This window comes from Actinomadura sp. DC4 (genome assembly GCF_030406325.1).
Lineage (GTDB): Bacteria > Actinomycetota > Actinomycetes > Streptosporangiales > Streptosporangiaceae > Actinoallomurus.
In genome coordinates this window covers 110,575-167,136 of sequence record NZ_JAUEQY010000005.1, presented here as the reverse complement: position 1 = coordinate 167,136, position 56,562 = coordinate 110,575, and the positions used below count along the sequence as shown (strand labels likewise).

Below are 56,562 nucleotides of genomic sequence, written 5' to 3'. Positions count from 1 at the left end.
CGTCGCCGACGATCGCGCCGAACACCACCACGAGCCAGGCGAGGTGGTGGATCCAGGAGACCGGTGAGACGAGCACCGCGATCAATCCGGTGATCGCGATGCCGCGGATCTCGTCGCCGTCCTGCCAGGCGCGGCGCGCCGCGCGGAAGCCGAAGTAGGCGACGATCGCCGCGCAGACGAGCCAGAGGAGCGATGTGACGGCGTCCGGCCAGTAGAGGCGGAGCAGCATCCCGCGGATCGACTGGTTGGTCGTGGCGGTGTTGGAGCCGAGCCGGTCACTGTCGAACAGCGCGCGGAACCAGTAGTCGGCCGAGTCGGCGGGCAGGATCAGGAAGGTCACGAGCGTGGCCGCCGCCCCGGCGATCGCGGCGGTGACCGCCTCCCGGCGCCGCCCGGTGACCCAGAAGTAGACGATGAAGACGCCGGGCACCAGCTTGATCGCGGTGGCCAGGCCGACCAGGAGGCCCCGGGGCCAGCGCGTACGGGCGGGCGCGACGTCGGCCACGCACAGGGCGACGAGCATGAGGTCGACCTGGCCGAACCGGATCTGGTCCCGCAACGGCATGGCGTACACGCACATCGCGACCAGCACACCGACGGCGATCGGCGCCCACGGCCGGATCCGGCCGAGCAGCCGGGCGAAGGAGTGGCGCACCACTAGGGTCAGGGCCACGAAGATCAACGCGGTCCAGAGCCACTGGGCGGCGGCCCACGGGACCAGCGCGAGGGGTACGGCCAGCACCACCGCGAAGGTCGGGTACGTGAACGGCAGCAACTGGGGCGGCTGGGTCAGGAAGTCATAGACCGGCGCACCGCGCAGCACCGCCTGACCGCTCGAGCGGTACACATCGAGGTCGACCAGGCGCTGATCGGGCTGGTTGGTCAGCCAGTGCAGGACGAGAGGCGCGACCGCGACGGCGGCGATGACGACCGCCGCGACGACGATCACGGCCTCGCGTATCGTCCTTCGACCACCCATGTGTCCATCCTGTCCCACGTCCGCGGCTAGCCTGGGGACGTCCCAGACATGGAGGTGATCGTGGCACAGCCGCGCGATGCGGGACGTAGCCACACAAAAGGTGCAGCGACCGTGTTGCTCCTTTTTGCGGCCGTGGCGCTGGCTCTGCTGCCCACCGCGGCATCGGCGAGTGCCCCGACCAGGGGTCATGTCGTGCTGATAGGCGTACCCGGCCTGCAATGGGGCGACATTCACGATACCGCCACGCCCAACCTCGCCCGCCTGGCCGGACAGGGGTCCTCCGCGGCCCTGTCGGTGAAGACGGTCGGTCCCCACACCTGCCCGATCGACGGCTGGCTGACCATCTCGGCCGGGCAGAGATCACAGCTACGGAACGGAAGCTGTGGCCTGCCTCCGGCGCCGGAGGGCAACGCCGTCCCCGGTTTCGCCGCGATGCGCGACGACAACGCGCACAACAAGTACAAGTCACAGGTCGGGCTGCTCGGCGACGCGGTGCACACCGGCGGCGGCTGCACGATGGCGATCGGCCCCGGCGCCGTCCTCGGCGCGGCCGACAGCGCCGGCCGAGTGGACGGCTACGTCCCCTCGACCGAGCAGATCCCCGCCGACGGCCTCACGCGGTGCGCGCTCACGGTGGTCGACATCGACGACGTCTTCCACGCCTACATCGACGCGGGCGTCGACGTGAACGGCGACCAGGCCCAGGTCGCGGCCAAGAAGCGCGCGGCGGCCGTGAAGTCCGCCGACACCCAGGTCGGCCAGGTCCTCACCTCTCTGCCGCCGGACACCACCGTGCTGCTGGCCGGGCTGTCCGACGCCAACGTCTCCGCGCACCTGCGGGTCGCGATCGCGAGCGGACCGGGATACTCCGGCCACTACCTCACCGCGGACTCCACGCACACGAGCGGTCTGGTCACCCTCACCGACGTCACCGCGACGGTCCTGCACTCCCTGGGCCTCAAGCAGCCGAGCGACGCGGTCGGCTCCCGCTGGCGCGACGACGGCGCCAAGCCAGCCTCGGTCGGCACGCTCACCAAGCGGCTGAACGACCATGACGTCGCGGCGCAGTCCTACAGCCGCCTGGTCCTGCCCTTCTACCTCGCCCTCGTGATCGTGCAGGTGGCGCTGTACGCCTTCGGCACGTTCGCGCTCACCCGGAAGCGGCGGCGGGTCCTCGCGGCGACGAGGGTCGCCGCGCTGGCCGGCGCCTCGCTCCCGGCCGCCGCCTTCCTCGCCAATCTGGTGCCGTGGTGGTCGGCCGGGCATCCCGCGGTCGTCCTCGTCGCCGCCATCGTGGTCGCGATCGGGGTGATCACCGGAATCGCCCTGGCCGGGCCGTGGCGCCGCTCGATCACCGGGGCCGGCGCGATCGTCGGCGGCGTGACCGCGCTCGTGCTCACGCTCGACGTGCTCACCGGAAGCCATCTGCAGACGTGCAGCATGCTCGGGTACACGCCGCTGGTCGCGGGCCGCTTCTACGGCTTCGGCAACATCCCGTGGGCGCTGTTCGTCACCGGCCTGATCATCGTGACCGGTGCGGTGGCCGAGTGGCTGCTGAGGTCCGGCCGTCGCACCGTGGCGACCGCGGCCGTCATCGCCTCCGGGGTCCTCGCGCTCGTGATCGACGGCGCGCCGTTCGCGGGCGCGGACTTCGGCGGCATCATCGCGATCATCCCCGGATTCGCCGTCTTCGCCATGATGATCGCCGGCCGGAAGGTCCGCCTCTCCCGGCTCCTCATCGTGCTCGCCGGCGGTGCGGTCTTCGTGCTGGCCGTGTCATTCCTGGACTCGCTGCGGGCCGACCCGACGCACATCGGGGAGTTCTGGAAGAGCCTGATGAACGGCGACGCGGGCACGATCATCGCCCGCAAGCTGCGCGGGATGCTCGGCACCTTCGTCAACTGGGAGCTCTCGCTCATCGCGGTGGCCGCCGTGGCGTTCCTCATCTTCGCGCTGCTGCGGCCGCTCGCCTGGCGCGCCGCCGTGCTCCACACGGCCTACGAGCGCGCCCCCGCGCTGCGGCCGACGCTCGTCGCCGTGCTGGTGACGGCGGGGGTGGGCATGCTGGTCAACGACTCCGGCGTGGCGATCCCGGCGCTGGCGTTCACGGTGGCGATCCCGCTGGCGCTCGTGGCGAGCATCCAGGCGATTGGGCCCGAGGAGACCACCGCGCCGCCACCGCGATCAGAGCGATCAGAGTCAGCGCCAGCACCCAAGGCGTGATCTGGGCCCGTACAACGGTGATCAGCCAGTCGAGCCGGTGCGGCAGGCCGGCGAGCCGGGGGTCGCGGGCGGGCAGGTAGGCCAGGGCGAGTACGGACGTGCGCGCCAGCAGCAGCCAGTCGAACCTCGACCAGGCCAGCAGCGCGATCGTCGCCCAGCCGAGCCCGTCGTACCAGGGCAGGGCGTACGGCGCGGCGAACAGCCAGGCGAGCGCGAGCGCGGCGGTGATCCGGAACGTCTCGTCCCCGAGCGGGTCGGCGAGCGTGCGCACGTGCGGGCGGGGCAGCGCGCGGAGCAGCAGCACGGCCAGCAGGAGGGTCAGCAGGACCGAGCCGATCTGCACGGCCTCGCGGGGGACGGTCACGATCAGGCCGCCGGTCGCCCCGGCCAGCAGGTGCCAGGGGGTGGCGAGTGACACCGACTTGGACGCGCGGTTCAGCTGGTCGAGGGAGTGCGGGCCGGCCATGAGGTAGGCCAGCGCGGTGACGACGGCGGCCGAGAGGGCCAGCACGGCGACGCGTACGACGCTCCGTCTCGTACGGGCCTGCCAGCACTCGCCGAGCAGGATGAGCAGGGGACCGCCGGCGGCGATGGCGACGTTGATCTTCACGGCGGCGCCGGCGCCGATGAGCACGCCCGCGTAGACGCAGCGGCTGAGCCCGCGTCCGTCGCTCGGCCGGGGCCGCAGCGGGTCGGGCAGGGCGAACACCACGAGCCCGGCCACCGCGAACGCGATCGCGAGGAGATCGTTGTGCGCCCCGCCGACGAGCTCGAACAGCAGGAGCGGGTTGGCCGTCCACAGCAGCGCGGCCCGCAGCTCGCGGCCGGGGTCGCCGCGCGCGGTGCGGTAGAGCAAAAGGCCGACGGCCAGGAAGGCCAGGGCGTTCGTGAGCGACATGACGAACACCGTCAGCCGAACGGACGTGCCGCCGATCAGCGAGGCGAACGTCTCCTGCGCGGTGGCGATCGGCCCGTAGACGGTGGGGGTGTCGCGCCAGTCCTGCACGGCACGGGCCACCGGGTCGGCGGGCAGGCTGCGCGCGGTCGTGGCGTACGGATCGTTGCCGGTGACCGCCATGCGCCCGTACGCGGCGTAGTTGAGGTGGTCGGCCGAGCCGACGGGGGGCATGAGCGCGAAGGCGGCGGTGGCGAGCGCGCCGGCGAGCAGCAGCGTGCGCGGCCGGAACCACCAGCCGCGCCGGACGGCGCCGAGGCAGAGGGCGAGCCCGGCGGCGGAGAGCAGGACGCCGGCGGCGGTGAGGGCGATGACGAGGTCTGGGGAGGGGTGGGCGGTGAGGGAGAACGGGGGCTGTGCGGCGCCTCCGGGGAGCGCGGGCTGCATGACGGAGGGGCCGAGCAAAGCGGTCAGGAGAAGACAGACGAGCCCGGCGGCGGCCAGCCCGAGCCCGGCCGCTCCGAGCCGGCCCGCCCCGCGAGGACGCCCGCCCGAGCCCCGGCCCGGTGGCCCGGCCCCGGCGAGCGTCGTCTCCTTGCCCGTACGGCCCCCGGCGCGCGCGGTCCTCCTGCTCCCGGAGGCGCCCGGCCTGCCCGTAGGAGTCCCGCCTTCCGGCGCTCCCGTGGAGATGTCGGGGGAGTCAGCGTCCGGCACGGCGGAGGCGGGCCAGTTGTCTGGCCACAGTGGGTTCGCGGGCGGCCAGGGCGCGCCCGACGTCGCGGAACTGGCGGGCGCGATGGAGCTGGGCGTGCCAGTCGGTGCCCGTGGCGCGGTGCGACAGCGGCACCTCGACCTCGGTGATCGAGAAACCCGCGCGCAGCAGGTCGACGGTCAGGCCCGTCTCCACACCGAAGCCCGGTGCGAGTGGCTGGGCGGCGTCGAAGGCGGCGCGGGTCAGGCAGCGCTGGCCGTTGAGCGGCTGCGTCGCGGTCCAGCCCGTCAGCCGCTTGATGCCGTCGCGCGACAGGCGTACGACGAAACCGTGCCCACCGAGCTTCACCAGCTCGCTGAAGACCGCGATCGTCATGTCGGCCGTGCCCGCGCGTACGGGCTCCACGAGCGGGGCGGCCTGCTTGGCCGTCTCGCCGAGGTCGGCGTCCAGGAAGAGCAGGTGACGCGGTGTGTCGTCGTCGAGAAGGCGCACCGCGGCCGCGCCGGTCTCCATGGCCGCGCCCTTGCCGCGGTTGCGTGAGTGCCGGATGACCTTCGCGCCGCTGCCCGCGGCGATCCGGCCGGTCGCGTCCGCCGACCCGTCGTCGACCACGACAACGAGGTCGACGCCGGGCAGCGACGCCGCGGCCTCCACGGTCGCGGCGATCCGGTCCTGCTCGTCCTTGGCCGCGATGATGACAGCCGTATCCGTGTCCGCCTGCATGAAGGCGATGGTAGTGGCGGCTACGTCCGTCCGAAGGCAGGTACGGCATCGTGCACGGAGAAGACCGTGTCGAGGCCGGTGACCTGAAGGATCCGGCGGACCGCCGACCGTGGCGCGGCCAGCTCCAGCGAGCCGCCGTGCTCACGCAGCCGTTTCATCGCCGAGAGCAGGACGTTCATGCCGGTCGAGTCACAGAACTCGACTCCGCTGAGGTCCACCACAAGGCGGCTGACTCCGTCGCGCACCAGCGCGGCGAGCTCCGTTTGCAGTCTGGGTGCCGTATAGAGATCGACCTCGCCGTAGACAGAGACGACGGCGTGACCTCCCTGAGATGCAGTCGAGATCTTTAGCTCCACGAGCCGCACACTAGCGCCCCCCGCGCAGGGGGAACAGAGGCGAACGGGATTAGGGACTGCCCGTTGCCAGGTGGTGGGATGTCCATTGCCTGAACGCTGCGCAGTTTTCAGCTTTTCCCGTGACATTTAACAATGGTTCCGTCGCAGGTCAGACCACCTGTAGATCATCGCGCCTCTGTGGACCTGATGTGCGGGAATTCGCCCACCGGCGCGTCGCGTGTACGAGAAGCTAGGGCGGTGGAACACAGTTCCGGAGATCATTGGACGCGCGGCCCGCGTCGGCCGGAGTGGTCACCATGACCGGCGGCAGGCTCGACGACCCAGGGCGCGGTCGGCTCCGCGAGCGCCTGGAGCTCATCCGTACGCGTTCGCAGAAGTCCAGTTCATGGCGTTCTGTCACGCACTATTTCTCCGGGCTCGTCAACCGTGAGGGGTTCGTCCCAGTCAAGGCCCGGCTCTCGCGTGAGGACCTCAGGTTCCTAGCCTCCGCCCGCGACGAAGTGATCGCCTTCTGCGAGCTCGGCCTGCGCCTGCTCGACCTGCACCAGCCGCGCGACGCCGGGGGCATCTCCAGCGATCCCGGCAGCCCGATCCGCCGCTGCCGCGCCTGCATGTGGCGCTGGCCGTGCCCGACCGTACGCGCCGTCGAGGAGGCAATGGAAAGGCCGCCCGGGTCCTGACGAAGCGGGACCCGGACGGCCTGACAGGTGATCAGCCGAGACGGCCGACGATCCGTCCGATCTGCGCGCTCTTGCCGGTGACGCCGATCGTGCCGGCGCCGAAGCCGGTCGAGCCGGTGCCGGTGACGCCACCGGCGCCTCCGAGCAGCACGCTCACGGCGCCGTCGAGGGAGTTCTCCCCCGACGCACCGGCGATCAGGTCCGCGCGGCCGTCGCCGGTGACGTCCAGCAGGCTCACGCCCGTACCGAACGCGTCGTCGACCTCGGCCGCGCCCGCCACGTTCGCGGTGCTCTGCGAGACGGCCTGCGAGCCCGTGCCGGTCAGCCCCGAGGCCGAGCCGTACAGCACGATCGCCTCACCGGCCCGCGCCTTGCTGCTGACCGTACGGCCGGGAAGGCCCACCGCGAGGTCGGCCTTGCCGTCCTTGTTCACGTCGCCGGCCGACAGGGACGCGCCGAACTTGTCCCCGAGCGCGGTCGCACCCGGCACGCCGGCCGTGTCCTCGTTGATCATGGTCGAGTCGCTCATGCCGACGCTCGCGTCACCCTTGAAGACGACCAGGTGACTGTGCTCGCGGCCGCTGTCGTCGGAGGCGCCCGCGGCGACGTCCGCGTAGCCGTCGCCGTCGAAGTCGCCGACGGCGAGCGCGTCGGTCTTGGTCAGGACCTCGTTGGCGGGACTGGTCGCCTCGACACTGGTCCAGACGTCGAAGCCGTACTGCGACTTCGGTTCGGCCTTGGAGTTACGCCAGGCCACGACCAGGTCGGTACGGCCGTCGCCGTCGACGTCGCCGGTCGCCGGGATCAGGGCGTCCAGCGTCGTGACGGCGTCGGCCTTGAGCCCGCTCTTGGCGCCGCGTACGGCCCGGAACTTCGTCGCCGGGTGGAAGGTTCGCGCCGAGGTGGCGCGAAGGGCCTGTCCCCCCGAGGCGAACGTCCAGAAGTAGGCGTCGCCGGGCGAGGTGTCCACCCAGTCGGTGACGCCGTCACCGTCGATGTCGCCGGTGGCCAGCGCGAAACCGAAGCGGTGACCCGCGCCGGCGTTGGACGGCTCGGCGAGCGTCTGCGAGCCGGTGCCCGTCAGGCCGGACTTCGAGCCCCACAGGATGGTCTCCGACCCGGCGTTCGAACCGCTGGTCGTGTCCTCGTCCGGAGCGCCCACGAGCAGGTCCGCGTACCCGTCGTGGTCGTAGTCGAGCGAGGCGACCGAATAGCCGAAGTGGTCGGTCGCCTCTGCGGACCCCGGCACACCGGCGGTGTTCTGGCTGATGACCTGCTTCTTGCTGCCGGTCGCGCCCGTCTTCGCGCCGTAGGCGATCGAGACGAAGCCCGCACTCGACAGGCTGCCGACCTTGCCGTACGGGTCGCCGAGCGCCACGTCGGCGTAACCGTCGCCGTTGAAGTCGTACGGCTTGGCCCCCGTGGCCGCGGCCTTCACGGCGGCGGCCGCCGTGGCCTTGGCCGGTGCGGCGGCCGCGTGAATCGCAGCCGCCATTCCCGCCGCCCCCAGTGTCGTGACCGCGGTGACGGCCAGCACACGCGAGAAAACGCGTACTTTCACCAAACCTCCTAAGCCCCTGGCCGTTCGCGATGGCGAACGACGCTCCAGAAGGACGTCGGAGGTTTGTGAGTGGTTTACCGCTTCCTGCGATCTTCATGATGAATTGCCGAACCGGCCGTCCGCCGTCGGCGGACGGCCGGTCCGAAAAACCTCAGCCCATGCGGCCGAGACGGACGCCCACCTGCGCGTCCAGCCCGCTGGTGCCCAGCGTTCCGGCGCCGAAGGTGGCCGAACCCGTCCCGCTGACGCCGGAGGCGCCACCGAGCAGCAGGCTCACCGCACCGTCGGTGCCGTTCTCCTTCGGTGCGCCGGCGATCAGGTCGGCGTAGCCGTCGGCGTTCGGGTTGAGCACGGCCACGGTCCAGCCGAACTCGTCCTCGGCCTCCGCCGTGCCCGGCACGCCCGCCGTGTCCTGGGAGACGGCCATAGAGCCGGTGCCGGTCAGCCCGGAGGCCGAGCCGTACAGCACGACCGCCTCGCCGGCGTGCGCCAGAGTGCCGATGCTGCGGTACGGCACGCCGACCGCGAGGTCCGCCTTGCCGTCCTTGTTGATGTCGCCCGCGGACAGCGAGTAGCCGAACCGGTCGCCGGCCACGGCCGTACCGGGCACGCTGTCGGTGTCCTGGGTGATCGCGCTGGTGGTGCTCAGGGTGACGTCCGCGTCGCCCTTGTAGAGCGACACGTGGCCGCCGGTGCCGGCGCTCTCGTCGGCGCCGCCCACCGCGACGTCTCCGTAGCCGTCCCCGTCGAAGTCGCCGACCGCGAGACTGTCCACGCGGGTCTGCACCTCATTGGCCAGGGACGAGCCCTCTTCGTTGAAGTCGTCCCACACGTCGAACCCGGACGTCGGGCTCTCGGTGTCCTGCCAGCCGATGACCAGGTCGGGCTTCTGGTCGCCGTTGACGTCGCCGACCGCCGGGATGAACGCGGTGACCGCGTCGTCGGCCGCCGCGGCGGCGGCCTTCTTCTTGCTCCCGCGGACCTTCTTCGGCTCCGCGGTCGGCGCGAAGCTCTTTCCCGCCTTCCGGGCCCGCAGAGCGGCTCCCGGGTTCTTGAACGTCCAGAAGACTCCGTCGCCGGGCGAGGTGTCGACCCAGTCGGTGTAGCCGTCCCCGTCGAAGTCGGCCGCCGCGAGCGAGAAGCCGAAACGGTGGCCCGCGGCGGCGCCCTCGGGCTCGGCGATGGCGTCCGAGCCGGTGCCCGTGAGTCCGGACGGCGTGCCCCACAGGATCGTCTCCGACCCCGCGTTCGCCCCGTCGGTGGTGTCCTCGTCCGGCGCGCCGATCAGGAGGTCCGCGTAACCGTCCGCGTCGTAGTCCAGCGAAGTGATCGAGAACCCGAAGTGGTCCGCCGACTCCGGCGTGCCCGGGACACCGGCGCTGGCCTGCGAGAAGACCTGCTTCTTCGCCGTGTTCAGCCCGGACGCGTTGCCGTACACGATGGTCACGAAACCGGCCGTCGTCACTCCGCCGACCGTGCCGTACGGGTCGCCGAGCGCCAGATCGGTGTAGCCGTCGCCGTTGAAGTCATAAGGGTCCGCACCCGCGGGTGCGGCCCTCAGCGCCGCCTTCGCCGTACCCGGAACGGCGGACGCATGTACCGCGCCGGCCATTCCCGCTGCCCCCAGTGCCGTGACCGCGGTGACGGCCAGCACACGCGAGAAAACGCGTACTCTCACCAAACCTCCTAAGAACCGCCGCCCTCGATAGCGGGCGACGATCAATGGACGTCGGAGGTTTCCGGTCGGTTTACCGTTTTTGCCCCTGCTCCGCCAGACGGCCGGAGGCGGACAGCGTTTTTGCGGACAGGAACTGACCGCTTCGCCTGGTCGACTCGGTGGCATGGATCCCTACCGCATCGACATCCCCCAGGCCGACCTCGACGACCTGCGCGAACGCCTGTCCCGTACGCGCTGGCCCGACGCGTGGCCCGGCTGGTCCTACGGCATACCGGTCGAACGCGTTCGGTCCCTCGTTGACCACTGGCGTACGGGCTACGACTGGCGGGAGCATGAGGCGGCACTGAACGCCTTCCCGCAGTTCACGACCGAGATCGACGGGCAGAACGTGCACTTTCTGCACGTACGCTCGCAGGAGCCGTTCGCGATGCCGCTGATCCTCAGCCACGGCTGGCCGAGCACGGTCGCGGACCTCCTCCCGGTCATCGGACCGCTGACCGACCCGCGCGCGTACGGCGGCGATCCGGCGGACGCCTTTCACGTGGTGGCGCCGTCGCTGCCGGGCTACGGCTTCTCGGGCCCCACGTCCGAGGCGGGATGGGACGTGACGCGGATCGCGCGTGCCTGGGCGGTGCTGATGGACCGCCTGGGCTACGCGTCGTACGGCGCGCAGGGCGGCGACTGGGGTGCGCGGATCTCCCCCGAGCTGGGCCGGGTCGACCCATCCCGCGTGGTCGGTGTGCACGTGAACGCGCTGGTCGCGCTGCCCACCGGCGATCCGAGCGAGCTGGAGGGACTCACGCCGGTGGAGCTGGAGCGCATGTCCGCGCTCGGGCGCTGGCATGAGGAGCGGTCCGGGTACGCGCAGATCCAGAGCACCCGGCCACAGACGCTCGCGTACGGGCTGGCGGACTCGCCGGTGGGGCAGCTCGCTTGGTACACCGAATGGTTCGACGACTATGGGGAGAACGTCGGCGGCATCGACCGGGACGCGATCCTGACCAACGTGTCGGCGTACTGGCTGACCGGGACCGCGGCCTCGGCGGCACGGCTGTACCGCGAGGCCGCCGGGTCGTGGGGGCGGGCGGAACGGTCGCCGGTGCCACTGGGCGTGGCGGTCTTTCCAGGCGATTCGACCGTACGGCGCCTGGCCTCGCGGGATCACGCGGTCGCGCACTGGTCGGAGTTCGACCGGGGCGGTCACTTCGCCTCGCTACAGGCCCCGGACCTGCTCGTCGGCGACGTCCGTGACTTCTTCCGCAAGCTCCGCTGAGGTCGGATCGGCCCGAGCCGGGCGGCGACACGGTCGGGGAGGAGCTCGTACTCGCGGCGGCGCTCGGGCAGGGGTCCCGTCGGCGTACGACGACGCGGGCGCCGCCGCCGGTCTGGCCTTCTTGGAACTGCTCGCGGGTCAGGTCGATCTCGCCGTCGATGGGGTGGACCTCTCCGAGCATGAGGTCACCGCCGAAGATGTCGTTCACGACCAGGCGGTGATCCCAGGCGGGGTTGCCGAGTCGTGCGTCTACGTCGACGACATCGGCGGCCGACGGCACGGCGGGCAGTGCACGGGCACGACGATCCCCGGCTGGATCGGCGTCCCACTGTTCGCGCGGGCCGAGGCATCCAATCCACCCCTCCTCTCCCTGCCGCCGGGAGCCGACCTCACCGGCCCCCTCCCTCCAGTGGACGCACCCGAGTTATCCACAACCTGTGGAACCTCCTGTCCCCCCCAATCCACAGCCCGAAAGAATAGAAGTGGGATGGTCCCCCTGGGCGGGCGGGGACCCTCTCCCTTCCGGGGCGGCGGCGGCTTTGGATTTTAAGGGTTCGGGCGGGGCTTGGGTGACGAATGTGCTGGTGGCGGAGTGCGGCGGGACTAGTTCACGGGGATGGGCAGGGGCGTTCGGCGGAGCGGCTTCCCGCTCGATGCGGCTCGGGGTCATGACCACTCTGGCGACTGCTTTGGAGGGGTGAAGGCGCGCATCCCAGCGGGTGAGCTGATCGGCGCTCCTGAGTTTTCCACTGCGCTATCCACAGGACCGGTGGATGACCACTCATGGAGGTCGGCCTCGCGGCGCTCACCGGCGGCGGAGCAGGGTTCGGCCCTTTGAACGAGGGCATGGCTCGCACGGCCGACGCGGCGCATGCGATTGACGCGGAAGCCGTCCCCGGCCCGGTCGGGAAATGCGGTGATCGACGAGGTGTTTCGCCGGGCAACCGCGGCATCGGCCGTACGGCCTTGGGCCTTCCCACGGCACGACTCGGCCAATGCGTACCGCCCCCAGGGCAGGCGCACCGAAGCGGATCACACTCTGAACCCCAAGCCTGACCAGCGGAGATTTCCTCAGACCTCATCACTCCGAAAAACGTGAGGACCCGCCACGCGTCCCTCACGGCACCGCTCGACCACAGAAAAGAACGCCACCCTGCGAATCCCCGCCGGCTGATCATCATCGCTGCGAAACAGGTCCCCGAACGCGTACCCTCCCCCTATGGGCAAGGCGATTCTGACGATTGTCGGCGTGCTGCTGTCGATCTGGCTGATCTTCATGGTGATCGGCATGATCATCTCTGCGTTGAAGTTCCTGATCTGGCTCGGCGTCCTCGCGGTGATCGCGGCGATCGTCGTGACCCTCATCAGCAGGTTGGCCAAGAGCGACTAGTCGGGGTCTTGTCGCGCCATGTCGCCTACGCGCATGATTCGGCCATGAATCTCACCGGCTTGCTCCGTGACCGGGCGGCGGCGCACCCCGACCGGATCGCCTACATCTACCAAGACGAACAGGTCACGTTCGCGGAGTTCGACCGTCGGGTGGACTCCGTGGCCGGTGCCCTGCGCGCGTCCGGGGTCGGGCAGGGTGACCGTGTCGCCGTTCTCGACAAGAACTCCCTGCCGTACGTCGAGCTGCTGTTCGCCGCCGCTCGGATCGGCGCCGTCCAGGTTCCGGTCAACTACCGGCTCGCCGCCGACGAGGTCGCCTACATCGTCGGGAACGCCCAGGCGAAGATCCTCGTCGCCGGAGCGGAGTTCGAGAACATCCTCGACGCCATCGCCGGCCGCCTCGAGCACACCGAGCATCTGATCGTCATCGGCGACAGCGAGAAGTACGAGAACTACGCCGCGTGGAGCGACCGCGAGCCCACCCGGCAGGACGACCCGGCCGAGGTGTTCGTCCAGCTCTACTCCTCCGGCACCACCGGCCTGCCCAAGGGCGTGATGCTGACGCACGACAACTTCCTCGCCGTGCTCCCGCTCGCCGACGACCTCTGGAACCTCGGGCCCGAGAGCCGCCTGATGGTCGCCATGCCGATGTACCACATCGCGGGCTGCACGCTCACCGTCGGCGCCGTCTACGCGGGCATCCCCGGGGTGATCATGCGGGAGCCCGACCCGGTCGGGATCGCCAAGGCGATCGAGGCGCATCGGGTCACGCATGTCTTCCTCGTGCCGGTCCTGTTGATGTTCATGCAGCAGATCCCCGAGGTACGCGCGGCGGACCTGTCCAGCCTCCGGCTCCTCCTGTACGGCGCCTCGCCGATCAGCGACGAGGTGCTCCTCGGCGCCATGCGGCTGCTGCCGAACACCGAGTTCATGCAGGTGTACGGGCTGACGGAGACGACCGGGGCGATCACTTACCTGCCGCCGGCGGACCACAAGCCGGGTGAGCGGCTGCGCAGTGCCGGGATCGCCAACCCCACGACCGAGCTGAAGATCATTGATCCGGCCACCGGCGAGGACCTGCCGGCCGGGCGGGTCGGGGAGATCGTCAGCCGTACGCCGCAGAACATGCACGGCTACTGGGCGCTGGAGGAGGCCACCAAGAACACCCTCCTGCCCGGCGGCTGGCTGCGTACGGGCGACGCCGGCTACCTCGACGAGGACGGCTACCTCTTCATCCACGACCGGGTGAAGGACATGATCATCTCGGGCGGGGAGAACATCTACCCCGCCGAGGTGGAGAACGTCCTGATGAGCCACCCCGCGGTCGCCGACTGCGCGGTGATCGGCGTACCCGACCAGAAGTGGGGCGAGACCCCGAAGGCCGTCGTCGTACGCGAAGGGGAGACGACCGAACAGGAACTCATCGACTACTGCCGCGAGCGGCTGGCGCACTTCAAGTGCCCGTCATCGGTCGACTTCACCGAGGCGATCCCGCGCAACCCGACCGGCAAGGTCCTGAAGAGGCAGCTCCGCGAGCCCTACTGGGAGGGCGAGTCGCGGGCGGTCCACTGATCGATGATTCCCTTCCCCGGCGGGCGCCCGCTGCCGCCCGAGCGGCTCCGGGCGATCCTCGGCAACGCGATCATGCGCCAGGTCTCGCTCGGCTGGCGCATCGAGTCGCAGGTCGACAACCACGCGATGATGGTCAGCGGCGGTGACGTCAACCATCTGGCTCACCTCCTCGCCACCCTCCTGACCTGCGGCATCTGGCTGCCGGTCTGGGTGATCCTGGGCGTGACCGGCTCGGAGCAACGCCTGTCCCTCACGGTCGACCAGCACGGCAACGTGCTCTTCAACGGGCGACCGGCCGGACCGGTGGTCCAGCCCCGGCGCGGACCGGCGATCCCGCCTCGCCGCGGCAACATGAACGCCAGCGCGATCGCCGCCGCGACCATGCGACGGGATCTCCGCCGTCAGGCGCGCGAGCAGGCCGCGGAGGACCCCGCCCTCGCCCGCGAGCTGCGCATCGGCCGTCCCGACCTGCCCAGACAGTACGACGACGGCGGCCTCATCGACTTCAACCACGCCCCCGGGCCGGCGCTGACCGTACTCAGCGGTATCACCCGTGAGGTCGCCGAACGCATCGTGTCGATGCGCGAGCACGTCGGGAGTTTCTCCTCCGCCGAGGAGCTCGTGACGACCGTCGACCTGCACCCCGACCTGATCTTGGAGATCAAGGAGTATGGGATCTTCCTACCGTGATCGAGGGAGAAGTCCGGTAAATAACGTGCTGCACCCAAAGCACCTGTTCACGTAGGGACGACTAAGCTCACAAATGTGACTCATGCCTACCGTGTCGACAGTGAGGTCGGCCGCCTCAGGACCGTCCTTCTGCATCGTCCCGGCTCGGAGTTGAAGCGCCTCACCCCCCGTAACAACGACCAGCTCCTCTTCGACGGCATCCCCTGGGTGGGCCGCGCACAGCAGGAGCACGACGCGTTCGCCCAGGCCCTGCGCGACCATGGCGTCGAGGTGCTCTACCTCACCGAGCTGCTGCAGGACACCCTGGAGTACCAGCCGGCGCGCGACGAGGCGATCACGACCGTGCTGGACGACTCCCGGCTCGGCGACCAGCTACGGAAGATCCTCAGCGGCTACCTCGCCGACCTGACGCCCGAGACCCTCACTCAGGTGCTCGTCGGCGGGCTCGCCCACGAGGAGCTCAAGACCGGCCGCGGCCTGGTCTACCAGCTCATGGACCGGCACGACTTCGTCATCGACCCGCTGCCGAACCTCCTGTTCACCCGCGACTCGAGCGTGTGGATCGGCGACCGGATCGCGGTGATGAGCCTCGCGATGCGGGCGCGACGGCGCGAGACCGGACTCGCCCAGCTGATCTACCGGCACCACCCGCGGTTCGACGGCGCCGAGCCGGTGTACGAACCGGCCTTCGAGAACGTCGAGGGCGGCGACGTCCTGCTCCTCGCACCCGGCGTCCTGGCCATCGGCACCGGCGAGCGTACGACTCCGGCGGGCGTCGAGCGGCTGGCCCGGCAGGTGTTCCAGACCGGCCTGGCGCACACCGTGCTGGCGGTGCCGATCGCCCAGGAACGCGCCACGATGCACCTCGACACCATCTGCACCATGGTCGACGTCGACAAGATCGTCATGTACCCGGCGGTGGCGTACTCCCTGATCGCGTACACCGTGACCAGCGAGAACGGCGACCTTCGGGTATCGCGGGCGCAGCCGTTCCTGGAGGCGGCGGCCAAGGCGATGCGCATCGACCGGCTCAGCGTGATCGACACCGGCCTCGACCCGGTCACCGCCGAACGCGAGCAGTGGGACGACGGGAACAACACCCTGGCCGTCGGGCCGCGGCTGGCCGTCGCGTACGAGCGCAACGTGGAGACCAACGCGCGGCTGGAGGCGGCAGGCATCGAGGTCATCCGCATCCAGGGCAGCGAACTCGGCAGCGGACGAGGCGGTCCGCGATGCATGTCCTGCCCGCTGCTGCGCGACCCGGCCTGATTCAGCGGCTCATGCTCCGGGGCACCTCGTACGGTGCCGGGCCTGAGCCGTTGGACTTGGCGGAGTGCGGCGAGTGGAGGGTGGCCCACACCGTGGTGCCGCCGTCCTCGTGCAGGACGCCCCACCCGTCGGCGAGGGTCTCGACGATGCCCAGCCCGCGGCCGCCGAGCGAGGAGAGCGTGGCGCGGGCGCGGCGGGGCTCGGTCATGGCGCCGCCGTCGCTGACGGCGAGCTGGATGAGGTCGCCCTGACGGCTCCAGGCGACTCTTATGTCGCCTGAAGGCAGAGGGCGGGCGTGCCGCAGCGCGTTACTGATCAACTCGCTGAGGATCACGGCCGCGTCGTCGGCGATGTCCTCGTAGACACCCGACTCCAGGAGCTCTGCCGCGAGGCGGCGTCGCACGACCGAGACGCTCGATGACGCATGCGGCAGGAACACGACGCTCGACGCCCTCACCTCCCCCGGGGGCGCGGACTGTCCCGGACACTCCCCGTAACCTCACTCCGGTACGACCGAAATGCCCAGTTAAAGCGGTCGGAAACCCTGCCACAGGAATCTATTGCCAACACAACGAGCAACGGTGACCTCGCGCACGAACGAATCAACGGCGTAGATTGTCGGGAAGCGTCCAGTATGACTGACTACGCAACGTCACTCGCATGGGGGAGGGTGAAGCGCATGCTCGTGCCCGAAACCCCCGTACGGGCGTGCGCGGTCACCTCTCCGTGCTGGGCCCGGGCAAGTCGTCGCACGATGTAGAGCCCGAGGCCGAGTCCGCCGAACCTCCGGCGGTCGCCCGCCTCGCCCTGGACGAATCGCTCGAAGACCCGCTCGCGGTCGCCGGCCTGAATGCCGACCCCTTCGTCTTCGACCGTCACAACGATCGAATCGTCTTCGACGTCCGCGCGTACGGTGACCGTACCCCCACCCGGGGAGTACTTCACGGCGTTCTCCAGGAGCTGCCCGACGATGATGTCGGTCGCCATCGCGTCGCCGAAGGCCAGGGGCAGGCCGTCGCGGACCTCCAGCCCCATCCGGTGCCGCTCCGACATGCCCCGGAACCCCTCCACCGCGCCCTGCAGCAGCCGGGCGAGGTCGAACGGCTCGTTGGTCACCGCAAGGCCGTCGGGCATCGTCCGGGAGTAGAGCAGGTTGTCGACGAGCTGCCCGAGCGTCTGGGCGCGCTCGGCGATGATCGCCACGGCCTGTCGCCGGTCGGCGTCGCCGAGCTTGTCCCACCGCTGGACCAGCGTCTTGGCGTACCCGTGCACGACCGTGATCGGCGTCCGCAGCTCGTGGCTGGTCATCGACAGGAAAAGGTCCTTGGCCGCCTCCAGCGACTTGGCCTCGGTCACGTCGCGGAAGTCGACGACGATCTCGTCGTGATCTTCGATCTCGGAGTAGAGGACGTTGAGCCAGGCGCCCGAGTCGACCTGGATGGTCGGCTCGGCCTCCGGCGCGGGCAGCGCGAACGGCAGCGGCCGCCCGACGACCTCGTCGGAGGTCATGCCGGTGATCGCGCGGGCGGCGGGGTTCCACTGCTGGACGATGCCGTCGCGGTCGAGCACGGCGATGCCGTCGGCGCTCGCCTCGATGACCGCCCGCTCGTGCTTGCGCTGCTTGACCACCTCGGCGTAGCTGACCGCGTTGCCGACGACGACCCCGGCGTGCCCGGCGAAGAGTTCGAGCAGCTCCAGCTCGATGTGGCCCGCCTTGTGCCCGGAGAACAGTGCGTAGAGGGCGCCGTACGGCCGGCCGTGCACGCTGGAGACGCCGAGCGCGATCGTGTGCAGCCCGGTCAGCTCCGACCAGATCAGGTCGCTGAGGCTGCGGGTGTCGGCCGTGGCCAGCATGACCGTACGGCCGGAGCGCAGCAGCTCGCCGACCAGGCTCGTACGCAGGTCGGAGGTGACGCCGCGCAGGCTCTCGGGCAGGCCGCTGATGCTGACGAGGCGCAGGGTGCTGGCGGGCTGCTCGATGAGCACGAACCCCGCGGCGTCGGCGCCGGTCAGCTCGATGACGCTGGCGGCGACCCGGTCGAGTACGGCCGGCAGCTCCAGCTCGGCGTTGAGGTCGGCCACGACGTCGTTGAGCCGGCGTACGAGGCGGATGCGCTCGGCGGCCTGGCGCTGGACCAGCTCGTCCTCGTCGGCGGCGCGGTAGAAACAGACCCAGCCGACCAGCTCGCCCTCGTCGGACCGCATGCCGCTGACCACGGCGCGGGTCTCGATCAGCCGTCCGTCGCGGTGCAGCCGCCGGGTGGCGAAGGAGATGTTGCCGCCCTCGCGTACGCGTTCGAGCACGGCCCGGTGCTCGGCGGTGTACTCCTCCGGAATCGTGCGCAGGGCCTGGCCGACCGCCTCCTCGGCATGCCACCCGAACAGCCGCTCCGCCGCGGGATTCCACAGGCGAACCGTGAGGTCAGGACCGAGCGCGATCATTGCGTCGGCGGCCGAGGCCACGGCCGCGCGCATCGTCGCGTCGGAGGTGTCCACCCGGCCATAGTGCCACCGCCGACCGGTCGATCGGTTGCGAAACCACTCTTAGGCGAAGGTCAAGAAGACTTCGCATTTCCGGCGCTATTTCTGACCCGTGCCCGGGAGACGACCCCCATGACCGCTGTCACGAGGGCCGCGGCGGCGAACGACAGCAGCGACGCGCTCATCCAGCTCGACGGCGTGAACCCCAGCGCGTCCTGGACGCCGGTCCACAGGCTCGACCACCAGCCGACGTTGCCCGGGTTGATCAACTGGTACGCGGCGATGCCGACGGCCCAGGCCACGATCATCGACCAGCGCGACGGCGCCCGCCCGGACACGTCCCAGCCGCGCCGCCCGCCGAAGCAGAAGAAGTCCACCGCCAGCACCCCGAGCATCGGCACGAACACCGAGCCGATGAGCGACAGGAAGTCGTAGTAGTTGTCCATGTTCAGCGCGAGGGCCAGCACCATGATCAGCCCGCTGAGCCCGACCGTGAGCACCCGCCGGTCGACGCGCGGCACGAGATTCTGGATCGACATGGCGGTCGAGTAGACGTTCGCGAACGACTGGTCGGCCTCGCGCAGCACGAACACCGCGAAGAACAGCGTGCCGAGCGCGACGTGCTGGAACGGCCCGAACACCTTGTCCGAGTCGCCGGCCACCAGAGCGAGCGCGAGCAGGCCGAGGACGTACGCGACGATCTGCGTCAGCCCGTACGCGACGGTCGCCGCGCCGAACGCGGCCCGCTCCGAGCGCGAGTGCCGGGTGTAGTCGGCCGCCATCGGCACCCAGGAGATCGAGACCGCCAGCGCCGCGTCCGCGCCGATCCAGAAGTGACTCCAGGACCCGTGCGTGAGGTTCGGCAGCGGCTGGCGGGAGAGCTGGATGTAGAAGTACACGAGGGCGATCACGACCGCCGCCGTGACGTACCGGCGGAGCACGCGGACCGACCCGAGCGGCCAGATCGTCAGCACCGTCGTGATCACCCCGGCGATCACGACGTACATCCAGTGCGGGCCGCCCTTGAACAGCTGCTCGGCGGCGTTCGCGATGGTGATCAGCTCGAACGTGCCCCAGCCGACCATCTGCAGGATGTTCAGCACGGTCGGGACGTACGAGAGGCGCGTGCCGAACAGGCCGCGCAGCAGCATCATGGCGGGCACACCGGCCCGCGCGCCCGGCACCGCGGCCAGCCCGAGCATGATCCCGCCGATCACGGTGCCGGCGACCATCGCGACGATCCCGGCCAGGATCGGCAACCGCGGCACGCCGTTCGCGTCGGGGGCCAGCACGGTCGCCGCGCCGGAGAAGGCGAGCAGACTCACGCCGAGGTTGGCCCAGAAGGCGCTCTGGTCCCAGAAGCTGAGGACGCGGGGCGCGGGTTCGTCGAGGGTGTACGGGGCCTCGTCGCTGGGGCGGTCGACAACCGTGCTCACGGAGCACACTCCCTACGCCGGCATTATCCGGTCAGGTTCGAGCGGTCGGCGGCGCGTGAAGCCGCCCTCTCAGCCCGGTCGTCGCCCGAGCTCCCGCGTTATCCAGTTGGCGGGGACAATGTACCCCGAAAGTCGCGTCAGGCGACGAACGGGTCCGTACCCGACTCGCTCACCATCGGCCGCCCGGCACCCTCCCAGGCGTGCATGCCGCCCTCGACGTTGGAGGCCGTCCAGCCCGCACCGTTGAAGGCCGCCACGGCCTGCGCGGAACGCGCCCCTGACCTGCAGATAACGTAGATGTCGCGGTCCTTGGGGACCTCTTGGGCACGGTTGTTGAGCTCGCTGAGCGGGATGTGAACGGCATCGGGCGCGTGCCCGGCCCGCCACTCGTCGTTCTCCCGCACGTCGAGGAGATATCCGTCACCCGGTACGGCGCCCGCCGCCACGCTGGGTAGCTGGTTGTTGAAGAAGTTCACCTGTCCACGGAACCACGCGACAGCGGCCGGAGTCGAATCGTCATGAGGCAATCTCTATCGAGACTGGGAAGGACGGCCATCGTCGTGCCGGGGATCCTCACGGCACTGACACTGGCCGGCTGCAAGGACGACCAGGGAACCGCGAGCCAGCCGAGCGACCAGGCCTCTCAGCCCGCACAGAGCACGACGCCCGGCTCACCGACGCCGGCGCCCGTCTCGGCCACCCCCACGCCGCCTGCCGGCAACCAGCCGCCGCCGGGTTCGGGCGGCACGAAACTCACCATCACGGTGCGCATGTCGCCCACGGCGGACCCCATCACGCGCACCCTCACCTGCGACCCGGCCGGCGGCACCGCCCCGGACGCGGCCACCGTATGCACGCAGCTGACCAAGGTGGCGGCTGTGAAGGGCGGCGACCCGTTCGCACCGACCCCGAAGGGCCAGATGTGCACCCAGATCTACGGCGGACCGCAGACCGCCACGATCAAGGGCACCTACAAGGGCAAGCCGGTCGACACGACGTTCGGCCGTAAGAACGGCTGCGAGACCAAGCGGTGGAACGACCTCGCGGCGCTGTTCGGCCCGCTCGCGCACACGCCCACGCACTGACCTCGCAGTAGTCCCCGCACCTACTGCATCCCGCGTCCCCCGGCGCCGTCGGTGCCGGGGGACCTTAGTCGGTGACTCTGCCGTCACTCCCCTGAGTGGGACTGGCGATGCCCATGGGCGCGGTCGTGGCCGGCGCGGGGATCCGGTTCTTACTTGAGCAGGCGGGACATGCGGCGGTCGGCGAGGGGTTTGCCGCCGGTCTGGCAGGTCGGGCAGTACTGCATGGCGCGGTCGGCGAACGAGACCTCCTTGATCGTGTCGCCGCAGACCGGGCATTTCTCGCCCGCCCGGCCGTGAACGCGCAGCCCCTGCTTCTTCTCGCCCTTCAGGTCCTTCGCCGCCAGGCCCCGCGAGCGTTCGACCGCGTCGCCGAGAGTGGTCATGATCGCCTCGTACAGCGTCGCGGCCTCGGCGTCCGTCACGGTCGCGGCGAGTTTGTACGGGGACATCTTCGCCGCGTGGAGGACCTCGTCGGAGTAGGCGTTCCCGATGCCGGCCAGGACGCTCTGGTCGCGCAGGACGCCCTTGATCTGGGTACGGCGGCCGCTGAGGATCTTGGCCAGGTCCTCGACGCCGAAGCCCTCCGCGAGGGGGTCCGGGCCCAGCGACGTGATGCCGGGGACGTCCTGGGGATCGCGGACGACGTACACCGCCAGGCGTTTCTGCGTGCCGGCCTCCGTGAGGTCGAAGCCCTGCTCGTCTTCCAGGTGCACGCGCATCGCGAGGGGCCCCTTGCCGGGCCGAGGCGGGGCCGCCGGCAGTTTGTCCTTCCACCGCAGCCAGCCCGCCCGCGACAGGTGGATGACCAGATGCAGGCCGTCCACGTCGAGGTCGAGGAACTTCCCGTGCCGTGTGACGTCGCCGATGGTCAGGCCGCTGAGCGCGGTGATCGGCGGGTCGTAGGTCTTGAGGCATGAGATGGCGACGACGTCGATGCGGGCGACGGCCCGGCCGACGGCGTTCTCGCGCAGGAACGCGGCGAGCGACTCAACTTCCGGCAGCTCCGGCATGCCCCAAGGCTAAGCCTGTCCACAGCCCTGTGGACAGTGTGACGCCGCAACAGGGTGATCAGCCGGGCACGTCCCAGAAGGCCAGCTCGTGGCGCATGCCGTCGGTGAACGCCGCGCGGGCCCGCGCGGGGTCGGGGGCGGCCTCGTCGAGCATCGCGGCGACACGACCGGTCAGCATCACGAAGGCCGGGTCCGCGTAGGCATCGACCCAGCGGCGGTAGAGAGGGTCGGACGGAGGGTCCTGAGCGAGAATCCGGCCGAGGGTGGAGTAGCCCCACATGCACGGATAAAGCGCAGCGAGGCCCTCGCCGTACGAGGCCGCCGAGGTGAGCAGGAAGTCGGTGTACGCCGCGCAGGCCGGCCCCTTCACGGCGCCGGCGAGGTCGGCCCCGAACTCCGCGGCCAGCGCCCGGTGCAGCGAGAGTTCTTCGAAGAACGTCGAGTGCGCGAGCTCGACGAGATCACCGAGATGCGCGTCGGGCGCCTGCCAGGCCAGCCGGGCGAAGACGCGGACGTAGTCGTGCAGGAAGAGGTGGTCCTGCTCCAGCCAGGAGCGGAAGATCGCCGGATCGAGATCCCCGCGGGCGATCCCGGCGACGGTCGGGTGCCGTAGCTGCGCGTCGAGAAGCGGCCGGCCGAGCGTTTCGAGATCGTGAGCGAGACTCATAGCCCGCAGTGTCACACGACGGTCAGCCATCGCCCTCACGACGCGACAGGCGCGAGACGAACGCGTCACACGAGGGAAAGAACACGCTCTCGTGCCCGTCTTCCCAGCGCACGACGTACGGCGGCTCCCCGTCATGCCCGTGCACCTCAATGATCACGGCCTGCCGGTCCTGCTCCCCGACGTGATGCCCTCTGACCAGCAGAGCGTCCCCCGAATGTGCTCGCATCGTCATCCCCCCAAAAAAGAAAGCGCGCTTTGCGATCACGCTCGCAGGGAGCCGAGCAGCCGGATAGGGCCGAAGGTCCGCCCACCCGCGCCGAACGTCGGGCACCCGTCCGCCGGCGCGGGGAGAGGCTGGAGACATGGGAGTGCGCATCGCCCTGGGCGGCGACACCATGCTGGGCCGCGGAGTGGGCGAGGAGATCACCGACCACGGCCCGTACGGCCTGTTCGCCAGGGAGGTGGTCGAGGAACTGAGAAGAGCGGACCTCCGCCTGCTGAACCTGGAGTGCTGCATCTCGACGAGAGGAACCGAGGAGCCGACCGCCAGGTTCCACTTCCGAGCCCCGCCGGGAGCCGTGGAGACCTTGAGAGCCCTGAGAGTCGACTGCGTGACCCTGGCCAACAACCACACGCTGGACTACGGCGACAGCGCCCTGGAAGACACCCTCACGAGCCTGAGAGAAGCGGGAATCCAAACGGTGGGCGCCGGAAGGAACCAGGCGGAGGCAAGAGCCCCCGCGATCCTGAACGCACGCAACATGACCATCGCCGTACTGGGAGTAACAGACCACCCTCAAGCGTACGCCGCGACAGAAACGACCCCAGGAGTCGCGTACGCCCCTCTGAACAGGGAGATCCCAGCATGGCTGACAAAAGACATCCAGCAATTGAGCAACATTCACAACGCCGTAGTCATAACCCCCCACTGGGGCCCAAACATGACGACAGCCCCACAGCCCTACATAAGAGCAGCCGCACAGAAATTCCTGGAGGCAGGAGCCACCCTGGTAGCCGGCCACTCGGCCCACGTCTTCCACGCGGCAACACCGAGAGTGATCTACGACCTGGGCGACCTGATCGACGACTACATCAGAGACAGAAAGCTGAGAAACGACCTGAGCCTCCTGTGGACGACAGAGATCAAGGAAACCCGCCAGACCAGCCACAAGGCCCTCCCCCTGCACCTGACCTACGCCCACACGAGCAAGGCAACCGGAGAAGACCAGAAGTGGATCAAAACCCGCCTAGCCACCGCCTGCACAGAATTCGACACAGAAGTGATCGAGCAGGAGGGACTAACAGTGGTCACAGATGAGCAAGCAAGCAACACCAGCAACCACGAAGTGAAAGGATGAAGAAAACCCCAGCCGCAGAGGGGGCGTGGGGGCGCAGCCCCCACATCAGGGGGCTCCGGGGGATCGTCCCCCGGGGAAAATGACGAAGGGCCAGCGCGAGCGAACCAGAAGATTCGCGAGCACACTGGCCCCAGGACATTCGCGTGGGCGAGGAGGGATTTGAACCCTCACATCCTTTCGGACACACGGACCTGAACCGTGCGCGTCTGCCGTTCCGCCACTCGCCCGTGGCGTGTCAGAGGTTAGCACCTTGCTAACGCTGGTCGGAACTCGGTTGCTTCATGCGAACCAACGCACGGATACGATCGTCTAGCAGTGGAGAAGGGAGGTGCACGTGGGTGTCCTACAGCGCTTCGAGCGCCGGCTCGAAGGCATGGTGGAGGGGGCCTTCGCTCGGGCTTTCAAGTCGGAGCTGCAACCCGTGGAGGTCGCCAGCGCCATCCAGCGTGAGATGGACGAGCGCGCCGCCATCGTTGCGCAGGGTCGCACGCTGGTGCCGAACGACTTCGTCGTCGAGATCTCGCATCCCGACGGCGAACGCCTCGCGGTCTATGCCGACAGCCTGAGCCAAGAGCTCGCCAACCTCGCACGAGAGCACGCGAAGGAACAGGGGTACTCCTTCGTGGGCCCGGTACGCGTGCGGTTCGAGAACGCCGATGACCTGCGCACGGGCATGTTCCGGATTCGTTCCGGGGTGATCCGCGGTTCGACCGTCGAGGGCGGTGAGATCCGTCAGCCGATGAGCGATATGCCGCCGCCGGCGCGTGGTTTCTCCGGGGGACGGCCGCGGCTTCTGGTCAGCACCGAGGGCCAGGAGAGCCATATGTACGACCTGACCACGCCGGTGACTTTGCTCGGCCGTGGCACCGACTGTGATCTTCGGCTTGTCGATCCGGGAGTTTCCCGGCACCATGCCGAGATCAGAGTCGAGGGTCCGGAGGTGGTCGCGGTCGACCTAGGGTCGACGAACGGCACTTTCGTCAACGGTCAGCCGATCCGGCGCGTGACGTTGCGTGATGGCGCGCGTGTCACTCTCGGCCGGACAACCCTCGTGTTCCGTCGCGACAGGGAGTAGCTCCGAACTCCGATGAACCAACTGACTCTGACCCTCATGAAGGTGGCGTTCCTGGCCGTTCTTTGGCTGTTCGTCATCGCGGCCGCGGGCGTGATCCGTGCCGACCTGTGGGGATCCAAGGCCGCCGCGAAGGCCTCGCGCCCCAGCAAGGCGGCCCCGCCGGCCAGGCAGCCCAAGGCAGCGGCTCCGCGCTCGAGACGCTCGGAGCCCACGAAGCTCGTCATCACGCAGGGGGCACGTGCGGGCACGACCATGGATCTCGCGGGTACGGAGATCGTCATGGGTCGTGGCAATGAGGCCACGTTGCCTCTCGGAGACGACTACTCTTCGGGGCGGCACGCCCGGCTCTTCTCACAGAACGGTCAGTGGTTCGTGGAGGACCTCGGTTCCACCAACGGCACGTTCCTTGGCCGTGCCAAGGTGAGCCGGCCGGAGCCTGTTCCCGTTGGCGTACCGATTCGTATCGGGAAGACCGTCATAGAGCTGCGCAAATGACAATCGGAATACGCTTCGCCGCACGATCGGACGTCGGCCTCCTCCGTGAGGGCAACGAGGACTCCGCGTACGCCGGCACACGCCTGCTGGCGGTCGCCGACGGTATGGGCGGCCATGTCGGTGGTGAGATCGCCAGTGCCGCCGCCATCGACACCCTGAAACCGCTCGACGTCGACGTCCCGGCCAACGAGATCGTCGGTGTGCTCGAGCAGGCCGTGCACCGCGCGAACGAAAAGCTGCACAACATCGTCGAGGGCGACCCGTCCCTGCAGGGCATGGGCACGACCCTCACCGCGATGCTCTGGCACGGCCGGCAGATGGCCCTCGTCCACATCGGTGACAGCAGGGCGTACCTCCTGCGCAACGGCGAGCTGTTCCAGATCACGCACGACCACACCCTCGTGCAGTCGCTGGTCGACGAGGGCCGGATCAGCCTCGACGAGGCGGCGTCACACCCGCAGCGTTCGTTGCTGCTGCGGGCGCTCGACGGCCGCGGCGAGGTCGACCCCGACGTCTCCCTGCGCGAGGCGCAGCTCGGCGATCGCTATCTCCTGTGCTCCGACGGCCTGTGCTCGGTGGTGACGGCGGAGACGATCCATCACGGACTGAGCTCGGTCGCCGACCCGGAGCAGGCCGTACGCCAGCTGATCGACCTGGCCAACCGCGGTGGCGGCCCGGACAACATCACGTGCGTCGTGGCCGACGTCGTCGAGCTGGACACCCTGCACGGCCCGCCGCAGCAGTCCATCCTGGCCGGCGCCGCGCACAGCTCCACCCGTACGCGCGGCGAGGCCGACAACCCGGGCACCGCTCCCGGAGGCGCGATGGCCGGCGAGTCGCCGGCGCACCGTGCCGCCGCGCTGCGCGGAGAGCCGCAGCAGCAGGGCGCCGCGGTGACGGTCGCCGACATGAAGGCCGTGCCGCCGCAGCACGACGACGCGCTGCCGCTGCCTCCGATGCGGGTACGCCGCCGCTGGCCCTGGCTCGTCGGGCTCGCCGTCGTGCTGGTTCTGCTCGTGGCGGGCGGCTCGTACGTCGCCTGGACCAACGTGCAGGGTCAGTACTACGTCGCCGCCGACGGCGGTCAGGTGGCGATCTTCCAGGGCATGAACGACAAGATCCTCGGGCAGAAGCTCTCGCACCTGAAGGAGCGCTCGGACCTCAAGGTCGCCGACCTGACGCCCAGCGCCCAGACCTCCGTCCGGGGAGCGATCGACAACCTCAGCAGCCTGGCGAGCGCCCGCAAGACGGTCACCAACCTGCGCAGCAAGATCTGCCGTACGACCGTCGCCGAGGACGGCAAGGGCGTCGTCTCGGTCTGGAAGGGCCGCAACCAGCAGAGCGAAGGCTGCGACAACAAGGTGATCGCACCGTCCGACCCCGTGGTCCGCGCGAGCACGCTGACCACCAAGTCCAAGACCGCGGTGCACAAGGGCATCCCGGTCTCCGACCTGCAGGGCGGGCAGGCCGTCGTCGGACAGCTCCGGGACGAGGCCGCCCAGTGCCGCCAGCACCCCAACTCGCTGGCCGGCTGCCCCCAACCGCCGGACAAGCGCCAATGAGCACCGCAACGAACGAAGCCGGCATACCCGTAGCCGTACGTCCCCGGCGGAGCGCCCAGCTCGGCATGCTCATCTTCGCGATGATCATCACGGTCGCGGGGTTCGCACAGGTCGGCCTGGCCCGTGACGGAAACCTCCCGGTCGGCATGTACGGCTACGGCCTCGGCCTCGGCATCCTGGCGGCCGGCGCCTACTTCGTGGTCGCTCGCTTCGCGCCGTACGCCGATCCGCTGCTGCTGCCGCTGGCGGTGTTCCTCAACGGCATCGGCCTGGCGATGATCTACCGGCTGGACCTCAACACCAGCAAGGACATGAAGGACGCCATCGCGGCGGGCAAGAAGGTCTCCTACTTCGGGCCTTCGACCAACGCCCAGCTCGAGTGGACCGCGCTCGGCATGATCTTCTTCGCCGTCACGCTGCTGGTGCTGCGCGACGTCAAGATCCTGCAGCGCTACATCTACACGATCGGCGCGGTCGGCCTGTTCTTCCTGGCCCTGCCGGGCTTCCTGCCCTCCTCGATCAGTGGCGCGCTGGGCGCCAAGATCTGGATCCGGATCGGCTCGATCTCGATCCAGCCAGGGGAGTTCTCCAAGCTGGCACTGGTCGCGTTCTTCGCCGGTTATCTCGTCAACAAGCGCCAGGCGATGTCGACCGTCGGCAAGACGTTCGGCCCGCTCAAGCTGCCGCGCGCCCGCGACCTCGGCCCGATCCTCGTGATCTGGGTGATCTGCCTCGGCGTCCTCGCCCTGGAGAACGACTTCGGTACCGCGATCCTGTTCTTCGGGCTGTTCGTGAGCATGCTCTACATCGCCACCGAGCGCTTCGAGTGGGTCGGCATCGGCCTCGTGCTCCTGGCCTGTGCGAGCCTGCTCGCCCCGCTCATCCCCCACGTGCAGCAGCGTGTCGCCGTGTGGATGGACCCCAAGCCGTACTTCGACGGCGGCTGCAAGATCAACGGTGTTATCCACAACCAGATGGCCCAGACCTGCGCCGCCCACGGCGGCACGTACATCGCCGACAGTGGCCAGCTCATGCGCGGGCTGTTCTCGATGGGTCAGGGCGGCGTGCTCGGCACGGGGCTGGGCCAGGGCGAGCCGTGGCGCACGCCGCTGTCCTACAGCGACTTCATCTTCACCTCCTTCGGTGAGGAGCTGGGGCTGACCGGCCTCATGGTGATCCTGCTGACGTACGCGCTGATCGTGCAGCGCGGTATGAAGGCCGCGGTCGCCACCAAGGACAACTTCTCCAAGCTGTTCGCCGGCGGTGTGTCGTTCGTGTTCGCGCTCCAGGTCTTCGTGATCGTCGGCGGCGTCACCCGGCTCATCCCGCTGACCGGTCTCACCACACCGTTCCTCGCACAGGGAGGATCCTCACTCCTCGCCAACTGGATCCTCATCGGCCTGCTGATCCGCATCAGTGACGCGGCCCGGCGGCCGGCACCGCAGCCCATCCAGGACGAGGGAATGACCCAGGTGGTGAGCACCGCGTGAACAAGCCTCTTCGCCGGGTGGCGATCGCAGCGATGACGCTGCTCGTCATCCTGATGATCAATGTGAACTACATCCAGGGCTCGCAGGCCGACAAGCTCAAGAACGACGCGCTGAACAACCGGAAGTACCTCACCCAGTTCCAGCACGACCGCGGCCCGATCCTGGCGGGCAGCGTCACGCTCGCCCAGTCGACCAAGATCGACAAGAAGAACTTCCAGCGGGTCTACAAGCAGGGTGAGCTCTACTCCCCGATCACCGGCTTCATGAGCGTCTTCAACCGCACCGGCCTCGAAGGCGCGGACAACGCCCTGCTCGACGGCACCGACAAGCGGCTGACCGTGCACAACTGGTTCGACATGCTGGTCGGCAAGAAGCCCAAGGGCGCCACCGTGCAGACCACGATCGTGCCGAAGGCCCAGCAGGCCGCCTACGAAGGCATCCGGAGCAAGACGGTCAGCCGCGGCGCCGCGGTGGCCATCGACGTCAAGACCGGGGCCATCCTCGCGATGGCGTCCTACCCGTCCTTCGACACCAACCTGGTCGCCACGCACGACAGCACGAAGGCGGTCAAGGCGGACGCTCGGCTGGAGAAGGCGTCGGGCAAGCCGATGCTCAACAAGGCGATGAACGAGGTGTTCCCTCCGGGATCCTCGTTCAAGATCGTTGACTCGGCGGCGGCGCTCGAGTCCGGCGGGCTCACCAAGGACTCCCCGGCCCCGGCCGACGAGCTGAAGCTGCCCGAGTCGGGCCAGACGCTCCACAACGCCGACGGCGACGAGGCCAAGTGCAGTGGCAGCCCGCCGCTGATCAGCTCCTTCGCCGCCTCCTGCAACTCCACGTTCGGCCGGCTCGCGGGCACCCTGGGCCAGGACAAGCTCCTCGCCCAGGCCGAGAAGTTCGGCTTCAACAAGCCCGTCAAGGTCGAGCCGGGCATGTCGAGCGCGAGCGCCAACTACCCCACCAAGAAGATGGGCGGCGACGACCTGGCCCGGTCCGGCATCGGACAGGGCGACGTCACCGCGACGCCGCTGCAGATGGCGATGGTGGCCCAGTCCATCGCCAACGACGGCACCGAGATGAAGCCCTATCTCGTCAAGCGGGTGACCGCGCCCGACCAGTCGGAGCTGGCCACCGCGCAGGAGCAGGTGATGGGCCACCCGGTCAGCGCCAACACCGCGGACCAGATCCAGGAGATGATGCGCCAGGTCGTCGCCTCGGGTACGGCCTCCGCCACGCTCAGCGGGCAGGACATCGCCGGCAAGACCGGTACCGCCGAGACCGGCCGGGGCATCTACGAGGACTGGTTCGTCGGATTCGCCCCTCAGCACAACCCGAAGGTCGCCTTCGCGGTCGTCACCGACGGCAACCTTCAGTCCGACGGCGCGCACAACGCCGCGCCGATCGCCCTGAGTATCGTCCAGGCGGTGCGATAGAAAATGACCACCCCCCTCGTCCTCAGCCACCGATACCGCCTTGACGAGCGCCTGGCCTCCGGTGGCATGGGCGAGGTCTGGAAGGCCACCGACGAGCTGCTCGGCCGGCCCGTCGCGGTCAAGGTGCTCAAGGAGCAGTACGTCTCCGACGAGAGCTTCCGGATGCGGTTCCGCGCCGAGGCGAGGTTCGCGGCGTCGCTGCAGCACAGCGGCATCGCCCAGGTCTACGACTACGGCGAGCAGGACGACCTCGCCTTCCTCGTGATGGAACTCGTGGTCGGCGAGACCCTGTCGCGGATCCTGTCCGTGGAGGGCCGGCTCAGCGTCGACACCAGCCTGGACATCATCGGCCAGGCGGCGCGCGCGCTGCGCGTCGCCCACACCGCGGGGATCATCCACCGCGACATCAAGCCCGCCAACCTCATGGTCACCGCCGAGGGCGTCGTCAAGATCACCGACTTCGGCATCGCCCGGGGCGGCGGCTCCAGCACGATGACCCAGACCGGCCAGGTCATGGGGACCGCGCAGTACGTCTCGCCGGAGCAGGCGACCGGCCGACGCATCACGCCGGCCTCCGATCTCTACTCCCTCGGCGTCGTGGCCTACGAGTGCCTGGCGGGCATGCCGCCGTTCGCCGCGGACACCCCGATCGCCCTGGCCGTCATGCACGTGCGGGAGGACCCGCCGCCGCTGCCCGCGGACATTCCTCCGCCCGTACGCGGCCTGGTCAGCGCCATGCTCGCCAAAGACCCGGACGACCGGCCGACGGGCGCCCAAGAGGTCGCCGACGAGATCCACATGCTCCGGCAGCCCGGCGGTTTCGACGTTCCGGACGAGCCCGAGACCGAGGCCGTACCCGTCGGTTTCGCGGGTACCCATCTGCAGGACTCCGTCGACGAGGACGAGCCCACCGGGGCGCACCCGGGGCCGTGGGCGGCCGCGGGCCGGCACCGCACCAGCCGTTTCGTCATCGCACTCGCGTTCGCCGCGGTTCTCGTGGGTACGGCGGTGTTCGCCGCCGGAACTCTCTGGAAGGGATCGGGGCACACTAAACTCGTGGACGGCAACCGGGTCGAACCCGCCGGACGCCCCGCGCCCACCCGGCAGTACAGCCGGGGGCCGGACAGCACCTCGCCGACCGATACGCCTGAGCCCTCGACCTCGCTTCCGACCGGGCCGTATCCCTTCCCGACGCCGACTTACTCGTCGTCGACCCCGACCTCCAGTCCATCCAAAACCCCCAAGCCCCCAAAGCGGACGCCTACTCCGCCGGCGACCACGCCGACGCCCCCTACGGACCCAGAGCCGTCGAGCAGTGCTCAAGGCACGCTAGGTTCTGAGGGCAGGGCGTAGACGACTAGGGAAAGTGCCAGATATGAATCAGCCTCGGCTACTCGGTGGCCGCTACGAACTCGATGGAGTCATCGGGCGTGGCGGCATGGCCGAGGTCTACCGAGCTCGTGACCTTCGGCTCGATCGGGTGGTCGCGATCAAGACACTTCGGTCCGACCTCGCCCGTGACCCGACGTTCCAGGCTCGATTCCGCCGCGAGGCGCAGTCGGCCGCGTCGTTGAACCATCCATCCGTCATCGCCGTGTACGACACCGGCGAGGACCAGCTGGATCACAACCCGGTGCCCTACATCGTGATGGAGTACGTCGAGGGCCGTACCCTCCGCGATGTCCTGCAGGAGGAGCACCGGCTGCCGGCCGAGCGCGCCCTGAAGATGGTCGACGGCATCCTGCGCGCCCTGGACTACTCCCACCGCGGCGGCATCGTCCACCGCGACATCAAGCCGGCCAACGTGATGCTGACCACGAACAACGAGGTCAAGGTCATGGACTTCGGCATCGCGCGCGCCCTCGCCGACACGGCGTCGACGATGACCGCGACCGCCCAGGTCATCGGCACGGCCCAATACCTCTCGCCGGAGCAGGCGCGCGGTGAGCGCGTCGACGCCCGCAGCGACATCTACTCCACGGGCTGCGTGCTCTACGAGCTGCTCACCGGCCGTCCGCCGTTCCAGGGCGACTCCCCGGTGGCCATCGCCTACCAGCACGTACGAGAAGAGCCGATCCCGCCGTCGCAGCTCGACCCGTCGATCCCGCAGTACGCCAACGCGATCGCCATGAAGGCGCTCGCCAAGGACCCGAACTACCGCTACCAGAGCGCGTCGGACATGCGCGGCGACATCCAGCGGGCCTCGCAGGGCATGCCGGTCTCGGCGCCGACGATGGCGATGAACGGCGGCACCCAGGTCATGCAGGGCGCCCCGCACACGCAGGCGATGCGGCCGCAGACCATGGGCTATGACCTGCCGCCGGTCAACTACGACGAGCCGGCGCACGACGCCGACCGCGGCAAGAAGATCGCGATCTGGTCGGTCGTGGGCCTGCTCGCGGTGGGCGCGATCGTCGCCCTCATCATGATCTTCAGCGGTGGTGGTGGCGGCGACGGTGGCGACAAGCCGGTCGCCATCCCCTCCGACATCATCGGCAGCGATCAGGCCTCGGCCAAGCAGGAACTCGTGGGCATGGGCTTCGTCGAGTCCAACATCCACCTCAAGAAGAAGACCGACGACAAGGCCGACAAGAACGAGGTTCTCAGCGTCGACCCGGCCCCGGATACCAAGATCGAGAAGACTGCGCTGGCCACGACGCAGATCACGCTCACGATCTCGGCCGGCAAGCCGCACGTCACCGTGCCCTCGACGAAGGGCAAGAGCGAGGACGAGGCCAAGTCCGCCATCGAGGACGCCGGTCTCAACGTGGCGTCCACGGACAAGAGGTCCTCCACGACGGTGCCGAAGGGCAGCGTCATCGGCTCGAACCCGGGCGCCGGCAAGAGCGTGGAGAAGGGCAGCGACGTCACGCTGTACATCTCCGACGGGCCGGGCACCACGCTGGTGCCCAGAGAGATCGGCAAGTCGCTCAGCGACGCGCGGTCCGACCTGCGCAGCCACGGCTTCCAGGTGTCGGTGCGCTACCAGACCGTGCAGCCGGGCCAGCCCGACCAGCAGGTCATGGACCAGACGCCGGGCGAGGGCGACACGGCGAACCGCGGCAGCACGGTAACGCTGACGGTGTCGAAGGTTCAGCAGCAACAGCCGCCGACGCAGGGCCCGACCGGGTTCCCGACCTTCCCGCCGGGTGACGACTGACGGACGAATGACGAGGACCCCCACACGCCTTCGCGTGTGGGGGTCCTGTCGTTCATGGAGACGCCAGACTCTGTGGTCCGGGCATGAAGGAGGGCCTCCGCCGCTCGGGGGCAACGGCGGAAGCCCTCAGAGGGTGAATCAGATTCAGCTTCCTTGGCGTTACACCTGCCGGTACTCGTCTTTTGCCAGGTTTTTCGTCGCGGCGCCACAGCCTGCGGTTCTCACAGAGCGTGCGCGAGCCAATTCGCAAAAAGATCGTGGCCGTGCTCGCTGAGGATGGATTCGGGGTGGAACTGGACCCCCTCCGCGGGCTCGGTCCGGTGCCGTACACCCATGATCACGCCGTCCGGTGTACGGGCTGTGACCTCCAGGTCCGCCGGTACGGTCGCCGGGTCCAGCGCCAGCGAGTGATAGCGCGTGGCGGTCAGCGGCTCCGGCAGCCCGCGGAACACCCCCGCCCCGTCGTGGTGGATCGTGCTGGTGTAACCGTGGACGACCTCGGGCGCGTGGCCGACGGTGCCGCCGAAGACGGTCGCGATCACCTGGTGCCCGAGGCAGACGCCGAGCACCGGCCGCCGGATCTCCGCGGCGATGTCGAGGCAGACGCCCGTGTCCTCGGGCCGTCCGGGCCCGGGGCTGAGGAGAACGCCGTCGAAGCCGCTCACATCGGCGGCCGTCGTCTCGTCGCGGTCGCGTACGACGCAGTGGGCGCCCAGCTCGCGCAGGTAGGCCACGATGGTGTGGACGAAGCTGTCCCGGTTGTCGACGACGAGGACGCGCCGGGAGGCGCGCATCAGGGGCTCGGGCTCGGCGGGGCCGAGGTGCCGCCTCCGACGGTGCCGTGGTCGAACTGCAGCTTGGGCTCGATCCACGGGAACAGGAAGTACCAGAGCAGCACCGCGACGACGACCGCCGCCGCGAGGAACAGGCCGGCCCGCTCCAGGGTGCTGCCGGGCAGCCGGCGCCACAGCCAGGAGTACATCAGGCACCCGCCTCCTTCACGCGCGGCTTCGTCGAGACGAGCTGGCCGAAGACGATGAGGCGCTGCGCCGCGGAGTACTTGGGGTTGCAGGTGGTCAACGTGATCAGCTTCTTGGTGGGGTTCGCCCGCGGGCGTTCGGGCACGGGAGAGGCGACGCTCACGTCACTGGGCCGTACGACCTTGGTCGAGGTGACCTTGTAGACGTACTGGGTCGTACGGGTGTCGACGAGGATCTGCTCGCCGCCGTGCAGCTCGCCCAGCTTGTTGAAGGGCGCGAGATAGGTCGTACGGTGCCCGGAGACGACGAAGTTGCCGACCTGGCCCGGCATCGCGGTGCCCGGATAGTGGCCGGGCCCCTTGCGCAGGTCGGCGATCGAGACGCCCTCGATGATGACGTAGTGGAAGCTCTTGCCGAGGCGCGGGATGCGGATCAGCGCCAGGCCGTGCCCGAGGGCGACGCGCTCGGTGGTGACCTTGCCGGCGGAGGGCGTGGTGTTCCACGTGCGGTTCAGCTCGTCGCTGAGCTTGTGCTGCTGGGCCTGGGTGTACGCGCCAGTGCCCCAGAGCTCGTACGCGACGAAGAGCAGCAGGATGAGGCCGGCCGTGATGCACAGCTCACCGATGCTACGGATTAGTGTCCGCACCGTCGGCCTCCGTCGCGTATTTCGGCGTCGCGTTGCCGGTGTAGGCGGGCAATGTTGTCTTTTGGAGGGTCTTCACCGTGTACCCGAGTCCGTATTGATCGACGTACTGTCGGTAGATCTCAATCTCCGGTGAGGCGTCGAGCGCCGCCCGCAACCGGTCGGGCGCGCCGGTGGCGGTGATCCGGAACGGCGGCGAGTAGACGACTCCCTGCAGGATGAGCGTATTGCCTACGCAGCGGACCGCGCTCGTCGAGATCAGCCGTTGGTCCATTATTTGCATGCCGGTGGCACCGCCGGCCCACAGCGCGTTGACCACGGCCTGTACGTCCTGCTGGTGGACGACGAGGTCGTCGGGGCTCGGGTCGCCGGCGGCCCGGCGGCTGCGCGACGCGTCGTTGAGCGAGACGCGCACGCCCCGCCCGCTCACCGGGGTGAACCCGGACAGCGCCGCGAGCCGGTCGGCGTTCTGCTGTGCCGCCTGGACGCGCGCGTCGCGCCTTCCGGCCTGCCGGCCGAGGTCGTCGACCTGGCGGTGCAGGCTGCGGTAGGTGCCCTGGGACTCCTGATAGCCGCGTTGCTCCTGGGAGATGAGCTCGGTGACCTTGGTGCGGCTGCCGCCGCGCAGGTCCGTGCCGTGCGCGGTGCTCGCGCTGGCCGCGAACAGCGTGCCGGCGAATAGAGTGAGGAGCGGGATGGCGTGCCGCCAGGTGACGGCCCTTGACCTGCCAACACCGGGTTTTAGCCCCACCGCCACCTCCCACTGCAACCGTTATGGGCCTACGCTGCTCACCAGCGACTACGCTAACCGACAAACTGACCCATGCGCGGGCCGGGCATCCGGCCCTGCCCGCCCCGAGGAGAGACCCACCGTGCCCAAGTCGAAGGTACGCAAGAAGGCCGTCTACACCCCGCCGCAGCGGTCGCAGAAGGTGGCGGTCAGCCCGCGGTGGCTGGTGCCGACCATGGTGGGCTGCTGGTTGATCGGCCTGATCTGGATCGCCGTCTACTACGTGACGGCGAGCACCGGCACCAACGTGCCGGGCATGAGCACGCTCAGCAACTGGAACCTCTTGATCGGCTTCGGCGTGATCGTCGTCGGCGTGGTGCTCTCCACCCGCTGGCGCTGACAGGTTTCCCACACCGTTATCCACATGTTGTGGATGACCCTGTGGATCGAGCCGAGAGCCTCGATGGCGACCGGCCTCCCGCGGTATCCCCGGGAGGCCGCCACGGCCTCGGCGGGTCCGTCGTGCACTGACATCAGAAACCCACGAAACCGTGCGACAGTGCGCACTATCGTGATCACTCTCTGTGGATAACCTGGCCCTTCGCTCCGAAACGCGAAAGCGCCCGTTATCCCGGGAGTCGAGATGAATATGAACCCCCCCGCTGGATCCGAAGGAATCCATGTGGCATTGGCTCGCGCACGACCTGCGGCTCTACCGCATGCGGCGCGGACCATCCGGGAACGATCTGGCGAAACTGTTCAATGTCGCCCGGTCGTCCGTCTCGCGATACGAGAACAATGTCGCCCAATGAGATGACCGCATGGCCCTGAAGCTCGACAAGGAGTGGCGGACCGGCGGGCACTTCTCGATCATGCTCTGGTACGCCCGGCTCGGCCACGATCCCGACTGGTTCAAACAGCACGTCGACGTCGAGGCCCGTCCTCAGTGCTCAAGAACCGACGTCGCCGTACGCGTTGTGCCTATCGGTGCTGGTGGGCATCCGGGCATGGATGGGGCTTTCAAGATCATGACGACGGAGTCCGGCGATGTCGCCTTCGCCGATTCTCCGGGTGGGGGAAGACTCGTCCCAGTTGCGGCAGAGGTGCGGTCGTATGTCCTGAGGTACGATCGCGTCGGACAGCAGGCTATGTCGGAATTTCCCTCACGGGAACGAATCAAGCAAGCCATGGAGGCGATGCAATGATCCGACCCGAATGGCGTAAGAGCAGCCGCAGCAACTCCCAAGGCGGCGACTGCGTCGAGATCGCCGAATGGCGTAAGAGCGCCCGTAGCAACTCCCAGGGCGACGACTGTGCCGAGGTCGGCCAGGTCGTCTGACCCACCCCCACGTCTCGTGGCCCCTGCCGATCGGCGGGGGCCCTCGGCTTTTCTGGTGACGAAGCTCACCCACGGCTGCCCGGACGTGGCCATCTGTGACGGTTGGCACCCGCGACCGCCTCGGTTACCCCGACGATCATCTTGAGCCGACCTGACGGGAGGTGGCCCATGACGTGGAGCGGCAATTGGCCGACGTTCGAGGACTGGACGCAGATTCTGGGGTCGTGCGAGCGGTCGGCGTGGCATCTGGAGATGCGCGACTCGTACGCCGTCTCCAACGAGGACCTCATGTTCACGGCCTGGCGGGACGGACACCACGACGAGCCCGGCGACCGTGACTCCTGGTGGCGGCCCTGGCTGAGCCTGATGACCGAGACGACCGAGCGCGGCGTGGAGGTGCGCCGGGCACGGATCGTGTCCGAGCCCGTGACCGAGTACATCCGGTTCGAGTACGACATCTCATTCTCCAACATCGCCGCCGGGGAGCAGGTCCGGTGGCTGCCGCGCCGGCAGGCCTCGTCGCTCGCCCTGCCGGGGAACGACTTCTGGCTGCTGGACGGCGAACGCGTCCTGTTCAACCACTTCACCGGCGACGGAGACGAGACCGACTGCGAGTGGAGCGCGGACCCGGCGGTGGCCAAGCTCTGCGCGACGGCCTTCGAGTCGGTCTGGGAGCTCGCCACCCCGCACGATGCCTACCGGCCCGGCTGATCACACCCGGCCGGCTGATCGCACCCGGCCCAACTCATTGCGCCCGGCGCGGTCCGGCGTTGATGATCAAGGACATGGACGCCACGCTGCCCTTCCCCCTGCCGAGCCTCGACCGGTCCCAAGTGATCGTCGAACCCCCTGAGGGCGGTGCGGGCAACTGGGCCGGTGCCCCCAGCGCGTGCCTGGTGGACGGGGTCGTGTACCTCGCGTACCGGATGCGCGCGCCGGTCGGCAAGGGGCGCGGGTACGCGGTGGTGGTGGCGCGTTCGGAGGACGGCGAGCTGCTGCAGACGCTCAGCGTCATCCACAGCAGCGCGCTCGACGCCGAGTCCCTGGAACGCCCGGCCCTGCTGAGGACGCCGGACGGCCGCTGGCGGCTGTACCTGAGCTGCGCCACACCCGGCACGAAGCACTGGCGGATCGAACTTCTCGAAGCCGACGACCCACGCGACTTCGACCCCCGTACGGCCAAGGTCGTGCTCCCCGGTGACGAGCACGTGGGCGTCAAGGACCCGGTGATCGTGCACGAGGACGGCCGGTGGCACCTGTGGGCCTCCTGCCATCCGCTGGCCGATCCCGACGAGGCCGACCAGATGGTGACCGAGTACGCCACCAGCGAGGACGGCGTCGAGTGGACCTGGCAGGGCACGGCGCTGGGCCGCACGCCGGGCCGGTGGGACTCACGGGGCGTACGAGTGTCGGCGGTGCTGCCGGCCGGTGACCGTACGGTCGCCTGCTACGACGGGCGGGCCAGCGCCGCGGAGAACTGCGAGGAGAAGACCGGGATCGCGATCGGCGCCAGAGACTGCCTCACGCCCCAGGACCTCGCTCCGGCCGCCGAGTCGCCGTACGGCGGCCTGCGGTACCTCTGCGCGGTCCGCCTGCCGACCGCCTGGCGCGTCTACTACGAGGCGACCCGCGAGGACGGCGCCCACGACCTGCGCACCGAGCTCCACGAGGTCTAGTACGCGTCCAAGGCCAGCTTGACCGCCACGGCCAGGCCGCAGATCACCACGACGACGCGGAGCGCCTCGCCGGGCAGGCGCCGTACGAGGGAGGGCCCGATCCAGCCGCCCGTCATGAACCCGGCCGCCAGTGGCACCACCGCGGCCCAGCGGACCGGGCCGAAGAGCGCGAAACCGAGTGCGGCGACGCCGTTGCTCAGCCCCGACACGACGTTCTTGACCGCGTTGATCCTGATCAGCGGGAGTTCGAGCATGGCCGCGAGCAGCGCCAGCATCAAGATCCCGCCGGCCGCGCCGAAGTAGCCGGTGTAGATCGCGACGGCGAAGACCGCGCACCTCAGCGGCACACTGTGTTCACCGCCGGCGCGCGCCGCCGCCTCGGTGAGGCGCGGCTGCACGAGCAGGACGAGCGAGGCCAGGCCGACCAGCACGGGCGCGACCCGTTCGAACGCCCCGCCGGGCGTGAGGAGCAGCAGCGCCGCGCCCGTGGCGCCGCCGAGCGCGGTCAGCAGGCCGAGGCGCAGCACCCGGCCGCGCTGCCCGGCCAGCTCGCGCTGTGAGCCGGCCGTGGCCCCGACCGCGGTGAACATCAGGGCGACGGTGTTGGTCACGTTGGCGCTGAGCGGCGGGATGCCGAGGGCCAGGAGCGCCGGGTAGGACGCGATCGAGGCCAGGCTCACGACCGTACTGACGACGCCGGCGAGGATGCCCACACCGAGCAGGACAAAAGCGACGATCACCCCGCAACCCAAGCACAGGGGTCAGGAGCGGCTGGACACCAGGACGTCGATGCCGTCGAGAACGCGTTCGAGGCCGAAGGCGAACTCCCCTTCGGCGCTGTCCGCCTGGTCGAACACCCCTTCGTCGAGGGCGGACGCGATGCACGGGAAGCGTTCGGGGTCGATCACCTTTCGCAGGACGTCGCTGTAGGAGGACATCATCTGGTCCTCCGTGGAGAGAGCGGCGGCCACCGCCTCGGCGATGCCGTGGAACATCGCCTCGGTGTTGCGGACGTAGCCGCTGAGCAGCATGACCACCGAGATCTTCTCGTTGGTCGTGAGGCCGGTGCCGCGCAGCGACGCGAGGCCGTGTTCGAACCAGGCGATCTGCTGGGGGGTGTTCGGCGGCTCGGTGATCGTCACCCGCAGGGCCCACGGGTTGCGGCCCAGCGCCTCGCGGTAGGTCCAGCACCAGCGCGCCATCGCCTCCCGCCAGCCCTCGCCGTCGGCGCGCGGCTCGGGCGGCCCGCCGATCGCGGCGTCGAGCATCAGCGGGATGAGTTCGTCCTTGGCGGCGACGTAGCGGTAGAGCGCCATGGCGGAGACGCCGAGCTCCTTGGCGATGCGGTTCATCGATACCGCCGCGAACCCGTCGGCCTCGGCGACGCGTAGCGCCGCGGCCACGATGCGGTCGAGACTGAGCCCCGGCTTCGGCCCCTTGCCGGGGCGTTCTCGCAGGCCCCAGGCGGTCGCGAGGCTGGCCGGCAGGTCGGTTCCGCTGTCGCTGTCCATCAACTCCGCTTTCCGTGTTGACCGCCATCCTAGAACTGTGTATACCTTACGCAGAAGAGTTTATGGCATACACAGAAGCGGGGACGTCGTGAACGAACTGGCGGTCGAGGCGATCGGCCTCGAAAAGTCCTATGGGGCGGTACGCGTCCTGTCCGGCCTGGACCTGCAGGTCCCGCGCGGCAGCGTGTTCGCGCTCCTCGGCCCGAACGGCGCGGGCAAGACCACGACCGTGCGCATCCTGGCCACGCTGACGCGGGCGGACGCGGGCCAGGCGCGCGTGGCCGGGCTGGACGTCGTCCGCGAACGGGGCCGCGTGCGTCGCCGCATCTCCCTGACCGGCCAGTACGCGGCCGTGGACGAGTTGCAGACCGGCGAGGAGAACCTCCGCATGATGGCGCGGCTGTCCGGCGTCGCGAAGCCGCGCGCCCGTGCCCGCGAGCTGCTCGAACGGTTCGACCTGACCGAGGCGGGGCGGCGCCGGGCCGGGACGTACTCCGGCGGGATGCGCCGCCGCCTGGACCTCGCGGCGGGCCTCGTCGCCGAACCCTCAGTCATCTTCCTGGACGAGCCGACGACCGGCCTGGACCCGCGCAGCCGCCAGCAGATGTGGGAGGTCATCACCGACCTGACCGGCTCCGGGGTGACCGTCTTCCTCACGACGCAGTACCTGGAGGAGGCCGACCGGCTGGCCGGGCGCATCGCCCTCGTGGACGGCGGCCGGGTGGTCGCCGAGGGCACCGCGAGCGAGCTGAAGCGGCGCATCGCCGACCAGCGCCTCGACCTGGTCCTCGCCGACGCGGCGACATACGACGAGCTGGACCGCCTGCTCGGCGGCCGGGTGGTCCACCGCGACCCGGCCGGCCTGACCGTCGGCGTCGAGACCGACGGGAGCGCCGCCCACGTACGCACGCTGCTGGACGAGATCGACCCGCGGCGCGACGCCGTACGCACCTTCTCGGTGCACTCCGCCACCCTCGACGACGTCTTCCTCGCCCTGACCGGCCACCAGGCCGCCCGACCCGTACCGGAGACCACCGATGTCTGAGCTCGCCGCGATCCGTCCCCTCACCGACGCCCTCACCATGACCGGCCGATCGCTCCGGCTCACCCGCCGGCAGATCGACGCGCTACTGATGTCGCTGATGCTGCCGATCATGCTGATGCTCGTCTTCGTCTACCTGTTCGGCGGCGCGATCCAGACCGGCACGAAGTACGTCACGTACGTCGTGCCGGGCGTGCTCCTCCTGTGCGCCGGCTTCGGGTCGGCGACGACGGCGGTCAGCGTCTGCAACGACCTGGCCGGCGGCATCATCGACCGGTTCCGCTCGATGAACATCAGCGGGACGGCCGTCCTGAGCGGGCACGTGGCCTCCAGCGCCGTGCGCAACCTGGCCTCGACCGTCGTGGTGTTCGGGGTGGCGTTCCTCATCGGGTTCCGCCCGCACGCGGGAGCGGTGCAGTGGCTGGCCGCGATCGGTGTCCTGCTCGCGTTCGTCCTCGCGATCTCCTGGCTGGCCGCGGCGTTCGGCGTGCTCGCCAAGACGCCCGAGGCCGCGGGCGGGTTCTCCTTCTTCGTGATGTTCGTGCCGTACGCGAGCAGCGCGTTCGTCCCGATCGACACGATGCCCTCCTGGCTGCACGGCTTCGCCCGCGACCAGCCGGTCACCCCGGTCATCGAGACGGTCCGCGGCCTGCTCCTGGACCAGCCGATCGGCGACAGCGCCTGGCTCGCCCTGACCTGGTGCGGCGGCATCCTCGTCGGCTCGATCGCGCTCGCGGCGGTTTTCTTCCGCCGCCGTACGGCCTAGCGCATTGATCCCTGGACGCGGCCGGAGGCGTGCCAGGGATGCCGGGTCCGTGATTCCGTGCGCCAAAGGAACGCTCAGCGGGCTCGGCGCGATACAGAAGGAAGAAGCCTTGTGAGCGTTGGGTCCGCCTTCGTCAAACGGGCCGTCACGGGTGTCGCGGCGTCCACCATCACCGTCGGCGGCTTCTACAACGTCAGCCACGCCCACTTCGACATCCTGACGTCAGTGCCGTTCGCGGGCGACCCGTTCGGCCCGAACCACTCGGGCATGGCCCTCGGAACGCGCGGCACGACCAGCGCCCCGTCGATTCTCCGCTGGCAGTAGACCCGCACGTGGGGACGGGCAGGTGGCGGCTTGCCCGATCCCTTGATGTACATCTGGAGACGGTGGGGCAGGGGCGCCATGATGGTGACGGTGACCGCCCCCGAGTCCAAGGACACCAGCAAGCGCGAGTCCGACAGCCAGAAGATCGACGCCATAGCCGAGTACGTGCGCGACCAGCGCAAGGCGGACAAGTCTCCATGGAAGTCTCTTGAAGGGTTGTCCGTCTACCTGGCGATCGCGGCCTTCTTCTTCGGAATCGGCACTTTTACCGATTTGCGAAAACATTTTTTGAAGGATCCCGATAACTTAGCCAAGGTTAACTACGTCAAGAGAATGGACGGCTATTGCACAGGCTATATCGCTACGACATTCCCCAGACACGTGGGCGCCGTATTTGCCGCGATTGCCGCCGACGACCTCGACGTCCTGTCTGCGCGTGAGCGGATGGGACTGGCCTGGACCACCGTCCCGATACCAGCGAACATGTCCCCTAAGGACATCGGCGTGGCCAACTCGGTCAGGTCCTACTATGTCGCCTCCGACAATTTCCTCCAAGCCGCAATCGGCCGGGCCAGAGTGGGCGACGGAGAAGGATACGCGCTCGATATCGGCCTGTACCGGCAGACCAACGCGGCATTTATCAAAGAGGCCAGCGACTTCGGTTTTACTGCCTGCAATCACCTCTGGGGGGTCGACAACGTCCCGAAGCTGAACCCCTAGAGCGGCGATCCCACCGGCTTATGCGCGGAAGCGCCGCAGGCGGAGGCTGTTGCTGACCACGAAGACGCTCGAGAACGCCATCGCCGCCCCCGCGATCATCGGATTGAGCAGCCCTGCCGCCGCCAGCGGCAGGGCCGCCACGTTGTAGGCGAAGGCCCAGAACAGGTTGCCCTTGATGATCGCCAGCGTGCGCCGGGACAGCCGGATGGCGGCGGCGGCGGCCCGCAGGTCGCCGCGGACCAGCGTCAGGTCGGCGGCCTCGATGGCGACGTCCGTGCCGGTGCCCATGGCCAGGCCCAGGTCGGCCTGGGCCAGTGCGGCGGCGTCGTTGACCCCGTCGCCGACCATCGCGACCGCCCGGCCCTCGGCCTGGAGCCGCTTCACCGCGTCGACCTTGTCGGCGGGCAGCACCCCGGCGATCACCTCGGTGATGCCGACCTCGGCCGCGACCGTACGGGCCGCGGCCTCGTGGTCGCCGGTCAGCAGGACCGGGGTCAGCCCGAGCGCGCGCAGCTCGGCCACGGCCTGGGCGCTGGTGTCCTTCACGGTGTCGGCGACGACGAGCACGGCGCGGGCCCGGCCGTCCCAGCCCGCCACGACCGGTGTACGCCCCGCGGCCTCGGCCGCCGTCCTGGCCGCCTCCAACGCGGCGGGCAGCTCGCCGAAGAGCGACGCGCGGCCCGCGAGCACCGCGTGGCCCTCGACGGTCCCGCGTACGCCCCGGCCTTCGAGGTTCTCAAAGTCGGTGACCGGGGGAAGACCCGCGCCGGCCCGGCTCGCGATGGCGCGGCCGATCGGGTGCTCGGAGGCGTGTTCGAGCGCGCCGGCCAGGCGGAGCGCCTCGCCGGAATCCTCGTCCGTGACGACGTCGAGGAGCGTCATCCGCCCGGTCGTCACCGTGCCGGTCTTGTCGAGGACGACCGTGTCGACGGTGCGGGTGGACTCCAGCGCCTCGGGACCCCTGATCAAGATGCCGAGCTGCGCGCCGCGCCCGGTGCCGACGAGCAGCGCCGTGGGCGTGGCCAGGCCCAGCGCGCACGGGCAGGCGATGATGAGCACCGCGACGGCGGCGGTGAACGCGCGGTCGGCGGAGGCCCCGGTCGCGAGCCAGCCGCCGAGCGTGGCCAGCGCCAACGCGATGACGATCGGCACGAAGATCCCGGAGACGCGGTCGGCGAGGCGCTGGGCCTTGGCCTTGCCGTTCTGCGCCTCCTCCACGAGGCGGGCCATCTGGGCGAGCTGGGTGTCGGCGCCGACCCTGGTCGCGCGGACGACGATGCGACCGCCGGCGTTGACGGTCGCGCCCGTCACGGCGTCGCCGGGGCCGACCTCGGCGGGTACGGACTCGCCGGTCAGCAGGCTCATGTCGATGGCCGAGCCGCCCTCGACGACGACACCGTCCGTGGCGATCTTCTCGCCGGGGCGTACGACGAAGGCCGTCCCGGGGGTCAGCCGGTCGGCCGGGACGCGCTCCTCGCGGCCGTCGCGCAGGACGGCGACCTCCTTGGCGCCCAGCTCCAGAAGCGCTCGCAGGGCGGCGCCGGCGCGGCGCTTGGCGCGGGCCTCGAAGTAGCGCCCGGCCAGGATGAACACGGTGACGCCCGAGGCGACCTCGAGGTAGATGTCGCCGCCGGTGCGGAGAGCCAGCGCGTACACGGACCAGACGAAGGCCGCGCCAGTGCCCATCGAGACGAGGGTGTCCATGGTCGCGGTGCGCAGCTTGAGGTTCTTCCACGCCGCGCGGTGGAACGGCAGGCCGCCCCACAGCACGACCGGGGCGGCCAGCACGAGTGAGACCCAGGACCAGTACGCGAACCGCAGCGGCGCGACCATCGCCAGCGCGACGACCGGGACGGCCAGGACCACAGAGATGATCAGCCGGTCGCGCAGCGGGCGGACGTCGTCGCCCTCGGGCTCCGGAGCGGGCAGGGCGGCGGTGTAGCCGGCCTTCTCCACCTGGGCGATCAGGTCGTCGTGGGTGACGCCGCCGCCGAACCGTACGCTCGCCCTCTCGGTGGCGTAGTTGACCGTCGCGGTCACCCCGTCGAGCCGGTTGAGGCGTTTCTCCACCCGGTTGGCGCACGACGCGCACGTCATGCCGCCGATGACCAGCTCGACCCGGCCGTCGTCGCGTACCGATGCGTCTGTCACGGTGGTGCTCCTCGTCTGGTCTACGAACCCACGACCTCGTAGCCCGCCTCGTCCACCGCCTCGCGTACGGCGGTCTCGGCCACGGCGGTGTCGCTGGTGACGGTGACCGCTCCGGTGGCCAGGTCGACGTCGACGCCGGTCACACCGTCGATGCGGCCGACCTCACTGCTGACCGCGGAGACACAGTGGTCGCACGTCATGCCCTTGACCGCGTAGCGGGTGGTGATCATGGCTTCTCCCTCTGGCTCGGCTACCCCGGCACCATATACCCCTATAGGGTACAGCCCGGTGACTGAAAGGATCATTCCCTCGCCCGCGTGGCATCTACCACAGTTCCGCGACGCCGCCCCGAACGCGAAAACCCGATAGTTGCGACAATGGCGGCGTGCGCATCGGCATTCTGGGTCCCCTGGACGTACGGGACGGGTCGGCTCGGCCCATCGACGTGAGCGGTCCGCGGCTGCGCGCGCTGCTGATCCGGCTGGCCGTGGACGCGGGCCGTACGGTCAGTACCGAGCGGCTGATCGACGACCTGTGGGGCGACTCACCGCCCGCAGGCGCCGCCAACGCGCTCCAGGCGCTGGTCTCACGCCTGCGCGGCGTGAGCGGCCACGACGTGGTCGAGTCCCGGCCGGGCGGCTATCGCCTCGCCGTGGACCCGGGCCAGGTGGACGCGGTGGAGTTCGAGCGGCGGGTGACCGACGCGCGGTCCGGGAGCGATCCGGCGGCCCGCGCCCCGGCGCTCCGGGACGCGCTCGGGCTGTGGCGCGGGCCGGCGCTCGCCGACGTCGCCTCGGCGGGCTTCGCCTCCGCGCCGATCGCACGGCTGGAGGGGCTGCGCCTGGAGGCCGTGGAGGAGCGGATCGAGGCCGACATCGCGCTCGGCCGCGCGGCCCGGCTCGTCCCCGAGCTGGAGGAGCTCACCGCCCTTCATCCGCTGCGCGAACGGCTGCGCGGCCAGCTCATGCGGGCGCTGTACGCCGCCGGCCGGCAGGCCGACGCGCTCACCGTGTACGAGGAGACCCGCCGCACGCTCGCCGACGGCCTCGGCGTCGACCCCTCGCCCGCGCTCGCCGAGGTGCACCTGTCGATCCTGCGCGGCGAGCCGGACGCCCCGGGGCCCGCCCTCGCGCCGCGGACCAACCTGCCCGCGCAGCTCACCAGTTTCGTCGGCCGTGCCACGGAGATCGAGCGTGTCCGCGACCTCCTCGGCGCGGCCCGCCTCGTCACGCTCACCGGCCCCGGCGGCACCGGCAAGACCCGGCTCGCGTGCGAGGCCGCGAGCCGGATGGCGGGCGCGACGCCGGACGGCGTGTGGTTCGTGCCGCTCGCCCCGGTACGCGGCGCGCTCGACGTGCCCCAGGCCGTGCTCGTCGCGATCGGCATCCCCGAGCCGGTCCGCATCCTGGAGGCACGGGAGATGGTCCGGCCGCTGGACCGGCTCACCGACGCCCTGGCCGACAAGCGGCTGACCCTGGTCCTGGACAACTGCGAGCACGTGCTCGACGCCGTCGCGACGCTGGCCGACCGGCTGCTGACCACCGCGCCGGGCGTCCGTGTGCTGGCCACCAGCCGCGAACCCCTCGGCATCACCGGCGAGTCGCTCTGCCCGGTCCCCTCGCTCTCCCTGCCGCCCGAGGACACCGACGCCGAGAGCGCCCGCTCCTATGACTCGGTGCGGCTGTTCACCGACCGCGCCGCCGCCGTACGCCCGGGGTTCGCCCTCGACGCGGACACGGTCGCGCCGGTGGTGCGCATCTGCCGGGCGCTGGACGGCGCGCCGCTGGCCATCGAGCTCGCCGCCGCCCGGCTGCGCGCGCTCACCCCCGTCCAGGTCGCCGACCGCCTGGACGACCGGTTCCGCCTGCTCAACGTCGGCAGCCGCACCGCGCTGCCCCGCCACCAGACGCTGCGCGCGGTCGTCGACTGGAGCTGGGAGCTCCTCGACGACGCCGAGCGGCGGGTGCTGCGCCGCCTCGCGGTCTTCAACGGCGGCGCGACGCCGGAGAGCGCGGAGGAGATCCTTGACGAGGACGTCATCGACGTGATCGCCTCGCTCGTGGACAAGTCGCTGGTGATGGCCACCGGCGACACCGAGGTCCGCTACCGGCTGCTGGAGACCGTGCGCGCGTACGCGACCGAGCGGCTCGCCGAGGCCGGCGAGGACAAGCGGCTGCGGGACGCGCACGCCGCGTACTTCCTCGACCTGGCCGAGCAGGCCGAGCCGGAGCTGCGCGGCCACGACCAGCTCATCTGGATCGAGCGGCTGACCGCCGAGCGCGACAACTGCAACACCGCCCTCCAGCACGCCATCGACACACGCGACGTGGACACCGCCATACGCCTCGTGGGCAACCTGGCCTGGTTCTGGATCCTGCTCGACTACGAGGCCGAGGCCGGTCAGTGGGCGATCGAGGTCTGGAAGATCGCAGACGGGGAGGCGCCGCCGGGTGCCGAGGACGCGTACGCGATCTGCGGCTTCACCGCCACGATGGTCACCGAGATGCTCCGGGACGAAGGACCGCAGCACGACACGATCCTCGACTCCCTCCAGGGCGCGGTCGCCATGGTGCCCGAGAACTCCACCCATCCGGCGCTGGCGATCTGCCGGCCGCTCGTCCGGATCTTCAGCGGTGACATCGACGGCGCCTTCGACGAGCTGGACCGGCTCGCCGAGCATCCACACCCGTGGACGCGGGCGGCGCAGCACATCTTCCGCGCGTACCTGACGATGAGCCTGGGCGACATCGACCAGGCGGCGGAGGCCGCCGCGGCGGCGTACGCCGCCTTCGGCGAGGTGGGCGACCGCTGGGGGATGGTCGGCGCGCTGACCGGCATGGTCGAGGTCGACCTGGTACGCGGCCGGCCGACCGAGGCGATCCGGGCCAGCGAAGAGGCGCAGAGTTACGCCGCCGCCGGCATCAGCCCGGACCAGACCGCGGCCCTGCTCATTCAGAACGGTCGTGCGCACGTCGTGGCGGGCGACTACGCGAAGGCCCGTGCGCTCCTGGAACGCGGCGCGAAGGCGGCGGAGCGGATCTCCGAGCGCGGCGACGCGGCCGGCGGCTGGATCTGGCTCAGCGAGGTCGCGCGCGCCGAGGGCGACCTCGACGAGGCACGGTCCTACCTGGACAAGGCGCTGACGATCATCGAGCCGAGAAAGGCGCGGGCGGACTTCGGCACGTCGGCCTCGATGGTCTACAGCAAGCAGGGGTGCCTGGCCGAGCAGCTCGGCGACCTGGACGGCGCGGAGGAATGGCATCACAAGGCGCTGGGCGCTCTCGACCGGATGATCACGATGCCGATCGACCGTCTCGTCGGCACTCTCGTCCACGGTTTCGCCGCGCTGGCCGCCGCCCGGGGCGAGCACGAGCGCGCCGCCGAACTTCTCGGCGGCGCGCACACACTGCAGGGCGTGCCCGACTCGTGGAGCCTGGAGATCGACCGGACGACCGCCTCGGCCCTTTCCGCCCTCGGCCGTACGGCCTTCGACGAGGCCTACGAACGCGGCCGGGGCATGACCCGCGCCGAGGCGCTCGCGCTCTGAGTCAGACCTTGCGGCCGTACATCCACACCGCGATCGGGAACGACACCAGCACGATCCCGGCCGCCCAGGCGAGGGTGTAGTAGACGTGGTTGCCGACCGGCCCGCCGACGGTGAGCGCGCGCACCGAGTCGGCGAGGTGCGTCACCGGGTTGATCTTCACCCACGCCTGGAGCCAGCCGGGCATCGTCTTGGTGTTGGCCAGCAGGACGCTGCTGCCGAAGGTGAGTGGCATCGTCCAGATGAACGCCAGCCCCTGCACCGTCTCCGGCGAGGGCGCGACCAGCCCGACCAGCGCCGAGACCCAGCAGACCGCGAAGTAGAAGACGTAGGCAAGGCCGAACGCGGCGAGCACCGACAGCGGGCTCGCGTGGAAGCGGAAGCCGAGCAGCGAGCCGAACGCCACCAGCATCACCATCGTGACGCAGAAGCGCACGGTGTCGCCGATCACCGCGCCGATCAGCGGCGCGGAGCGGGCGATCGGCAGGCTGCGGAACCGGTCGAAGACGCCCTTGCGGATGTCCTCGCACAGCGAGGTGCCCAGCCCCATCGAGGCGAACATCCCCATCTGCGCCACCAGGCCGGGGAGCAGTTGCTGGAGGTACGCGTGGGTGCTGCCGGCCACGACGCCGCCGAAGACGTACAGGAACATCAGCAGGAAGATGATGGGCATCAGCGTGACGTCCATCAGCTTCTCGGGAGAGTGCTTGAGCTGGGTGACGTTGCGCCAGGCCAGCGTCAGGCCGTTCTGTAGGGTCTGGGAGGGTCCGATCCGGCCCGTCTCCAGGGGTTCGAGGGCGATCGCGGTCATTGTTCTTGTCCTTCGGATTCGGCGGGGTGGCCGGTCAGGCTGAGGAAGACCTCGTCCAGGCTGGGGCGGCGCAGCGCGAGCTCGGACGCGACGATGTTCGCCTCGTCCAGGCCGCGCACCACCACGGTCAGCGTCGCCGGGTCGTCCAGCGGGGCGGTGACCAGGCCGGTGTCGAGGTCGACCTCGGGCTGCCCGCCCGTGATCCGGGCCACCACCTCGGCCACCTCCGGCGTACGGGCCCGGTCCATCGCGCGTACGGCGAGCGTCTGCCCGCCGATCTTCTCCTTGAGCTCCTCGGCGGTGCCGTCGGCGACCACCCGGCCGCGGTCGAAGACCACGATCTGGTCGGCGAGCGCCTCGGCCTCGTCCAGGTGCTGCGTGGTGAGCAGGACGGTCGCGCCGTCCGTGACCAGCCCGCGCACGGTGTCCCACACGGCGTTGCGGGCGCGCGGGTCCAGGCCGGTGGTCGGCTCGTCCAGGTAGATGACCTGGGGGTCGTTGACGAGCCCGACCGCGAGGTCGAGCCGCCGGCGCATGCCGCCGGAGTAGGTCTTGGCGGCGCGTCCCCCGGCCTCCGACAGCTCGAAGCGGTCGAGCAGCTCACGGGCGCGTCGCTTGGACTCGGCACGGCTGTGCCCGACCAGACGGGCGACCATGATGATGTTCTCGACCCCGGTCAGCTCCTCATCGACCGAGGCGTACTGGCCGGTGAGACTGATCAGGCGGCGTACGCGGGCGGCGTCCTTGACGACGTCGTACCCGCAGACCTCGGCATGCCCCTCGTCCGGCTTGATCAGGGTGGCCAGGGTGCGCACCGCGGTGGTCTTACCGGCCCCATTCGGGCCGAGCACACCGAGCACCGTGCCCTGCCGCGCGAGGATGTCGACGCCCGCCAGTGCCTGGGTCTCCCCGAAGCGTTTCTTCAGGCCCTCGGCCCGTATCACGTGTTCCATGGCGAGTCTTTCGATAGTCCGTCTCGTTTATGGACCCCACTGTGGCGCGCGTCGCTGACACGGCGCGCACACGAAGCCCCGGCTCGCTGACACGGCGCTGATACGCCTCGGTCTCACGAGTGAGGACGGGTTCACTCCGGCGACGGAGGTGCCCGCGCCGCACCCGCCGTACGCTGGGCGGCCGTGAAGCTCCCGCCCCGCATCGACGTCGCGATCGCCGCCGTGGTCACCGTCGCGATGGTCATGCCCACCTTCGTCCCCCACCGGCAGCCGTGGTGGGTCGTGGTGCTCGCGGTGCTCTCGTCGGCGCCGCTCGTGTGGCGGCGCAGGTTCCTCATCACGTCGGGGCTGGTGACCGGGGGCGCGGTCACGGTGCTGGCGCTCGTGCATCACGGCCTGGCGCACGAACTGCCGGTGCTGATGCCGTACGGGCCGCTGATCTGCACCTACACGTTCGCGGACCTGGCCCCGGCGGCCTGGCGGGCGATCGGCGGGGTCGTCCTGGCGGCCGGGGTGATCGTCTCGCTGGTCCTGCCGCACGAGAACGTCGACACCTACGGCTACGTGATCACGTCCTACGTCGCCGCGTACGCCCTGGGCGTGGGCACGCGTGCCCGGCGCGCGCAGCGTGAGGCGGTGGACGAACGCGCCCGGCGGCTGGCGGAGGAGCGCGCCACCGCCGTCGCCGAGGAACGCACGCGCATCGCCCGCGACATGCACGACATCGTCACCCACTCGGTCGGCCTGATGGTGGTGCAGGCCGAGGCCGGTCCCCTGGTCGTCCGGTCCGACCCGGCGCGCGCGGAGGCGGCCTTCGAGGCCATCGCCGACACCGGGCGGGAGGCGATCGGCCAGCTCCGGCAGATCCTCGGCACGCTGCGGGGGACGGGCGGGCGCGAGGCCCGGCCCGGCCTCGGCGCGGCCTCCGACCTGGTCGACCGGGCGCGGCAGGCCGGGCTCGACGTCTCGGTCGAGGAGCGCGGGGAACGGCGCGCGGTCCCGGCCTCGGTGGACATCGCGGCGTACCGGATCATCCAGGAGTGCCTGACGAACACCCTGCGCCACGCCGCCGCCCGTACGGTCCGGGTCCTCCTCGTCTGGTCCTCGCGGTCGCTGACCGTCGAGGTGGCCGACGACGGCCGGGGCGCGCCCGGGCTCCGCGAAGGCCACGGCATCGTCGGGATGCGCGAACGCGTCGGAGCGTGCGGCGGCACACTCGACATCGACCCGCGCGGTTTCACCGTGACCGCGACCCTGCCGATCGGATGACCCTCATGCGTGTGCTCGTCGCCGACGACCAGGACCTGTTCCGCGGCGGTTTCGCCATGATCCTCGGCGCGCAGGACGACATCTCCGTCGTCGGGGAGGCGGCCGACGGCGCCGAGGCGATCGCCAAGGCGGTCGAGCTGGAGCCCGACCTGGTGCTGATGGACATCCGGATGCCGCACGTGGACGGCGTGACGGCCACCGCCGAGATCTGCCGGCGGACGTCGGCGAAGGTGCTGGTCCTGACCATGTACGACATCGACGACTATGTCTACGAGGCGCTGCGCGCCGGGGCGAGCGGGTTCCTGCTGAAGGACGTGCGCCGCGACGACCTCGTCCGCGCGGTGCGGCTGGTCGCGGCGGGGGAGTCGCTGCTCGCGCCGTCCGTCACCCGCCGCCTGATCGAGGACGTCGTACGCCGCGGGACGCCGCGCCCCACGCTGCGCGCCCGTCTCGGCACGCTGACCGAACGCGAGATCGACACGCTCCGGCAGATCGCGCGCGGCCTGTCCAACGCCGAGATCGCCGCCGAGCTGGTGGTCAGCGAGCACACGGTGAAGACGCACGTCAGCAACCTGCTGACCAAGCTCGGGCTGCGGGACCGGGCCCAGGCCGTGATGTTCGCCTATGAGTCCGGCCTGGCCGTCGCCGGCTCCTAGACCTCGACCGTACGGGTGAGGCGGGGTTCGCTCCCGTCGGCGATCCGGGCGGGTGCTCTCCGGGCGTTGGCTCGTTCGCAGCCTACGCAGGAGGAGTCTCCATGTTCCGCGCTGTCCCCAAGGCCGCCCTGCTCGCCGTCGCGCTGGTCGCGGCGGCGTGCGGCGCGCCGTCGGCGGCCCACTCTCGACCGGCCTGCGCCACCCGTACCTCGCTCGGTGTGGTCGCCGGCACGACGCAGGCCGGGCTCTGCGTCTTTCGCGGCATCCCGTACGCCGCGCCGCCCGTCGGCGGCCTCCGGTTCCGGCCGCCTCAGCCGGTCCGGCCGTGGCGCGGGACGCTCACGGCGGACGACGGCACGCGCGTCTGCCCGCAGACGCGCGACCAGCTCTCGGAGGACTATCCCGACCGGCGGCCGGTCTACACCGACGAGGACTGCCTCTACCTCAACGTGTGGACGCCGCGGCCCGACCCCGCCAAGCGGCCGGTGATCGTGTTCATCCACGGCGGCGCGGCGAGGTTCGGCACCGCCAACGAGCCGCGCTACGACGGGGCCAGGCTCGCGGCCAGGGGAGACGCCGTCGTGATCTCCCTGAACTACCGGCTCGGCGTGTTCGGCTGGTCCGATCTGGGCGGCCTGGACCCGTCGTACCAGGGCTCGGGCAACAACGGGCTGCGCGACCAGATCGCCGCGCTGACCTGGGTGCAGCGGCACGTCGCCGACTTCGGCGGCGATCCGGCCCAGGTCACGGCGGTCGGGGAGTCCGAGGGCGCCTTCTCGCTCAGCGCGATGCTCGCCACCGACCACCCCGAACGGCTGTTCCACCGCGTCATCCTGCAGAGCGGCAGCGGCGCCCTCGTGCACTCCCCCGCGTTCGAGCGCAAGCTCGCCGCCGGCTTCCCCGTCCACAGCATGAGCACGCTCAAGGCGATGTCGACGAGCCAGGTGCTCGACATGCAGGAGAAGGCGGTGAACGGCCTGCCGGGAGCGGCCGGCGGGGCCCTGTACTTCGGCCCGTACGTCGACGGCACGCTCGTGCGCGACTCGGTGACCGAGCGGGTCGCGGCCGGGAACGCGCGCGGCGTCGACCTGCTCATCGGCACGAACCTGGACGAGATGAACTTCTTCGGCCAGTTCTCGCCTCACGGGCTGGATGAGATCGCCGGGCAGTACCGCGGGTTCTTCCCGCCTTCGCTCGCCGCTCGCCGGCCGCGGATGACGGCGGTCTACCGACGGCACCGGACCGCGCGCGACGCGGCGCTGGCGATGTTCACCGACCAGGGCATGCGCGTGCCGGCCACCCGCCTCGCCGAGGCCCAGAGCCGGTGGCGGCCGACCTACGTCTATGAGTTCGACTGGCAGCCGCCGTCCGGCGCCGGGGCGGTGCACACGATCGAGCTGCCGTTCATGTTCGGCACGCTGCGCTTCACCGGGATCCAGGGCGGCGACGCGGCGCTACGCGCCGACCGCGCCCGGCTTTCCCGCCTGTCGGACCAGATGGTGGACGCCTGGACGTCGTTCGCCCGTACCGGCGACCCGGGCGCGCGGCGTACGGTCGCCCGCCCCGCCTGGCCCGCCTGGCCCGCCTACCGGGCGCCGCGGCGCACCACGATGCTGTGGAACCTGTCACCGCGGACCGCCGCCGATCCCCGTGGCGGCGAACGCGCGCTCTGGAACGGCTACCCGTTCGGCTCCTTCGACCTGTGACTCAGCCGGCCATCTCGCCGGGCTGGTCGGCCTCGATCAGCTCGGCGATCTTGGCGAGGGTCTCGGGGTCCAACGGCACCTCGGGCAGCGGCGGGAACCAGCCGGTCGCCGGGTCGTACCTGCGGACCACCTTGGCGGGCACGCCCGCGATCACGCTGTGGTCCGGGAACTCCCCCCGTACGACGGCGCCCCCGGCCACCACGACGTTGCGGCCGAGGCGGGTGCCCGGCAGCACGATCGCGCCGGTGCCGAGCCAGCAGCCGTCGCCGATGACCACGGACTCGTTGACCGGCCACTGCCGGCCGACCGGCATGTCCGGATCGGTGTACCCGTGGTTCTGGTCGGTGATGTAGACGTACGGCCCGGTGAACACGTCGTCGCCGATCTCGATCGACTGGTGCCCGACGATGTGACTGCCGCGGCCGATCGAGCAGGCCTTGCCGATCGTGACGATCGGCTCCGGGCCCAGGTCCAGGCCCGGCACGAAGCCGGCCGAGAGCGTGACGTGCACGCCGATGAGGGTGTGGTCGCCGACGCGGATCCACGGCTCACCGTAGATCGCGCCGGTCGGGAAGCCGATGCACGCGCCCTCACCGAGGTAGGCGAACCGCCGGCCGGCGGGGGTGCTCGGCGTGATCTCGGCGTGTGAGCGGAGCCACTCCCACGTCCGGTGCAGGACTACCGCGATCATCCTTCGGCTCGCGTTGCTCAGCGATGACCTCAGCGACATGGGGAAGACGGTACCGGGTCAACCCGAATGTGATTCGCCCCACGTCGTCTGGTTCGTCCCAGCAGAGACGGGCCCGGCCAGATGATCTGGCCGGGCCCGTCTTTGGAGCCGCGGGAGTCGTGCCGGACTCAGTTGTTGCTGTGTGCGCGATCGGTGCTGGAGTTCTCCGACACCGCCGAGAGGTGCTCGGGGGAGGTCGGCTCCTCGGCCGACCGCGCGGCGTTGCGTCGGGTCACGATCGCGCCGGCGGCGCCTACGGCGCCACCCGCGATGAGGAGGATCGTCGCGAGTCCGCGCCGACCTCGTGACCCCTTCGGCTCGACCTTGTCGGCCGTACGGTGGAGCATGGCGCCGACGCGGGGGCCGACCTCATCCTCGAAGTACTGACCTGCCTGGTCGATCCTTGGTGCGCTCCACGTTCGGGCGCTCTTCATCTGTTTCGCCGCGATCTTGCGGGCCTGACGAGTCGTCGGACCCACGCGGTCCGCGGCCTGGCGGGCACCCTTGGCTACCTTCTCCTGAGCGTCCTGCAGACGCGCGCTGTCGATGTTGACCTGCGGCATCTTTCGACTTCTGCTTCGTAGGGACATGGGAAGCCCTCCAAATATGCGGTCTCGTCGGACTCTGTTCCCACGAGAAGCGATGTCAATCGCCGATCTGACAGGATGCGTTCACGCGGGCGTTGTACCCGCGTGACCTGACCGATGCGAACATTCCGGATCCCGATACCAGGAGGCGGTCCCCGTGGCTGAGACTCTCACCGCGACCCTGCAGACGACGATGGGCCCCATCGTCCTGCGTCTTTTCCCTGATCAGGCACCCAAGACGGTGCAGAACTTCGTCGGCCTGGCCGAGGGCACGACCCAGTGGACCGACCCCCGTACGGGGCGGCCCGCGACCGGCCCGCTCTACAACGGCACGGTCTTCCACCGGGTCATCTCCGGATTCATGCTCCAGGGCGGCGACCCGCTGGGCAACGGCCGGGGCGGCCCGGGATACGAGTTCGAGGACGAGTTCGACTCGAGCCTGCGCTTCGACCGGCCCTACCTCCTGGCCATGGCCAACGCCGGACCGGGCACCAACGGCTCGCAGTTCTTCATCACCGTCGGCCCGACCCCGCACCTCAACAACCGCCACACCATCTTCGGCGAGGTCATCCAGGGGCAGGACGTCGTCGACGCGATCGGCAAGACTGCCACCGACGGAAGCGACCGTCCCATCAAGGACGTCGTTGTGGAATCGGTGACGATCGACCGTCGTTAGACAGGTACCGACACTCAGAGGAAGACCACGATGAGCAGCGATTCGCCGCAGGCTCCTCAGGCTCCGCAGGTCCCGACGTGCTATCGGCACCCGGGCCGCGAGACGTACGTCAGCTGCACACGGTGCGAGCGTCCCATCTGCCCGGACTGCATGCGCGACGCGTCTGTGGGCCACCAGTGCCCGGAGTGCGTCCGCGACGGCAACCGTTCCGTTCGCGAGGCGCGTACGGTCTTCGGCGGGCGGGTCGCCACCCGGCCGGTGGTGACGTTCACGCTCATCGCCCTCAACATCGTGGCGTACGTCGCGGAGTTGGCCTCGCCCAAGTTCGTCGACGACTTCGAGATGCTCGGCCAGCTCAAGACGCAGTTCGGCCAGGTCATCCCGGGGTACGGCGTCGCCGAGGGCGAGTGGTACCGCCTGATCACCGCGGCGTTTCTGCACGTGCCGCTGAGCCAGGGCACCTTCGGCCTCACCCACATCCTGTTCAACATGTGGG

Annotated in this window: 56 protein-coding genes, 1 tRNA gene and 1 riboswitch (2 of these 58 cut by a window edge); of the genes, 31 read left to right on the top strand and 26 right to left on the bottom strand. The window is 70.0% G+C overall.

All coding sequences use genetic code 11. The annotated features are described in order from the left end of the window. Positions 1-979: the 5' portion of a glycosyltransferase 87 family protein gene (locus tag QWU11_RS10330; RefSeq protein WP_290104901.1), read on the bottom strand. Its footprint begins 254 nt before the window's first position; only the first 979 of its 1,233 coding nucleotides appear in the window; it begins with the start codon at positions 977-979; the stop codon falls past the left edge of the window. A 111-nt stretch (positions 980-1,090) separates the two neighbouring features. On the opposite strand from QWU11_RS10330, the gene QWU11_RS10325 reads away from it, so the two are divergent. Then, a complete protein-coding gene (locus tag QWU11_RS10325; RefSeq protein ID WP_290104899.1) occupies positions 1,091-3,202 on the top strand; it encodes a hypothetical protein in 2,112 nt (703 codons plus the stop codon). On the opposite strand, the gene QWU11_RS10320 is transcribed toward QWU11_RS10325, so the two are convergent. From QWU11_RS10320 to QWU11_RS10310, 3 genes are read right to left on the bottom strand one after another with little or no spacing between them, the layout of a single operon-like run. Next, complete coding sequence (locus QWU11_RS10320; RefSeq protein ID WP_290104898.1) at positions 3,084-4,811, bottom strand: hypothetical protein; 1,728 nt, start codon at positions 4,809-4,811, stop codon at positions 3,084-3,086. The genes QWU11_RS10325 and QWU11_RS10320 overlap by 119 nt on opposite strands. Continuing rightward, positions 4,798-5,532, bottom strand: a complete 735-nt coding sequence (locus tag QWU11_RS10315) for a glycosyltransferase (RefSeq protein WP_290104897.1) — start codon at positions 5,530-5,532, stop codon at positions 4,798-4,800. The genes QWU11_RS10320 and QWU11_RS10315 overlap by 14 nt, the downstream gene beginning before the upstream one ends. 20 nt (positions 5,533-5,552) lie before the next feature. Further along, complete coding sequence (locus tag QWU11_RS10310) at positions 5,553-5,888, bottom strand: STAS domain-containing protein (protein WP_290105114.1); 336 nt, start codon at positions 5,886-5,888, stop codon at positions 5,553-5,555. Positions 5,889-6,148: 260 nt separating this feature from the next. Here QWU11_RS10310 and QWU11_RS10305 point away from each other — a divergent pair, with 260 nt between their 5' ends. Then, complete coding sequence (locus tag QWU11_RS10305; protein WP_290104896.1) at positions 6,149-6,568, top strand: hypothetical protein; 420 nt, start codon at positions 6,149-6,151, stop codon at positions 6,566-6,568. A gap of 31 nt (positions 6,569-6,599) precedes the next feature. On the opposite strand, the gene QWU11_RS10300 is transcribed toward QWU11_RS10305, so the two are convergent. Then, positions 6,600-8,129: an FG-GAP-like repeat-containing protein gene (locus QWU11_RS10300; RefSeq protein WP_290104894.1), complete on the bottom strand. Its 1,530-nt coding sequence runs from the start codon at positions 8,127-8,129 to the stop codon at positions 6,600-6,602. A 151-nt stretch (positions 8,130-8,280) separates the two neighbouring features. Further along, positions 8,281-9,807 (bottom strand): FG-GAP repeat protein, encoded by a 1,527-nt coding sequence (locus QWU11_RS10295; protein ID WP_290104893.1) that lies wholly within the window; start codon positions 9,805-9,807, stop codon positions 8,281-8,283. A gap of 163 nt (positions 9,808-9,970) precedes the next feature. On the opposite strand from QWU11_RS10295, the gene QWU11_RS10290 reads away from it, so the two are divergent. From QWU11_RS10290 to QWU11_RS10270, 5 genes are all read left to right on the top strand, one after another. Next, the gene (locus QWU11_RS10290) at positions 9,971-11,080 is read left to right on the top strand and encodes an epoxide hydrolase family protein (protein WP_290104892.1); all 1,110 of its coding nucleotides are present in this window, start codon (positions 9,971-9,973) and stop codon (positions 11,078-11,080) included. A gap of 1,219 nt (positions 11,081-12,299) precedes the next feature. Continuing rightward, on the top strand, positions 12,300-12,470 hold the full coding sequence (locus QWU11_RS10285; protein WP_290104891.1) for a hypothetical protein: 171 nt from the start codon (positions 12,300-12,302) through the stop codon (positions 12,468-12,470). 44 nt (positions 12,471-12,514) lie between these two features. Beyond that, complete coding sequence (locus QWU11_RS10280; protein ID WP_290104890.1) at positions 12,515-14,041, top strand: long-chain-fatty-acid--CoA ligase; 1,527 nt, start codon at positions 12,515-12,517, stop codon at positions 14,039-14,041. 3 nt (positions 14,042-14,044) lie between these two features. Continuing rightward, a complete protein-coding gene (locus QWU11_RS10275) occupies positions 14,045-14,731 on the top strand; it encodes a helix-hairpin-helix domain-containing protein (RefSeq protein WP_290104889.1) in 687 nt (228 codons plus the stop codon). Between the two features lie 75 nt (positions 14,732-14,806). Continuing rightward, entirely contained in the window at positions 14,807-16,000 is a 1,194-nt protein-coding gene (locus tag QWU11_RS10270) for an arginine deiminase (RefSeq protein WP_290104888.1), read from the top strand. Between the two features lies 1 nt (position 16,001). Here QWU11_RS10270 and QWU11_RS10265 read toward each other — a convergent pair whose 3' ends face one another. From QWU11_RS10265 to QWU11_RS10250, 4 genes are all read right to left on the bottom strand, one after another. Further along, positions 16,002-16,439 (bottom strand): ATP-binding protein, encoded by a 438-nt coding sequence (locus tag QWU11_RS10265; protein ID WP_354670834.1) that lies wholly within the window; start codon positions 16,437-16,439, stop codon positions 16,002-16,004. A 203-nt stretch (positions 16,440-16,642) separates the two neighbouring features. Next, a complete protein-coding gene (locus QWU11_RS10260) occupies positions 16,643-18,496 on the bottom strand; it encodes a PAS domain S-box protein (RefSeq protein ID WP_354670828.1) in 1,854 nt (617 codons plus the stop codon). 59 nt (positions 18,497-18,555) lie between these two features. After that, positions 18,556-19,917: a cytosine permease gene (locus QWU11_RS10255; RefSeq protein WP_290104886.1), complete on the bottom strand. Its 1,362-nt coding sequence runs from the start codon at positions 19,915-19,917 to the stop codon at positions 18,556-18,558. After that, positions 19,910-20,024: riboswitch (TPP riboswitch) on the bottom strand. It overlaps the preceding gene by 8 nt. A gap of 30 nt (positions 20,025-20,054) precedes the next feature. After that, entirely contained in the window at positions 20,055-20,393 is a 339-nt protein-coding gene (locus QWU11_RS10250) for a rhodanese-like domain-containing protein (protein ID WP_290104885.1), read from the bottom strand. Between the two features lie 84 nt (positions 20,394-20,477). Between QWU11_RS10250 and QWU11_RS10245 the strand changes: the two genes are divergently transcribed. Next, complete coding sequence (locus QWU11_RS10245) at positions 20,478-21,002, top strand: SSI family serine proteinase inhibitor (protein WP_290104883.1); 525 nt, start codon at positions 20,478-20,480, stop codon at positions 21,000-21,002. A gap of 149 nt (positions 21,003-21,151) precedes the next feature. Here the strand turns inward: QWU11_RS10245 and QWU11_RS10240 are convergent, their stop codons facing one another. The 3 genes from QWU11_RS10240 to QWU11_RS10230 are packed head-to-tail and all read right to left on the bottom strand — an operon-like array spanning position 21,152 to position 22,905. Then, positions 21,152-22,012, bottom strand: coding sequence for a DNA-formamidopyrimidine glycosylase family protein (locus QWU11_RS10240; RefSeq protein WP_290104881.1), 861 nt, complete (start codon positions 22,010-22,012; stop codon positions 21,152-21,154). A gap of 58 nt (positions 22,013-22,070) precedes the next feature. Beyond that, a complete protein-coding gene (locus QWU11_RS10235; protein ID WP_290104880.1) occupies positions 22,071-22,679 on the bottom strand; it encodes a TenA family protein in 609 nt (202 codons plus the stop codon). Between the two features lie 22 nt (positions 22,680-22,701). After that, entirely contained in the window at positions 22,702-22,905 is a 204-nt protein-coding gene (locus QWU11_RS10230) for a DUF1918 domain-containing protein (RefSeq protein ID WP_290104878.1), read from the bottom strand. 136 nt (positions 22,906-23,041) lie between these two features. Here QWU11_RS10230 and QWU11_RS10225 point away from each other — a divergent pair, with 136 nt between their 5' ends. After that, positions 23,042-24,037, top strand: coding sequence for a CapA family protein (locus tag QWU11_RS10225; protein WP_290104876.1), 996 nt, complete (start codon positions 23,042-23,044; stop codon positions 24,035-24,037). 144 nt (positions 24,038-24,181) lie between these two features. Here QWU11_RS10225 and QWU11_RS10220 read toward each other — a convergent pair. Beyond that, positions 24,182-24,264, bottom strand: a tRNA-Leu gene (locus tag QWU11_RS10220). Between the two features lie 107 nt (positions 24,265-24,371). On the opposite strand from QWU11_RS10220, the gene QWU11_RS10215 reads away from it, so the two are divergent. Genes QWU11_RS10215 through pknB form a run of 7 tightly spaced genes read left to right on the top strand, consistent with a single transcriptional unit; the run spans position 24,372 to position 33,252 of the window. Continuing rightward, on the top strand, positions 24,372-25,112 hold the full coding sequence (locus QWU11_RS10215) for a DUF3662 and FHA domain-containing protein (RefSeq protein WP_290104875.1): 741 nt from the start codon (positions 24,372-24,374) through the stop codon (positions 25,110-25,112). A 36-nt stretch (positions 25,113-25,148) separates the two neighbouring features. Beyond that, positions 25,149-25,607: an FHA domain-containing protein gene (locus tag QWU11_RS10210; protein WP_354670827.1), complete on the top strand. Its 459-nt coding sequence runs from the start codon at positions 25,149-25,151 to the stop codon at positions 25,605-25,607. After that, positions 25,604-27,169, top strand: a complete 1,566-nt coding sequence (locus tag QWU11_RS10205; protein WP_290104871.1) for a PP2C family serine/threonine-protein phosphatase — start codon at positions 25,604-25,606, stop codon at positions 27,167-27,169. The genes QWU11_RS10210 and QWU11_RS10205 overlap by 4 nt, the downstream gene beginning before the upstream one ends. Then, positions 27,166-28,659 (top strand): FtsW/RodA/SpoVE family cell cycle protein, encoded by a 1,494-nt coding sequence (locus QWU11_RS10200; RefSeq protein WP_290104870.1) that lies wholly within the window; start codon positions 27,166-27,168, stop codon positions 28,657-28,659. Before QWU11_RS10205 ends, QWU11_RS10200 begins: the two co-directional genes overlap by 4 nt. After that, positions 28,656-30,092, top strand: a complete 1,437-nt coding sequence (locus QWU11_RS10195; RefSeq protein WP_290104869.1) for a penicillin-binding protein 2 — start codon at positions 28,656-28,658, stop codon at positions 30,090-30,092. Before QWU11_RS10200 ends, QWU11_RS10195 begins: the two co-directional genes overlap by 4 nt. Positions 30,093-30,095: 3 nt before the next feature. Beyond that, positions 30,096-31,445 (top strand): serine/threonine-protein kinase, encoded by a 1,350-nt coding sequence (locus tag QWU11_RS10190; RefSeq protein WP_290104866.1) that lies wholly within the window; start codon positions 30,096-30,098, stop codon positions 31,443-31,445. Positions 31,446-31,467: 22 nt separating this feature from the next. Next, a complete protein-coding gene (gene pknB, locus QWU11_RS10185; RefSeq protein WP_290104863.1) occupies positions 31,468-33,252 on the top strand; it encodes a Stk1 family PASTA domain-containing Ser/Thr kinase in 1,785 nt (594 codons plus the stop codon). A 221-nt stretch (positions 33,253-33,473) separates the two neighbouring features. Here the strand turns inward: pknB and QWU11_RS10180 are convergent, their stop codons facing one another. Genes QWU11_RS10180 through QWU11_RS10165 form a run of 4 tightly spaced genes read right to left on the bottom strand, consistent with a single transcriptional unit; the run spans position 33,474 to position 35,644 of the window. Next, positions 33,474-34,046: an aminodeoxychorismate/anthranilate synthase component II gene (locus tag QWU11_RS10180; RefSeq protein ID WP_290104861.1), complete on the bottom strand. Its 573-nt coding sequence runs from the start codon at positions 34,044-34,046 to the stop codon at positions 33,474-33,476. Continuing rightward, on the bottom strand, positions 34,046-34,234 hold the full coding sequence (locus QWU11_RS10175) for a hypothetical protein (RefSeq protein WP_290104859.1): 189 nt from the start codon (positions 34,232-34,234) through the stop codon (positions 34,046-34,048). The genes QWU11_RS10180 and QWU11_RS10175 overlap by 1 nt, the downstream gene beginning before the upstream one ends. Continuing rightward, positions 34,234-34,878 (bottom strand): class E sortase, encoded by a 645-nt coding sequence (locus QWU11_RS10170; RefSeq protein WP_290104858.1) that lies wholly within the window; start codon positions 34,876-34,878, stop codon positions 34,234-34,236. The genes QWU11_RS10175 and QWU11_RS10170 overlap by 1 nt, the downstream gene beginning before the upstream one ends. Beyond that, complete coding sequence (locus QWU11_RS10165) at positions 34,859-35,644, bottom strand: DUF881 domain-containing protein (RefSeq protein WP_290104857.1); 786 nt, start codon at positions 35,642-35,644, stop codon at positions 34,859-34,861. The genes QWU11_RS10170 and QWU11_RS10165 overlap by 20 nt, the downstream gene beginning before the upstream one ends. A 103-nt stretch (positions 35,645-35,747) precedes the next feature. Here QWU11_RS10165 and QWU11_RS10160 point away from each other — a divergent pair, with 103 nt between their 5' ends. From QWU11_RS10160 to QWU11_RS10140, 5 genes are all read left to right on the top strand, one after another. After that, positions 35,748-36,005, top strand: coding sequence for a cell division protein CrgA (locus tag QWU11_RS10160; RefSeq protein WP_290104856.1), 258 nt, complete (start codon positions 35,748-35,750; stop codon positions 36,003-36,005). Positions 36,006-36,426: 421 nt separating this feature from the next. Then, positions 36,427-36,810, top strand: coding sequence for a Scr1 family TA system antitoxin-like transcriptional regulator (locus tag QWU11_RS10155; protein ID WP_290104855.1), 384 nt, complete (start codon positions 36,427-36,429; stop codon positions 36,808-36,810). After that, positions 36,807-36,944 carry a DUF397 domain-containing protein gene (locus tag QWU11_RS10150; RefSeq protein WP_290104853.1) on the top strand — a complete coding sequence of 46 codons (138 nt, stop codon included), beginning with the start codon at positions 36,807-36,809 and terminating at the stop codon, positions 36,942-36,944. The genes QWU11_RS10155 and QWU11_RS10150 overlap by 4 nt, the downstream gene beginning before the upstream one ends. 168 nt (positions 36,945-37,112) lie before the next feature. Beyond that, on the top strand, positions 37,113-37,655 hold the full coding sequence (locus QWU11_RS10145; RefSeq protein ID WP_290104852.1) for a DUF6879 family protein: 543 nt from the start codon (positions 37,113-37,115) through the stop codon (positions 37,653-37,655). Positions 37,656-37,729: 74 nt separating this feature from the next. Next, the gene (locus QWU11_RS10140) at positions 37,730-38,620 is read left to right on the top strand and encodes a hypothetical protein (RefSeq protein WP_290104850.1); all 891 of its coding nucleotides are present in this window, start codon (positions 37,730-37,732) and stop codon (positions 38,618-38,620) included. Here QWU11_RS10140 and QWU11_RS10135 read toward each other — a convergent pair. Together QWU11_RS10135 and QWU11_RS10130 are read right to left on the bottom strand one after the other, a co-directional pair. Continuing rightward, positions 38,617-39,360 (bottom strand): sulfite exporter TauE/SafE family protein, encoded by a 744-nt coding sequence (locus QWU11_RS10135; protein ID WP_290104849.1) that lies wholly within the window; start codon positions 39,358-39,360, stop codon positions 38,617-38,619. The genes QWU11_RS10140 and QWU11_RS10135 overlap by 4 nt on opposite strands. A gap of 21 nt (positions 39,361-39,381) precedes the next feature. After that, complete coding sequence (locus tag QWU11_RS10130) at positions 39,382-40,131, bottom strand: TetR/AcrR family transcriptional regulator (protein WP_290104848.1); 750 nt, start codon at positions 40,129-40,131, stop codon at positions 39,382-39,384. 88 nt (positions 40,132-40,219) lie between these two features. Here QWU11_RS10130 and QWU11_RS10125 point away from each other — a divergent pair, with 88 nt between their 5' ends. The 4 genes from QWU11_RS10125 to QWU11_RS10110 all read left to right on the top strand — a co-directional run bounded on the left by QWU11_RS10125 (position 40,220) and on the right by QWU11_RS10110 (position 42,983). Continuing rightward, a complete protein-coding gene (locus QWU11_RS10125; protein ID WP_290104844.1) occupies positions 40,220-41,176 on the top strand; it encodes an ATP-binding cassette domain-containing protein in 957 nt (318 codons plus the stop codon). Beyond that, entirely contained in the window at positions 41,169-41,939 is a 771-nt protein-coding gene (locus QWU11_RS10120; RefSeq protein ID WP_290104843.1) for an ABC transporter permease, read from the top strand. The genes QWU11_RS10125 and QWU11_RS10120 overlap by 8 nt, the downstream gene beginning before the upstream one ends. 111 nt (positions 41,940-42,050) lie before the next feature. Then, positions 42,051-42,263 carry a hypothetical protein gene (locus tag QWU11_RS10115; RefSeq protein ID WP_290104842.1) on the top strand — a complete coding sequence of 71 codons (213 nt, stop codon included), beginning with the start codon at positions 42,051-42,053 and terminating at the stop codon, positions 42,261-42,263. Between the two features lie 90 nt (positions 42,264-42,353). Further along, positions 42,354-42,983, top strand: a complete 630-nt coding sequence (locus tag QWU11_RS10110) for a hypothetical protein (protein ID WP_290104841.1) — start codon at positions 42,354-42,356, stop codon at positions 42,981-42,983. Between the two features lie 18 nt (positions 42,984-43,001). Here the strand turns inward: QWU11_RS10110 and QWU11_RS10105 are convergent, their stop codons facing one another. Beyond that, positions 43,002-45,080, bottom strand: coding sequence for a heavy metal translocating P-type ATPase (locus QWU11_RS10105; protein WP_290105112.1), 2,079 nt, complete (start codon positions 45,078-45,080; stop codon positions 43,002-43,004). A gap of 74 nt (positions 45,081-45,154) precedes the next feature. Next, positions 45,155-45,364: a copper ion binding protein gene (locus tag QWU11_RS10100; RefSeq protein WP_290104840.1), complete on the bottom strand. Its 210-nt coding sequence runs from the start codon at positions 45,362-45,364 to the stop codon at positions 45,155-45,157. Between the two features lie 155 nt (positions 45,365-45,519). Between QWU11_RS10100 and QWU11_RS10095 the strand changes: the two genes are divergently transcribed. Next, positions 45,520-48,681, top strand: a complete 3,162-nt coding sequence (locus QWU11_RS10095; RefSeq protein WP_290104839.1) for a BTAD domain-containing putative transcriptional regulator — start codon at positions 45,520-45,522, stop codon at positions 48,679-48,681. A gap of 1 nt (position 48,682) precedes the next feature. Here the strand turns inward: QWU11_RS10095 and QWU11_RS10090 are convergent, their stop codons facing one another. Then, positions 48,683-49,489, bottom strand: a complete 807-nt coding sequence (locus QWU11_RS10090) for an ABC transporter permease (RefSeq protein WP_290104838.1) — start codon at positions 49,487-49,489, stop codon at positions 48,683-48,685. Continuing rightward, positions 49,486-50,442 (bottom strand): ATP-binding cassette domain-containing protein, encoded by a 957-nt coding sequence (locus QWU11_RS10085; protein ID WP_290104837.1) that lies wholly within the window; start codon positions 50,440-50,442, stop codon positions 49,486-49,488. The genes QWU11_RS10090 and QWU11_RS10085 overlap by 4 nt, the downstream gene beginning before the upstream one ends. Positions 50,443-50,625: 183 nt before the next feature. Here QWU11_RS10085 and QWU11_RS10080 point away from each other — a divergent pair, with 183 nt between their 5' ends. The 3 genes from QWU11_RS10080 (at position 50,626) to QWU11_RS10070 (ending at position 54,073) form a co-directional block, all read left to right on the top strand. Then, positions 50,626-51,711 carry a sensor histidine kinase gene (locus tag QWU11_RS10080; RefSeq protein ID WP_290104836.1) on the top strand — a complete coding sequence of 362 codons (1,086 nt, stop codon included), beginning with the start codon at positions 50,626-50,628 and terminating at the stop codon, positions 51,709-51,711. Further along, a complete protein-coding gene (locus QWU11_RS10075) occupies positions 51,708-52,367 on the top strand; it encodes a response regulator transcription factor (protein ID WP_290104835.1) in 660 nt (219 codons plus the stop codon). The genes QWU11_RS10080 and QWU11_RS10075 overlap by 4 nt, the downstream gene beginning before the upstream one ends. Before the next feature lie 101 nt (positions 52,368-52,468). After that, a complete protein-coding gene (locus tag QWU11_RS10070) occupies positions 52,469-54,073 on the top strand; it encodes a carboxylesterase family protein (protein ID WP_290104834.1) in 1,605 nt (534 codons plus the stop codon). Position 54,074: 1 nt separating this feature from the next. On the opposite strand, the gene QWU11_RS10065 is transcribed toward QWU11_RS10070, so the two are convergent. Together QWU11_RS10065 and QWU11_RS10060 are read right to left on the bottom strand one after the other, a co-directional pair. Continuing rightward, positions 54,075-54,803, bottom strand: coding sequence for an acyltransferase (locus QWU11_RS10065; RefSeq protein WP_290104833.1), 729 nt, complete (start codon positions 54,801-54,803; stop codon positions 54,075-54,077). Positions 54,804-54,931: 128 nt separating this feature from the next. Further along, the gene (locus QWU11_RS10060) at positions 54,932-55,366 is read right to left on the bottom strand and encodes a hypothetical protein (RefSeq protein WP_290104832.1); all 435 of its coding nucleotides are present in this window, start codon (positions 55,364-55,366) and stop codon (positions 54,932-54,934) included. Between the two features lie 181 nt (positions 55,367-55,547). Between QWU11_RS10060 and QWU11_RS10055 the strand changes: the two genes are divergently transcribed. Then, entirely contained in the window at positions 55,548-56,066 is a 519-nt protein-coding gene (locus tag QWU11_RS10055) for a peptidylprolyl isomerase (protein WP_290104830.1), read from the top strand. Between the two features lie 150 nt (positions 56,067-56,216). Continuing rightward, positions 56,217-56,562 carry the start of a rhomboid family intramembrane serine protease gene (locus QWU11_RS10050; protein WP_354670826.1) on the top strand. The gene runs 428 nt beyond the window's last position, so only the first 346 of its 774 coding nucleotides appear in the window; its start codon is at positions 56,217-56,219; the stop codon falls past the right edge of the window.

Coding starts and splice junctions, on each gene's coding strand:
- QWU11_RS10150 (WP_290104853.1), top strand. CDS start 36,807: ATGATCCGACCCGAATGGCGTAAGAGCAGCCGCAGCAACTCCCAAGGC.
- QWU11_RS10120 (WP_290104843.1), top strand. CDS start 41,169: ATGTCTGAGCTCGCCGCGATCCGTCCCCTCACCGACGCCCTCACCATG.
- QWU11_RS10155 (WP_290104855.1), top strand. CDS start 36,427: ATGGCCCTGAAGCTCGACAAGGAGTGGCGGACCGGCGGGCACTTCTCG.
- QWU11_RS10225 (WP_290104876.1), top strand. CDS start 23,042: ATGGGAGTGCGCATCGCCCTGGGCGGCGACACCATGCTGGGCCGCGGA.
- QWU11_RS10240 (WP_290104881.1), bottom strand. CDS start 22,012: ATGCCGGAGCTGCCGGAAGTTGAGTCGCTCGCCGCGTTCCTGCGCGAG.
- QWU11_RS10285 (WP_290104891.1), top strand. CDS start 12,300: ATGGGCAAGGCGATTCTGACGATTGTCGGCGTGCTGCTGTCGATCTGG.
- QWU11_RS10060 (WP_290104832.1), bottom strand. CDS start 55,366: ATGCCGCAGGTCAACATCGACAGCGCGCGTCTGCAGGACGCTCAGGAG.
- QWU11_RS10210 (WP_354670827.1), top strand. CDS start 25,149: ATGAAGGTGGCGTTCCTGGCCGTTCTTTGGCTGTTCGTCATCGCGGCC.
- QWU11_RS10190 (WP_290104866.1), top strand. CDS start 30,096: ATGACCACCCCCCTCGTCCTCAGCCACCGATACCGCCTTGACGAGCGC.
- QWU11_RS10235 (WP_290104880.1), bottom strand. CDS start 22,679: ATGAGTCTCGCTCACGATCTCGAAACGCTCGGCCGGCCGCTTCTCGAC.
- QWU11_RS10275 (WP_290104889.1), top strand. CDS start 14,045: ATGATTCCCTTCCCCGGCGGGCGCCCGCTGCCGCCCGAGCGGCTCCGG.
- QWU11_RS10230 (WP_290104878.1), bottom strand. CDS start 22,905: ATGCGAGCACATTCGGGGGACGCTCTGCTGGTCAGAGGGCATCACGTC.
- QWU11_RS10130 (WP_290104848.1), bottom strand. CDS start 40,131: ATGGACAGCGACAGCGGAACCGACCTGCCGGCCAGCCTCGCGACCGCC.
- QWU11_RS10145 (WP_290104852.1), top strand. CDS start 37,113: ATGACGTGGAGCGGCAATTGGCCGACGTTCGAGGACTGGACGCAGATT.
- QWU11_RS10290 (WP_290104892.1), top strand. CDS start 9,971: ATGGATCCCTACCGCATCGACATCCCCCAGGCCGACCTCGACGACCTG.
- QWU11_RS10205 (WP_290104871.1), top strand. CDS start 25,604: ATGACAATCGGAATACGCTTCGCCGCACGATCGGACGTCGGCCTCCTC.
- QWU11_RS10200 (WP_290104870.1), top strand. CDS start 27,166: ATGAGCACCGCAACGAACGAAGCCGGCATACCCGTAGCCGTACGTCCC.
- QWU11_RS10085 (WP_290104837.1), bottom strand. CDS start 50,442: ATGGAACACGTGATACGGGCCGAGGGCCTGAAGAAACGCTTCGGGGAG.
- QWU11_RS10180 (WP_290104861.1), bottom strand. CDS start 34,046: ATGCGCGCCTCCCGGCGCGTCCTCGTCGTCGACAACCGGGACAGCTTC.
- QWU11_RS10175 (WP_290104859.1), bottom strand. CDS start 34,234: ATGTACTCCTGGCTGTGGCGCCGGCTGCCCGGCAGCACCCTGGAGCGG.
- QWU11_RS10140 (WP_290104850.1), top strand. CDS start 37,730: ATGGACGCCACGCTGCCCTTCCCCCTGCCGAGCCTCGACCGGTCCCAA.
- QWU11_RS10075 (WP_290104835.1), top strand. CDS start 51,708: ATGACCCTCATGCGTGTGCTCGTCGCCGACGACCAGGACCTGTTCCGC.
- QWU11_RS10100 (WP_290104840.1), bottom strand. CDS start 45,364: ATGATCACCACCCGCTACGCGGTCAAGGGCATGACGTGCGACCACTGT.
- pknB (WP_290104863.1), top strand. CDS start 31,468: ATGAATCAGCCTCGGCTACTCGGTGGCCGCTACGAACTCGATGGAGTC.
- QWU11_RS10070 (WP_290104834.1), top strand. CDS start 52,469: ATGTTCCGCGCTGTCCCCAAGGCCGCCCTGCTCGCCGTCGCGCTGGTC.
- QWU11_RS10315 (WP_290104897.1), bottom strand. CDS start 5,532: ATGCAGGCGGACACGGATACGGCTGTCATCATCGCGGCCAAGGACGAG.
- QWU11_RS10280 (WP_290104890.1), top strand. CDS start 12,515: ATGAATCTCACCGGCTTGCTCCGTGACCGGGCGGCGGCGCACCCCGAC.
- QWU11_RS10105 (WP_290105112.1), bottom strand. CDS start 45,080: ATGACGTGCGCGTCGTGCGCCAACCGGGTGGAGAAACGCCTCAACCGG.
- QWU11_RS10090 (WP_290104838.1), bottom strand. CDS start 49,489: ATGACCGCGATCGCCCTCGAACCCCTGGAGACGGGCCGGATCGGACCC.
- QWU11_RS10065 (WP_290104833.1), bottom strand. CDS start 54,803: ATGTCGCTGAGGTCATCGCTGAGCAACGCGAGCCGAAGGATGATCGCG.